The 57,671-nt window shown below is 63.9% G+C and carries 47 protein-coding genes (1 of these 47 running past the window's edge); 36 read left to right on the forward strand and 11 right to left on the reverse strand.

Translation table 11 applies throughout. From position 1 onward, the window contains the following. Positions 1-180 precede the first annotated feature (180 nt). Together ACW4LP_RS10360 and ACW4LP_RS10365 are read right to left on the reverse strand one after the other, a co-directional pair. The gene (locus ACW4LP_RS10360) at positions 181-1,707 is read right to left on the reverse strand and encodes an MFS transporter (RefSeq protein WP_206604138.1); all 1,527 of its coding nucleotides are present in this window, start codon (positions 1,705-1,707) and stop codon (positions 181-183) included. A 327-nt stretch (positions 1,708-2,034) separates the two neighbouring features. Next, on the reverse strand, positions 2,035-3,735 hold the full coding sequence (locus ACW4LP_RS10365; protein WP_114548639.1) for an FAD-dependent oxidoreductase: 1,701 nt from the start codon (positions 3,733-3,735) through the stop codon (positions 2,035-2,037). Positions 3,736-3,922: 187 nt separating this feature from the next. Between ACW4LP_RS10365 and ACW4LP_RS10370 the strand changes: the two genes are divergently transcribed. The 6 genes from ACW4LP_RS10370 to ACW4LP_RS10395 all read left to right on the forward strand — a co-directional run bounded on the left by ACW4LP_RS10370 (position 3,923) and on the right by ACW4LP_RS10395 (position 11,972). After that, complete coding sequence (locus tag ACW4LP_RS10370) at positions 3,923-5,335, forward strand: response regulator transcription factor (protein WP_117283913.1); 1,413 nt, start codon at positions 3,923-3,925, stop codon at positions 5,333-5,335. Positions 5,336-5,437: 102 nt separating this feature from the next. Beyond that, positions 5,438-7,234: an ABC transporter ATP-binding protein gene (locus ACW4LP_RS10375; protein ID WP_114548637.1), complete on the forward strand. Its 1,797-nt coding sequence runs from the start codon at positions 5,438-5,440 to the stop codon at positions 7,232-7,234. 448 nt (positions 7,235-7,682) lie between these two features. After that, the gene (locus tag ACW4LP_RS10380; protein ID WP_114548636.1) at positions 7,683-8,936 is read left to right on the forward strand and encodes a molybdopterin molybdotransferase MoeA; all 1,254 of its coding nucleotides are present in this window, start codon (positions 7,683-7,685) and stop codon (positions 8,934-8,936) included. A gap of 8 nt (positions 8,937-8,944) precedes the next feature. After that, positions 8,945-9,478: a MogA/MoaB family molybdenum cofactor biosynthesis protein gene (locus ACW4LP_RS10385; RefSeq protein WP_114548635.1), complete on the forward strand. Its 534-nt coding sequence runs from the start codon at positions 8,945-8,947 to the stop codon at positions 9,476-9,478. A 225-nt stretch (positions 9,479-9,703) separates the two neighbouring features. After that, positions 9,704-11,182, forward strand: coding sequence for an alanine racemase (gene alr / locus ACW4LP_RS10390; protein ID WP_157011949.1), 1,479 nt, complete (start codon positions 9,704-9,706; stop codon positions 11,180-11,182). Between the two features lie 223 nt (positions 11,183-11,405). Continuing rightward, complete coding sequence (locus ACW4LP_RS10395) at positions 11,406-11,972, forward strand: uracil-DNA glycosylase (protein ID WP_114548633.1); 567 nt, start codon at positions 11,406-11,408, stop codon at positions 11,970-11,972. Between the two features lie 16 nt (positions 11,973-11,988). On the opposite strand, the gene ACW4LP_RS10400 is transcribed toward ACW4LP_RS10395, so the two are convergent. After that, the gene (locus ACW4LP_RS10400) at positions 11,989-12,912 is read right to left on the reverse strand and encodes a magnesium transporter CorA family protein (RefSeq protein ID WP_302148351.1); all 924 of its coding nucleotides are present in this window, start codon (positions 12,910-12,912) and stop codon (positions 11,989-11,991) included. Positions 12,913-13,037: 125 nt separating this feature from the next. Here ACW4LP_RS10400 and ACW4LP_RS10405 point away from each other — a divergent pair, with 125 nt between their 5' ends. After that, complete coding sequence (locus ACW4LP_RS10405) at positions 13,038-14,351, forward strand: bifunctional folylpolyglutamate synthase/dihydrofolate synthase (protein WP_241521338.1); 1,314 nt, start codon at positions 13,038-13,040, stop codon at positions 14,349-14,351. Positions 14,352-14,450: 99 nt separating this feature from the next. On the opposite strand, the gene nhaA is transcribed toward ACW4LP_RS10405, so the two are convergent. Then, on the reverse strand, positions 14,451-16,052 hold the full coding sequence (gene nhaA, locus ACW4LP_RS10410; protein ID WP_022740395.1) for a Na+/H+ antiporter NhaA: 1,602 nt from the start codon (positions 16,050-16,052) through the stop codon (positions 14,451-14,453). Positions 16,053-16,424: 372 nt separating this feature from the next. Here nhaA and hpf point away from each other — a divergent pair, with 372 nt between their 5' ends. The 4 genes from hpf (at position 16,425) to ACW4LP_RS10430 (ending at position 20,648) form a co-directional block, all read left to right on the forward strand. Beyond that, positions 16,425-17,009 (forward strand): ribosome hibernation-promoting factor, HPF/YfiA family, encoded by a 585-nt coding sequence (gene hpf / locus ACW4LP_RS10415; RefSeq protein ID WP_114539663.1) that lies wholly within the window; start codon positions 16,425-16,427, stop codon positions 17,007-17,009. A gap of 3 nt (positions 17,010-17,012) precedes the next feature. Next, entirely contained in the window at positions 17,013-17,231 is a 219-nt protein-coding gene (locus ACW4LP_RS10420) for an acyl carrier protein (protein ID WP_016309287.1), read from the forward strand. A 489-nt stretch (positions 17,232-17,720) separates the two neighbouring features. Beyond that, positions 17,721-18,125 carry a metal-sensing transcriptional repressor gene (locus ACW4LP_RS10425; protein ID WP_225885477.1) on the forward strand — a complete coding sequence of 135 codons (405 nt, stop codon included), beginning with the start codon at positions 17,721-17,723 and terminating at the stop codon, positions 18,123-18,125. Positions 18,126-18,137: 12 nt separating this feature from the next. Further along, positions 18,138-20,648 carry a heavy metal translocating P-type ATPase gene (locus ACW4LP_RS10430; protein ID WP_114548631.1) on the forward strand — a complete coding sequence of 837 codons (2,511 nt, stop codon included), beginning with the start codon at positions 18,138-18,140 and terminating at the stop codon, positions 20,646-20,648. Positions 20,649-20,661: 13 nt separating this feature from the next. Here ACW4LP_RS10430 and ACW4LP_RS10435 read toward each other — a convergent pair whose 3' ends face one another. After that, on the reverse strand, positions 20,662-21,174 hold the full coding sequence (locus tag ACW4LP_RS10435; protein ID WP_330038209.1) for a DUF6125 family protein: 513 nt from the start codon (positions 21,172-21,174) through the stop codon (positions 20,662-20,664). A 113-nt stretch (positions 21,175-21,287) separates the two neighbouring features. Here ACW4LP_RS10435 and glmU point away from each other — a divergent pair, with 113 nt between their 5' ends. The 13 genes from glmU to ACW4LP_RS10500 all read left to right on the forward strand — a co-directional run bounded on the left by glmU (position 21,288) and on the right by ACW4LP_RS10500 (position 37,817). Then, positions 21,288-22,664 (forward strand): bifunctional UDP-N-acetylglucosamine diphosphorylase/glucosamine-1-phosphate N-acetyltransferase GlmU, encoded by a 1,377-nt coding sequence (gene glmU / locus ACW4LP_RS10440; RefSeq protein WP_330038211.1) that lies wholly within the window; start codon positions 21,288-21,290, stop codon positions 22,662-22,664. An 88-nt stretch (positions 22,665-22,752) separates the two neighbouring features. Beyond that, positions 22,753-23,718, forward strand: a complete 966-nt coding sequence (locus tag ACW4LP_RS10445; protein ID WP_022740387.1) for a ribose-phosphate diphosphokinase — start codon at positions 22,753-22,755, stop codon at positions 23,716-23,718. A 182-nt stretch (positions 23,719-23,900) separates the two neighbouring features. Beyond that, positions 23,901-24,461, forward strand: coding sequence for an aminoacyl-tRNA hydrolase (gene pth, locus ACW4LP_RS10450; protein WP_114548645.1), 561 nt, complete (start codon positions 23,901-23,903; stop codon positions 24,459-24,461). Positions 24,462-24,476: 15 nt separating this feature from the next. After that, positions 24,477-25,862 (forward strand): MFS transporter, encoded by a 1,386-nt coding sequence (locus ACW4LP_RS10455; RefSeq protein WP_330038213.1) that lies wholly within the window; start codon positions 24,477-24,479, stop codon positions 25,860-25,862. Positions 25,863-25,906: 44 nt separating this feature from the next. Next, a complete protein-coding gene (locus ACW4LP_RS10460) occupies positions 25,907-27,775 on the forward strand; it encodes an ABC-F family ATP-binding cassette domain-containing protein (protein ID WP_117283903.1) in 1,869 nt (622 codons plus the stop codon). Further along, positions 27,775-28,392: an IMPACT family protein gene (locus tag ACW4LP_RS10465; RefSeq protein WP_330038215.1), complete on the forward strand. Its 618-nt coding sequence runs from the start codon at positions 27,775-27,777 to the stop codon at positions 28,390-28,392. Before ACW4LP_RS10460 ends, ACW4LP_RS10465 begins: the two co-directional genes overlap by 1 nt. Before the next feature lie 44 nt (positions 28,393-28,436). Continuing rightward, the gene (locus tag ACW4LP_RS10470; RefSeq protein WP_022740381.1) at positions 28,437-28,862 is read left to right on the forward strand and encodes a 6-pyruvoyl trahydropterin synthase family protein; all 426 of its coding nucleotides are present in this window, start codon (positions 28,437-28,439) and stop codon (positions 28,860-28,862) included. Between the two features lie 3 nt (positions 28,863-28,865). After that, entirely contained in the window at positions 28,866-29,651 is a 786-nt protein-coding gene (locus ACW4LP_RS10475) for a radical SAM protein (protein WP_412324060.1), read from the forward strand. Positions 29,652-29,671: 20 nt separating this feature from the next. Beyond that, positions 29,672-30,361, forward strand: coding sequence for a 7-cyano-7-deazaguanine synthase QueC (gene queC, locus ACW4LP_RS10480; protein ID WP_330038221.1), 690 nt, complete (start codon positions 29,672-29,674; stop codon positions 30,359-30,361). Between the two features lie 169 nt (positions 30,362-30,530). After that, positions 30,531-31,193, forward strand: coding sequence for a preQ(1) synthase (gene queF / locus ACW4LP_RS10485; protein WP_261797815.1), 663 nt, complete (start codon positions 30,531-30,533; stop codon positions 31,191-31,193). 171 nt (positions 31,194-31,364) lie between these two features. After that, positions 31,365-34,706 carry a single-stranded-DNA-specific exonuclease RecJ gene (gene recJ / locus ACW4LP_RS10490; protein ID WP_455803799.1) on the forward strand — a complete coding sequence of 1,114 codons (3,342 nt, stop codon included), beginning with the start codon at positions 31,365-31,367 and terminating at the stop codon, positions 34,704-34,706. Positions 34,707-34,754: 48 nt separating this feature from the next. Further along, positions 34,755-37,139: a RelA/SpoT family protein gene (locus ACW4LP_RS10495; protein ID WP_022740376.1), complete on the forward strand. Its 2,385-nt coding sequence runs from the start codon at positions 34,755-34,757 to the stop codon at positions 37,137-37,139. 3 nt (positions 37,140-37,142) lie between these two features. Further along, entirely contained in the window at positions 37,143-37,817 is a 675-nt protein-coding gene (locus ACW4LP_RS10500) for an MBL fold metallo-hydrolase (protein WP_418686897.1), read from the forward strand. Between the two features lie 79 nt (positions 37,818-37,896). On the opposite strand, the gene ACW4LP_RS10505 is transcribed toward ACW4LP_RS10500, so the two are convergent. Further along, on the reverse strand, positions 37,897-39,585 hold the full coding sequence (locus ACW4LP_RS10505) for an FAD-dependent oxidoreductase (protein WP_455803800.1): 1,689 nt from the start codon (positions 39,583-39,585) through the stop codon (positions 37,897-37,899). A 263-nt stretch (positions 39,586-39,848) separates the two neighbouring features. Between ACW4LP_RS10505 and ACW4LP_RS10510 the strand changes: the two genes are divergently transcribed. From ACW4LP_RS10510 to ACW4LP_RS10520, 3 genes are all read left to right on the forward strand, one after another. Continuing rightward, entirely contained in the window at positions 39,849-41,282 is a 1,434-nt protein-coding gene (locus ACW4LP_RS10510; protein WP_455803801.1) for a response regulator transcription factor, read from the forward strand. Positions 41,283-41,432: 150 nt separating this feature from the next. Then, positions 41,433-42,488 (forward strand): inorganic phosphate transporter, encoded by a 1,056-nt coding sequence (locus tag ACW4LP_RS10515; protein WP_418686899.1) that lies wholly within the window; start codon positions 41,433-41,435, stop codon positions 42,486-42,488. 18 nt (positions 42,489-42,506) lie between these two features. Beyond that, a complete protein-coding gene (locus ACW4LP_RS10520; protein WP_022740373.1) occupies positions 42,507-43,136 on the forward strand; it encodes a DUF47 domain-containing protein in 630 nt (209 codons plus the stop codon). Between the two features lie 319 nt (positions 43,137-43,455). On the opposite strand, the gene ACW4LP_RS10525 is transcribed toward ACW4LP_RS10520, so the two are convergent. Both ACW4LP_RS10525 and ACW4LP_RS10530 read right to left on the reverse strand, forming a co-directional pair. Beyond that, complete coding sequence (locus tag ACW4LP_RS10525) at positions 43,456-44,613, reverse strand: trimeric intracellular cation channel family protein (protein ID WP_418686900.1); 1,158 nt, start codon at positions 44,611-44,613, stop codon at positions 43,456-43,458. A gap of 8 nt (positions 44,614-44,621) precedes the next feature. Continuing rightward, entirely contained in the window at positions 44,622-45,620 is a 999-nt protein-coding gene (locus ACW4LP_RS10530) for a zinc dependent phospholipase C family protein (RefSeq protein WP_418686901.1), read from the reverse strand. A gap of 404 nt (positions 45,621-46,024) precedes the next feature. Between ACW4LP_RS10530 and ACW4LP_RS10535 the strand changes: the two genes are divergently transcribed. The 3 genes from ACW4LP_RS10535 to ACW4LP_RS10545 all read left to right on the forward strand — a co-directional run bounded on the left by ACW4LP_RS10535 (position 46,025) and on the right by ACW4LP_RS10545 (position 50,079). Next, positions 46,025-47,302: an aspartate kinase gene (locus tag ACW4LP_RS10535; RefSeq protein ID WP_022740370.1), complete on the forward strand. Its 1,278-nt coding sequence runs from the start codon at positions 46,025-46,027 to the stop codon at positions 47,300-47,302. Continuing rightward, positions 47,303-48,352 (forward strand): aspartate-semialdehyde dehydrogenase, encoded by a 1,050-nt coding sequence (locus ACW4LP_RS10540; RefSeq protein ID WP_418686902.1) that lies wholly within the window; start codon positions 47,303-47,305, stop codon positions 48,350-48,352. Positions 48,353-48,987: 635 nt separating this feature from the next. After that, on the forward strand, positions 48,988-50,079 hold the full coding sequence (locus ACW4LP_RS10545; RefSeq protein WP_278980677.1) for a hypothetical protein: 1,092 nt from the start codon (positions 48,988-48,990) through the stop codon (positions 50,077-50,079). Between the two features lie 348 nt (positions 50,080-50,427). On the opposite strand, the gene ACW4LP_RS10550 is transcribed toward ACW4LP_RS10545, so the two are convergent. Together ACW4LP_RS10550 and ACW4LP_RS10555 are read right to left on the reverse strand one after the other, a co-directional pair. Continuing rightward, positions 50,428-51,186, reverse strand: coding sequence for a TlyA family RNA methyltransferase (locus tag ACW4LP_RS10550; RefSeq protein WP_114539995.1), 759 nt, complete (start codon positions 51,184-51,186; stop codon positions 50,428-50,430). A gap of 140 nt (positions 51,187-51,326) precedes the next feature. Beyond that, a complete protein-coding gene (locus ACW4LP_RS10555) occupies positions 51,327-52,238 on the reverse strand; it encodes a TatD family hydrolase (RefSeq protein WP_197745994.1) in 912 nt (303 codons plus the stop codon). A gap of 331 nt (positions 52,239-52,569) precedes the next feature. Here ACW4LP_RS10555 and ACW4LP_RS10560 point away from each other — a divergent pair, with 331 nt between their 5' ends. From ACW4LP_RS10560 to ACW4LP_RS10575, 4 genes are all read left to right on the forward strand, one after another. Beyond that, positions 52,570-52,884 (forward strand): hypothetical protein, encoded by a 315-nt coding sequence (locus tag ACW4LP_RS10560; protein ID WP_114539982.1) that lies wholly within the window; start codon positions 52,570-52,572, stop codon positions 52,882-52,884. A gap of 257 nt (positions 52,885-53,141) precedes the next feature. Next, positions 53,142-53,540 carry a hypothetical protein gene (locus ACW4LP_RS10565; RefSeq protein ID WP_173112303.1) on the forward strand — a complete coding sequence of 133 codons (399 nt, stop codon included), beginning with the start codon at positions 53,142-53,144 and terminating at the stop codon, positions 53,538-53,540. A 110-nt stretch (positions 53,541-53,650) separates the two neighbouring features. After that, complete coding sequence (locus ACW4LP_RS10570; protein ID WP_147270644.1) at positions 53,651-54,349, forward strand: hypothetical protein; 699 nt, start codon at positions 53,651-53,653, stop codon at positions 54,347-54,349. Further along, entirely contained in the window at positions 54,349-54,708 is a 360-nt protein-coding gene (locus ACW4LP_RS10575; RefSeq protein WP_302683537.1) for a YccF domain-containing protein, read from the forward strand. Before ACW4LP_RS10570 ends, ACW4LP_RS10575 begins: the two co-directional genes overlap by 1 nt. Before the next feature lie 46 nt (positions 54,709-54,754). On the opposite strand, the gene ACW4LP_RS10580 is transcribed toward ACW4LP_RS10575, so the two are convergent. Beyond that, positions 54,755-55,135 carry a hypothetical protein gene (locus ACW4LP_RS10580; RefSeq protein WP_114548616.1) on the reverse strand — a complete coding sequence of 127 codons (381 nt, stop codon included), beginning with the start codon at positions 55,133-55,135 and terminating at the stop codon, positions 54,755-54,757. 364 nt (positions 55,136-55,499) lie between these two features. Between ACW4LP_RS10580 and ACW4LP_RS10585 the strand changes: the two genes are divergently transcribed. Continuing rightward, the gene (locus ACW4LP_RS10585) at positions 55,500-56,492 is read left to right on the forward strand and encodes a substrate-binding periplasmic protein (protein ID WP_173112306.1); all 993 of its coding nucleotides are present in this window, start codon (positions 55,500-55,502) and stop codon (positions 56,490-56,492) included. A 214-nt stretch (positions 56,493-56,706) separates the two neighbouring features. After that, positions 56,707-57,671: the beginning of an ATP-dependent helicase gene (locus ACW4LP_RS10590; protein WP_114548614.1), read on the forward strand. Its footprint extends 1,450 nt past the window's final position; only the first 965 of its 2,415 coding nucleotides appear in the window; it begins with the start codon at positions 56,707-56,709; its stop codon lies beyond the right edge, outside the window.

The following is a 57,671-nucleotide window of genomic DNA, read 5'->3' on the forward strand; positions in this document are numbered from 1 at the left end:
TCGAGAACCACAGATCCAGCGCATCCTGCTTGGCCCTCTTGTCGTACATTCGAACTCCCTTCCGGACACCTGGGTGTCCAACTTGGAGTCCGCACCCCCGAGTATTCCCCTGACGCTCATAAGGGGCGATCTCGTGCAAAAACCGGGTAGTTCGTCGACCGAAGCGATTTCAGCGAGGGTTCAGATTCCAAAGCGGAGATCTGGGCTGGTACTACTGTGGCCGCAGGGGCGGGGGTGGGCATCGTGTTGTCTAAGGTAGCCGTCTCTCCTGCAGTGCCACCACCGCCCGCTGCTTCCGCCGTCGGCGCGCCAGTCGTTTGCTCCTCGGCGAGACGTTGGCGCTTGTGGGCATAAGGCAAGCGCGGTCAACGTGCCCGCGGCCGCGATGGCGCACGCTGCAGCAACGGCCACCGAGAAACCCTCCGCCTGGGCGAGGGCGGCAGCGGTGCCCGCGGCCTCGACCGAGCCGGCCACGGAGGACAGCACGCCGATGAACAGCGATGGCCCCACGGCGGCGGCAATCTGGATAAACGTATTCAGAATGGTCACCCCGTGCGGATTCTGCTCGGGAGAAAGCGTCTGCAACCCGGCCGTTTGGGAGGGGGAGAGTGCGAGGCCCACGCCTGCGTACACGATAACCGAAGCAACCAGCACGCCGGCAAGCGAGAGAGCGGGGGCGCAGAGGCACACTGCCAACTGCCCCACGGTGATGACGGCGAACCCTGCGGGCAGCAAGGGCCAGCTGCCCCGCTTGTCCATAATGCGGCCGCCGACCAGGGACGTAACGGCATTCACCAGGATGGGCGCGAGCAGAAGCGCGCCGGCTGCCAGTGCTGTGGTGCCGAGCGCGCCCTCGAAGTACAGCGGCAGAAGCATGCTCATGGAAAACGTCGTCATCATGGCGACGACCACCAGCGCGCACATCGGCGCGAACAGCCGGTTGCACATCGGCTCCAGGTTCAGCAGCGGGTTGGGAATGCGCCCCTGTCGCATGACGAAGACGCCCATGACCACCAGTCCCAGCGCAATGGCGGCTGCGGCCACCGCTGGTGATGCCATCACCAGCGAGAGGCCGAAGGCGAAGGAGGTGAGTCCCACCGCCGACAGCACGACCGATATGCCGTCCAGCTTGATCTTCTCCGGCTCGGCGATGTTGCGGATGAGCGCGACGCCCAGAAACGCCAGCACCACGATGAGGGCCGCCGGCGGCAAAAAGATGCTGCGCCAGCCGAGGGTGGTGACCATAAGCCCGCTCACCACCGGCGCGAAGGCCGGCCCGAAGGTGATCATGCAGCCGCCGATGGAGAGGTAGGTGCCCATGCGGGTGCGCGGGGCCACAGCGAGCACCGTGCTCATCATCACGGGGATGAAGATGCCGGTGCCCACGGCCTGCACCAGGCGCGCGGCCAGAAAGAGCGGCCAGGTGGGGGCGAGCATGGCGGCGACAAGCCCGAGGGTCAGAAAGCCGGCGGCGGTCAGGAACAGCGTGCGAAGGCGCAGCCGCTTGGTGAGAAAGGCCGATACCGTTACCACGATGGCCGTGACGATCATGTAGCCCGTTACGAGCCACTGGGCCGTGTTGGCATCCACGGCAAACTCGCCCATGATGCTGATGAGCGCCACATTGATGGTGTTCTCGTTGAAGGCGGCCACAAAAGCGCTGCCGTAGAGCACGGCCAGCATGGCCAGGTTGTTCCGATTGTCCACGAATACCTCTTTCGCGTTGCGCCGTCGCGCGGCCGCTCGCGAAAGACGGAGAAAAGGAGCAGTCGCGCAACCGGACTTACGTTGCTTCACTGCTCGTTGCATCGAAGATTCTAACGGGCTAGGGCTTTGGTTGGGCAAACGAAAGCTAGCCAGCGGGGGGAATCGAGGGGAGGAGCGGTAAGTCGCTTGAAGGAGGCAAAAAGGAGATGAAGGTGTTTGAAACCGGAAGAGCCCGACGACCCTTGGGAGGGAACGGTCGTCGGGCCTCTCGATACGCTTGCGCCGAGCGCCGCGTCTACGAAAAGAGTTAAATCTGTCTTTTGCCGGTTATGCCAGCTCGAGAGCGGCGAGATAGGCCCAAGTCAAGCTACGACCGGACGCAACTCCCACATAGAGCTCCGGGTAGTTGTTGCAGAAAAAGCCGCCAGAGGTGTCGCCTATCGCATAAAGCCCTTCGATGGGTTCGTAGTCCGCCTGATTGAGTACTTGCAGGTTCGAATTGATTCTCAGTCCGTCCATGGTGGTAAGGAGCGATCCTCCGAGGGGAACGCCATAGAAAGGCGGCGTTTTCAGAGCGATAAGGTCGCGTGCGGGTTTACCGAAGTCCTCGTCGACTCCCTTTTCGGCGAGTTCGTTGTAGCGATCGACGGTGGCGACAAGCGTGTCGGAGGGAATGCCGAGTTTCTCGGCCAGTTCTTCTAGCGTGTCGGCTTTCTGAATAGTGTCGGCATACATCTCGAGAGTTGCGTCCATGGCTGCCTTGCCGCCGCCTTCGCCCGTTGCGGGCGAGGCATTGCTCGGCACGATGCGAGAGCAGCCGAGAGTGTGGAAGGCCTCGGCGTTTTCGTAGTAGTTGGCATCCCAGAGCACGCAGCAAATGTGCTCGGGGGAGGCTACCCAGGCAGAATGGAGGGTGAAGTCGTAGGGAGCTGCCTCGTTGCAGAAGCGCTTGCCGTTATAGGTAACACGAAGGAAGGGCTGACTGCCGAAGTTCATGAAGAACCCTGAGCCTTCGTAAGGATAGCCGCCCTTAATGCCCGGGTTTCCGATGGCCCGATCGAACACCATGGCCGAAGCGACAGCGTCCTTGAAGCCGCCCGCCCAGATGCCCGCTTTGATGGCGTCTCCAGTGTCACCCGCTTGACTTGTGTCGAGTACCACCGTTTCCTGACCCACGGGATTGAGCTTTTGCAGGAGCTCGGGATCGTTGGCGTAGCCGCCGCAGGCGAGCACGACCCCTTTCTTTGCATTTACTTGTATGTAGCCATTGTCCTCGCTGCCCACAATGGCGCCAACGACCTTATCATTGTCTTTGAGGAGCTTGACGAGTGGTGTGTCGAACCGGAATGTGACGCCATAGTCTTCAGCCTTTTGTTGCAAATAGGGGAGATAGTTTTCGTCGTCGGGAACGATGAACTTGGTATGCACATTGGGGCAGTCGTAATAACCGTGACGCCCTTCCCCCAGATCGGTTTCTGCGACGTGGGTGATGCCGAATTCCGCTAGCTCGTCGGCGAAAAAGTCAATGGCCTCACCGGAGCGATCGGCCCAGAGCTTGAGCAGTTGCTCGTCGCAGCGATTTGAAGCATAGCGCGCTAGCTCGTTGACCGCAGTCATTTTGTCGCATTTTGCATCGGCGGCCTTCTGGGCCGTCGTGTCGATGGCGCCGATGTACGTGCGCCCAGTGCCGATGGTGGGATTTTTCTCAACAACAAGGGTGTTCGACACCCCTTTGGCTCCGAGGACGGCGGCGCATGCCACCCCAGAGTGCCCGGCGCCGCATACGAGTACATCTACGTCGAGCGTTTCGGACACGTCGGGCGTTTCTGGTTCGGTGCCATACCAAGATTCTTCGTTCGCTGTTCCCGAGGGGGATGATGTCTTTTCCTGCTTCTCCGTGCTGGCGCCTTCGGTGCTGCCGAGCGAGGTTTGAGGCGTGCAGCCCCATAGAGCGTTTCCGGCCAAGGCTCCTCCCAGAAGAGCGCCAGCGCCGAGAAATGTTCGACGATCCATAGCATTTGTCTCCATGATTCCTCCTTCGATGACGTCGGACTTGGCAATTGCGGTTGCAAGCCATTTGCCCGAAGAAGATCGTAGAGGTGCGAGAGCGGTGGGAAAATCGCTGCCGATAGGTGATTCGCCTATAATCACCACTCAGTGGTGATAGCGAAAAAGTCCCGTAAGGAAGATTATTGTCTTGAAGGAGGGCTGATTGATGGCAGTGCGCGTGTATAAGGGAGGCGAGTATCGCCGCTGGGATCTTTTGGGCCTCTCTTGCTTTTGTGGGTGGGTGTACGCATCCTTTTTCACTAAGGCCATTTCTCTGAAAGGGCCTGCTGGAACCATGGTGCTCGACGGCTTTTGGCTGGCATCTCTCTTCTCCGTGACGGTAGGGTTGGGGCTTGGCGTTGCGATGCCGCGGATCACCATTCGCTTGGCGGAAAATCAAGCTGGTCGAACCGGGGCGGCCGTCTTCATGGTCATAGGCACGCTCATGATGTCTCTCTCCACTTTGATTGATATGTCCCCGTTTAAGGCGCTGGGGCTTGTAGGCGCTGTCCTATCGGGGCTTGGAGCGGCGGTGCTCTATTTTGCCTGGGGTCGTGCTTACGCTTTGGCCGGAGGCGAAGCAACGGAATGGGCCATCCCTTTCTCTCTGTGCTTGGCAATGGCCATCGCGCTTGTCGTGAGCGGGATGAACGCATGGGTCTCTTCGGCGGTGGTGGTGTTGCTGCCTGCAATTTCGACGGGGCTACTCGCGCTTTCGTTTCGGCGCGCCCTGAAAGCGCCTCGAGTTCCCCAGAAGGGGCGTCCCGCGAGGCAGGAGAGCGGTAGCTCGGTAGCGCTCGTGCTGAGAAGCTGTCTCGTGCTCTCCGTAGCATGGTTTGTCTTCACGCTGTTCCGCGGGATGGTGGGGGAGTCGGCCTCTTTGGAAATGGGGCCTTACCTGATGGCCCTCCTCTTCGGCACTCTCGGCGCTCTCGTTATTTCACGACTGTTCATCGATCACGCGCGTTCGATGTCTATGTGGGCTGCTTGGAAGCTCGTTGTGCCCTTGACATGCTTTAGCCTGCTGCTGTACCTGGTCCTCCCCGATTTCTTAGCGCCTTTTTCTTACTCTCTCGCTTTTGCGGGCCTTATATATTTCGATATTTGCGTGTGGGTCTCGTCGGTGGAAGAGGCGGTAGGCGACGAAGGGTCATGGGTGCGCAAAATAGGCTTTCCCCGTTTCGCGACGCAGCTTGGTGGGACCATTGGCGCCTTGGTGGCTCCTCTTGCTGCTCCAGCAGAATCATCGATACTGATTCCCGCTCTCATGGCCCTTCTGTCTTTGACGATACCCCTTTGCAATGCGGGGCGAGTCGGATCTTTCGGAGATGCTTGCGAGGAGGAAGTTGAGCGCCAGCTCACCCACGAAGAGCGCTGCTTGTTGGTGAGCGAACGCTATGGCTTGTCCGAGCGCGAGACCGAGGTGCTGGAACTTGTCGGCAAAGGTAGAGATCTTCCCTACATTCGCGACCACTTGTTCATCTCTCGCAATACGGTCAACACCCATATCAAACATATTTACGCGAAGACAGGTGTTCACTCAAAGCAGGAGTTGCTCACGCTTCTCGAGCGGCAGTAGTGGCGGCCTGCGGTTCCGGAGCATCGCGGCAGTTCGCCGAAGGATTGTGAAAGCGTGATGACTTCGGCATCGAAATTATTCCCAGAGGGCTAGAATGGGCCTATGGCTACTGCTATCGACACATCCAAGGAAACACACGCCGACGTCGCCGCCGCCGAGGTGCTGCGGCGGTTCGTTGGCTACTACAAGCCCTACAAGGCGCTCTTCTTCGCCGATCTCGTGGCCGCCTGCATTTTGGCTGGGGTTGACCTGGCCTTTCCGCAGCTGCTGAACTTCTTCACCCGCGAGTTCTTCACCGAGTCGCCCTCGGTCATCTTGGGTAGCCTCGGGCTCATCGCGCTGCTCTTCATCGCGCTGTACGCCGCGCGCACGGGCTGCCAGTGGTTCATCACCTACTGGGGCCACGTCATGGGCGCGCGCATGGAGGCCGACATGCGCCGCGATTTGTTCGAGCAGTACCAGCGCCTCTCCTTTGGCTACTACGACCGCCACAACACCGCCGTCATGATGTCGAAGATCACCACCGATCTGTTCGACATATCGGAGCTCGCGCACCACGGGCCGGAGAACCTGTTCATCTGCACGCTCAAGATCGTCGGCTCCTTCGTGCTGCTGTTCATGATCAACGGGCCGCTCACCGCCATTATGCTCGTCGTCACCATCGTCATGGCAGCGCTGTCCTTCGCGCTGAACTATTGGCGCCGCCGCATATTCCGCGAGAACCGCGAGCGCATGGCCGGCATCAACGCCGCGGTGCAGGATTCCCTCGGCGGTATCCGCGTCGTGAAATCCTTCGGCGGCGAGGACGCCGAGCGCGAGAAGTTCCGCGCGGCCAACGAGGCGTTCCTCGACACGAAGAACCGCTCCTACAAGTTCATGGGCGCCTTCCACGGGCTGAACTCGCTGTTCACGGGGCTTCTGTACACCATCGTCGTGGTGGGCGGCGGTTACTTCGTGGCCGCCGGAACGCTCGCCGTGACCGATTTGGCCATCTACGCCCTGTACGTGGGCATCTTCATGGCACCGGTAGAGCAGCTCATCAACTTCACCGAGACTCTGCAGAAGGGCTACGCGGGCTTCCGCCGCTTCATCGAGGTGTTGGCCGAGCGGCCCGACGTGGCCACCAAGTCCGGTGCGCCCACCTTGGCCGAGGCCTGCGGCGGCGAGGTGTGCGGCGCTGTGGATTACCGCGACGTGACGTTCTCTTACGATGGCACCCACCCGGTGCTCGACGGGCTCACGCTTTCCATCCCCGCCGGCACCTCGGTGGCGCTCGTGGGGCCCTCGGGCGGCGGCAAGACCACCACCTGCTCGCTTCTGCCCCGATTCTATGATGTGGCCGCGGGCGCGGTGACCATCGACGGCGTGGACGTGCGCGACGTACAGTTGGTAAGCCTGCGCGAGGCCATCGGCATCGTGCAACAGGACGTGTACTTGTTCGGTGGCACGGTGGGGGAGAACATCGCCTACGGCCGCCCCGGCGCCACCCAGGCCGAAATCGAGGAAGCGGCGCGCAAGGCCAACATCCACGAGTTCATCTGCTCGCTGCCCGACGGCTACGACACGCTCGTGGGCGAGCGCGGCGCGCGGCTGTCCGGCGGTCAGAAGCAGCGCATCTCCATCGCGCGCGTGTTCCTGCGCGACCCGCGCATCCTCATTTTGGACGAGGCCACGAGCGCGCTTGACAACGAGAGCGAGCACGCCATCCAGGCGTCGCTGGCGGAGCTCTCCCGCGGGCGCACCACCATCACCATCGCGCACCGCCTGTCCACCATTCGCAACGCGAGCCTCATCGCCGTGGTGGAGGACGGCCGCGTGCTTGAGCAGGGAACCCACGACGAGCTGCTGGCCCGCGACGGCGTCTACGCCCGCTACTACCGTATGCAGTTCGGCGATTAGAACGGGAGCCGAGATTCGCTCGAGGACGCGTTCGCCTTTCTAGAAAACAAAATCATCGGTTTCGTGCAGGAAAAAGTGCGATCGTGCGAGTTCTGAGGGATCAAATACTCGCACGATCGCACTTTACTCTGCATGAAGAAGATCTTCGGGGGTTTTCAACTCGCACAATCGCACTTTTTTCTGCACGAAGGGGGTATGAGACGGTTTTGCGGGATGCTAGCTTCTTGAGGGCGGAAGATGCCGAAGCTCGGTTGGCTTGTCGCAGACACGGAAGGGGCGACCGTCGCGTGCTCGGCTTGGATCGAAGGTGAAAACGTCGCTCTTTTTAGTCGCGGTTATCCTGCAATAGTTATAATGATTCCCAGTGAAATGACGACGGTTGGATTCCGCGGCCGCGGCATTGCTGCAGCGCGGTGGTGTGGTGGCGTGGAAGGGAAGGACCGATCCTGTGAGAGAAATGATTCCGTTAGAAGAGGCCCGTGCGCTCGTGTGCGGGGCTGTGGAGAAGTTGCCCGTGGAAACGGTGGAGCTGCTGGACGCTGTCGGGCGTGTGGTGGCGGCCGACCAGACAAGCGACATCGACGTGTCGCCCTTCGCGCACTCGGCCATGGACGGCTTCGCCCTGCGCGCCGCCGAGATCGCCGATGCCGCCGAGGAGAGCCCCGCGATGCTGCGGGTCATCGCCGAAATCGGCGCCGGCGACGTGTTCGAGGAAACCATCGGGGAAGGCGAGTGCGTGCGCATCATGACCGGCGCCTGCCTGCCTGCCGACGCCGATGCCGTGGTGAAGTACGAGATCGTGGGCGTGGTGGAAGGCGACGGCAAACCCGGCTCGGTGGTGTCGTTCTCGGCCCCGACGAAAGTGGGCTCCAACATTCGCGCCGCCGGCGAGGAAGCCCATGCGGGGGACGTGGTCGTGGAGGCGGGCGATGTGCTCACTGCCGCCGGCGTCGGCTTTCTGGCCGGTTGCGGCGTGCTGGAGGTGCCCGTCTGCCGCCGACCGCGCGTGGCCGTCATTGCCACGGGCAGCGAGCTCGTGCCGCCCTCCGAGGTGCCCGGCCCCGGTAAGATCCGCAACTCCAACAGCTACGCCATGGCCGCCTGCGCCCGGGAGGCCGGCGCCGAGGCCCATATGCTCCCCATCGTCCAGGACACCTTCGAGGCCCTGCGCGACGCCGTGGCGCAAGCGGCCCGCGAGTACGACTTCGTCGTCACCACGGGCGGCGCCGCCAACGGCGACTTCGACTTCATCAAGCCGGTGGTGGCCGAGCTCGGCGAGCTTCTGATGACCACGGTGAACATGCGTCCCGGCAAGGCCCAGACCTTCGGCATCGTGGAGGGCACGCCCGTCTTCGGCCTGCCCGGCAACCCGGCGGCCGCCTACGTGGGCTTCCAAATGCTCATCCGCCCGGCGCTGCGCACCATGCAGGGCTACCGCCTCATGGATCATCCCGTCGTGAAGGCGCGCCTCACTGCCGACGAGAAGAACCGCGACCCGCGCCGCATCTACCTGCGGGCGAACCTGACGCGCACCGCCGAGGGCTATGAGGTGACGCCGGCCAAGAACCAGAGCTCGGGATTGTTCGGCCCCATCCAGAAGACCAACTGCCTGGCCGTCATGCCCGAGGGCACCGAGCCTCAACCTGCGGGCTCCATCGTCGATTGCCTGCTGCTCGATATTCCGGAAGAAGTCGTTCTCTAGGAGAAGCCATGACCATCAAATTCGCCATCATCACGTGCTCCGATACCCGCACTTTGGAAACTGACGAGGCGGGGCAGAAGCTGGAGCAGCTCATTGCCGAGCGGGGCTGGGAGTGCGTCCGCCGCGTTGTGGAAATGGACGAGCGCCCGTTCATCGCCGGCGCGCTCATCGACGCCTGCGACAACACCGACGCCGACATCGTGCTCACCTGCGGCGGCTCGGGTCTCTCGCTGCGCGACGTGACCCCCGAGGCCACCCGCGACGTGGCCGACCGCGAGGTGCCGGGCATCGCCGAGGCCATGCGCGCCCACAGTGTCGCCATCACGCCCTTCGCCATGCTCTCGCGCGCCATCTGCGCCCAGCGCGGGCACACGCTCATCATCAACCTGCCCGGCTCCACTAAGGCGGCCACCGAGAACTGGGAAGGTATCGTGGAGGCGCTTCCCCATGCCGTGAAGATGATGGCCGGCGAGGGCCATAGCACGCAGAAGGATCTCTCGGAGAAACTCGCCGCCGCCGCGGCCCGGGGCGAGCTCGGGTAAGGCAGCGGGCGCGCAAGGGCCTTTGGCTTCGAAGTCGCGATGGAGGGTTGGCTGCGGATGTGCTTGCCGTATGGCTTTCCGGGACTGGGTTCTCGCGGTCGGAAGTCTTTGTCCCGTGCCAAAAGAGCGCGTTCCCGTGCGTCGGGTCTGCGCTATACTTCATGAGGAACGTGTTCTAGATGCGGCCGCGCTCGATAGGGCGCGGCTGTTTGAGGTGGTAGCACTATGACTGATCTTCCCAACGGGTTCACGGGGTTTTCGCACCGAGATCCGAACTTCGTGTCCGCGGGCGACGCCCTGCGCGGCTCGCGGTACGACGACACGCCGTTCGCGGCGCGCAAGCAGGCCCAGGCCCGCAATCTGGCCGAGGCTTGGTCGCCGGCCCGCGCCGAGCGCGTCGGCGCGGGCGTTGCTGCAGAGGGCGGCTCCGATGCAGTCGCTCGCGGGGCCGGAGTGCGCCCCCTGTCCCAGCTGTCCTCGGCGGCCAGCGATGTGCTGCGCTTCGCTGAGCAGGGCACGGCGGCTGCCGGCGCTCCGCGCTTCGATCCGGACAAGCTCGCCCGCATTCCCGAGGTGGATCGGCGCTGGGCCTGGGTGGAGATCGACCTGAACGCCATCCGTCACAACGCCTCGGCCGTGAAGCAGCGCCTGAATCCGGGTACCCGGCTCATGGCCGTGGTGAAGGCCGACGGCTACGGCCACGGCGCCGTGCAGTGCGCCAAAACGGCGCTGAACTCCGGGGCCGAGTACTTGGGCGTGGCCACGGTGGACGAGGCCATCGCCCTGCGCGAGGCCTACGTGAACGCCCCTATCCTCATTCTGGGCGAGCCCCCGGCTATGGCCATCCCGCTGCTTCTGGCCTACAAGATCATGCCGGCGGTCTACACCGCCGAGTTCGCCATCCGCTACGCCGAGGCCGCCGACGCCTTCGGGGTGTCCGCGCCCTTCCATATGAAGGTGAACACGGGCATGAACCGCATCGGCGTGCGTTGGGACGAGGTCGTGGAATTCGCGCGGCAGATATCGTTCCATCGGGCGCTCGATCTGGTGGGCACCTTCACCCACTTTGCCACGGCCGACTGCCCCGGCACCATCGATTTCGAGCGGCAGGTCAAGCGCTTCTCGGAAGCCGTGAACGCCCTGCGCGCGGCCGGCATCAACCCGGGCATCGTGCACGCGGCGAACTCCGCGGCCGCCATCCGCTACCCAGAGGTGCAGCTGGACATGGTGCGCCTCGGCATTTCGCTGTACGGATTCTACCCGTGCCCCGAGGCCTACCCGATGATCGATCTGAAGCCGGCCATGAGCGTGAAGGCCCGCATCACCGATGTGAAGACGCTGCCGGTGGGCGAGGGCGTCAGCTACGGCCTGAACTACCGCAGCCCCGGCGCCGTGAAGATCTGCACCATGCCCATCGGCTACGCCGACGGCTTCCGCCGGGGCCTTTCCGGTCGCACCGACGTGCTGCTGGCCGGCCGCCGCTTCCACCAGGTGGGCAACATCTGCATGGACCAGTCCATGTTCGAAGTGAACCTGCGCCAGCGCAACGACCTCGCCCCGCAGATCGGCGATACGGTAACCATTGTGGGAGAGCAGGGCGAAGCGTCTGTCACCATCGACCAGATGGCTGAGACCTTGGGCACCATCCAGCACGAGGTGGCCATCGGCTTCGGCTGCTCAAGACTGCCCAGACTGTACGTGTAGAAAGCGGCGGTCAGCGAGTATCAAGGCCGTGCAGCAGGTTGAAACGAAAGCAATGCGCAGCGAGCGCCGGGAGGGGGTGCCGCGCGCAGTTCATTCTATGGCATACGAAAATGCCGCGACTCTCGGCGGGAAATGCCATAGAATGCTGTTTGAGCACGGCACCCCCTCCCGGCGCTCGCCCGAGGCGAGTCCCAAAAAGGAACTCAAGAAAGAAGGACGCCCGATGGAGCACCCCCACATTCCGCTAGAAGACCTGCAAGTCCAAGTGGCCGCCTGCCGCCGCTGCCCCTTGTGCGATGGCCGCACGCAGACGGTGTTCGGCGTGGGCAATCCCGAGGCCCGGGTGCTCATCGTCGGCGAGGCTCCGGGCAAGAACGAGGATTTGCAGGGCGAGCCTTTCGTGGGCGCCGCCGGCAAGTACCTCAACGAGCTTCTGGCCATCGCCGGGCTGTCTCGCGAGGACGTCTACATCGCCAATGTGCTGAAGTGCCGTCCCCCTTCCAACCGCGATCCGCGTCCCGAGGAAATTCAGGCCTGCACGCCGTTTCTGCGCGAGCAGACGCGCACCATCAACCCGGAGTACATCGTCACCCTGGGCAACTTCTCCACGAAGTTCATCCTGAAAACCGATGTGGGCATCACGCGCCTGCACGGCACGCTGCAGCGGGCGGGGCGCTTCAAGGTGTTCCCCATCTTCCACCCGGCGGCCGCGCTCTACGACAGCAAGAAGCGCGAGGCCTTGGAAAACGACTTCGCCACCTTAGGCGAGCTGCTGCGCGGCGAGGTCTAAGGCGACCCAAAATCGCCTAGAGCCATCTCTTCCGCTTGAAGAACAGCACCATCACCACGATCATGACCAGGGCTAGGGTGAAGATCGTGGCCGCCATATAGGGCCAATCGAGTCCCGGTAGCACGGTGAGGTTCATGCCGAACCAGCCGGTGACGAGCGTGAGCGGCGCGAACATCACCGTGACGATGGTGAGAATCTGCATGGTGGAGTTCTGCTTCAAGTCGATCTGCGTCTGATGCAGCTCGTAAAGCTGCAGGCTGTACTCGCGCAGCATGTCGGCGCGGTCGGACAGGTGATTCGCGTGGGTGGTGATGTGCCCGAAGGTGCGAGCCTCCTCGCGGCTCATGACCTTGTTCTCGTTGTCGGCGATGAGGTCGGCCATGACGCCGATCTGCTGGTAGTAGGAGCCCATGCGCATGGCGGCGCGCCGGTAGCTCATGATGGTCTGCGACGAGATGTCGGCATGGTGGCCGATCATGGCGTCCTCGAGGCTTTCCATGGCGTCTTCCATGGAGGAGAACCAGCTGAAATCGTCGGCGATGAGCGTCTTCATGAAGGCATACAGGGTATGCGAGGTGGTGGGCTTCGTGAGGATGCCCGTGGCGGCCACTTTGTCCAGGGTCTTCTGCGCGATGTCGCCGTCGTCGATGAGGATGAGGTGGTCGGCTTCCAGGTAGAACGACATGGTGTCCGGATCGCCCGTGGGGTCGGATTTGTCCGGCACCGAGAACGAGCCGATGATGTAGGAGGGGTACAGCTCGACGAAGTTGGCCGCCGCCAGCTCGAGCGCCGCCAGCTCTGCCCGCGCCTCCGGAGCGATATGCGTGAGCTGGCTGAACTCGTGGGAGGTGAGGATCTTGACCAGGGGCGGCTTGCAGCTTTCCTCGTCGCAGGGCGCTGCCAGCGGGTTCGGCCGGTTCAGGTCGTAAATGGCTGCCATGGCTCCTCCTCTCGTCGCGCGGCCTCTCGTGCCCGGAACCTAGTATAGAATGGAGCCGTGATATGCCCCATCGGTTACCGGGTTTGTAAGAAAACGGTAGCCGCGTCCTTGAAGGAGAACGTGCCGTGGAAGATGCGCGCCACTTCGATCCCGTAGCCTGGATAAACACCCCGCGCTGGCAGGCCTCGCGCCTGGGGCTCTCGCGCATGGTGGATCTGCTGGAGCGCTTGGGGCGCCCCCAGGACGAGTTGCGCTTCGTGCACGTGGCGGGTACCAACGGGAAGGGGTCGGTGTGCGCGTATGTGGCCTCGGTGCTGCAGGCGGCCGGCTACAAGGTGGGCCTGTTCACGAGCCCGTTCATCCTCTGCTTCGAGGAGCGCATCCGCGTGAACGGCGAGAACATCACGGGCGAGGAGCTCGCCCGGGCCGTGGCGGCGGTGCGCCCGGCGGCCGCGGCCGTGGAGGCGGCGTGCGGGGATCATCCTACGGAGTTCGAGCTCATGGCCGCCGTGGCCTTCGAGCATTTCCGCGCCGTGGGCTGCGATATCGTGGTGCTGGAAGTGGGGCTCGGGGGGCGGTTGGACGCCACCAACGTCATCGAGGCTCCCGAGGCGAGCGTGATCTGCCGCATCGGGCTCGACCATACCGATTTGCTCGGGGATACCCTGGGCGCCATCGCCGGCGAGAAGGCCGGCATCGTGAAGGCGGGAGCGCCCGTGGTGAGCTGGCCCCAGGAGAGCGAGGCCATGGCGGTCATCGAGGCCGTGGCCGCCGAGCGCGGTTGCGAACTTTTCGTGCCCGACTTCGGCGACTTGTCCGTGGAGCCGCTCGCGGGAGCGGCCCTGCGCCGGTTCTCGTGGAAGGGGAGGGGATTCGAGACGCGTCTGCTCGGCAGCTACCAGCCTTTCAACGCGGCGCTGGCCCTGACGGCGGTCGACGTGCTGCGCGGGCGCGGGTGGGCCATCTCCGACGAGGCCGCTTTCGCGGGCATCGCCTCCGCCCGTTGGCCCGGCCGCTTCGAAGTGGTGGATACCGCGCCGCTTACCATTGTGGACGGTGGTCACAACCCCCAGGGGGCCGAGGCCCTGGCCGCCTCGCTCGCCGATCTTCTGGGGGAGGAGGGACGCGCTTCGGTCGACTTTGCTTTGGGCGTGCTGGCCGACAAGGACTACCCGGCCATGGTGCGCGTCGTGGCGCCGTGGGCCCGCAGCTTCTCGGTGTACGCCCCGAAAAGCCCTCGCGCCCTGGCGGCCGACGAGCTGGAGGCCTGCGTGCGCGAGATTATGGTGGAAGAGGGCCGGGCCGATGACGTGCCCGTGCGCGCGTGCGGCGCTCCCGCCGACGCCCTGCGCGCAGCCCGCGCCGCCGCCGGCCCGGAAGGCTGCGTCGTCGCCTTCGGCACCCTTTACGCCATCGCCGATCTCATGGCCGCGCTGTAGCGAGCTTGCTGTTTGCGAAAACGACTTGATGCATGAAAAAGGGCGCCCCCGAAAGAGCGCCCTCCGAAAGTACGAAAAGCCCGCGGACCGACGCGTCCCCTAGGGCCGCGTACCGGTGACGTCCTCGGCTTCCTCGGCCTCGGCCTCGTCGCGGATCTCGTGCACGACGAACTCCGCCACGCCGCCCTCGGCTTCCAGCACCTCGCGCACATCGTCGACCAGATCCTCGTCGCCGCAGCCGAGAACCACGTCGTCGGCCATGTCGGCGGCCTCTTCCCCGGCCGTTTGGCGCACCACCTCATCCAGCGAGGCGGACACGTACGAGATGCCCTGGCGCTCGGCCGCCTTCGCCTGCATGAACAGGAAGAGGAAGCCGATCACGCCGGCCAGAAGCGAGGCCGACAGAATGCCGATCTTCGCATCGGCGATGAGCACCGCCTCGGGGAAGGCGAGGTTCGCCACGAAGATGGCCATGGTGAAGCCCACGCCGCCCAGGATGCCGGCACCCAGCATATGGATCCAGTTAACATGATCGGGCAGGTTGGCGATCTTCAGCTTCACCGTCAAGAAGCTGAAGAGCAGGATGCCGATGGGCTTGCCCAGAAGTAATCCGAAGAACACGCCGAAGAACACCGGGCTCGAGACCATGGCGAGAACATCGCCGCCAAGGAAGCTCACATCAGCGTTGGTCAGCGCGAACAGGGGCAGCACGGCAAAGTACACCCACGGGTACAGCATATGCTCCAAGCGCGTGGCCGGGGGTACCACCTGACGAGCAACACTGGAGAGCCGGGTGACGGTGAACATGTAATCCTTCTGGAGCGTCACCGGCTCGGTCTCCACATAGGCGGCGCGCGCCTCGCGAACCCGGTCGCCCGACCAGGTCATGAACTTCTGCAGATCGACGCGCGACCCCGTGGGGATCGTGAAGGCGAGCAGCACGCCGGCGATGGTGGAATGAACACCGGACATGAACACCGCGAACCACAACAGGCAACCCACCAGCATGTAAGGCGTCAGGGCGTACACGTGCGCCCGGTTCATCAGTACGAGCACCACGAGAATGGCCGCAGCGATGGCAAGCCACATGAGCGAGGGACTCTGGCCGTAGAAGATGGCAATGACGAGAATGGCGATGATGTCGTCGGCCACGGCCAAGGTGGAGAGGAACACGCGCACGCCGTTGGGCACGCGGTTGCCGAGCAGCGCCATGATGCCCAAGGCGAAGGCGATATCGGTCGCCGTCGGCACGCCCCAGCCGTGGGAGGTCTCAGGGTTGGTGGCGTTGAAGATGGAGTAGATGACGATAGGGGCCAGAACGCCGCCGCAGGCCGCGATGATGGGCAGCGCCGCCTGGCGGATGTTCGTGAGCTCGCCGACGGTCATCTCGTATTTGATCTCTAGCCCCACGAGCAGGAAGAACACCGCCATGAAGATGTCGTTGATGATATGGGCCAGCGACATCTCGCCGATAAAGCCGCCGACGCCCACCACTACATGGGTGTGCCAGAACTCCTCAAAGGGCTCGAAGAACGGCGAGTTCGCGATAACGAGGGCCACAATAGCCGCCGCCAGCATGATGGCCGCCGCCTTCGTGGACGAACTCGTAAATTGGATGACTTTCAACCAGCGACGCTGATGCCCCTGGACTTCATCAATGAAGATATGATGCGGATCGGGATTCTTCGCAGTGGGTTCCATGCCTTACATCCTCAATTTCTCTTACCGACTCAGCCGCCTGCGAGCAAGACGGCTTCACAGATATCCGTTAATTGTAACCGCTTTCCCTTTCGCTTCAGCGAAAATCCCTATCTGTAAAGTCCCCGTAGCAGCCTTTTTCACACGAAAACGAGAACCGTTCGACTTCAAAGGCGCTGCATTCCGAAAACAGTCCTCAGACGGCAATCGTTTTCTTGCAACCTCAAATTGCTCGGTCAATCTCGCGAAAAGTGCGCTATGCTGTTTTTTCCAGTTTGGAAGGGTGCGTTTTACGCATGGTGCGCTCAGGTGCCCCAGCGGGCTCGCGCCTTCCACGCTGATTGTGCAAGCAACGAGCTAAAAGAGGTGGAAATCATGACGATCACCGTGTCCGGACGCAAAATGCCCGTCACCGACGCCCTTCGTCAGTACGCTGAGGAGAAGGTCGGTAACGCGATCAAGGCTGTGGACGCCGACACCGTCTCCACGGAAATTGTTCTTTACACCGAGAAGAACCCGGCCAACCCGCTGCCGGCTATTTGCGAGGTTACCGTCCGCGTCAAGGGCCACATCGTGCGCGTGGAGGAAAGCGAAGAGGACATGTACGCCGCCATCGACGTGGCTGCCGCCAAGGTTGCCCGTCAGCTGCGCAAGTACAAGACCCGCGTGCTGGACAAGAAGGTTCGCGCCACCGAGCGCATCGTCGACTACGCCCACGAGGACGCCCACCCGGAGAGCGAGCTGGATCTCGACCGTCTGATGGACGAGCTGTCCGAGGACGAGATCGTCCGCCGCAAGGAGACGGAGTTCACGCCCATGACCGAAGAAGAGGCGCTCGTCCAGATCGATCTTCTGGGCCACGACTTTTTCGCGTACACTGATCGCGACACCAATCTGGTGCACATCCTGTACCGCCGTGAGGACGGCGGCTACGGTCTGCTCACCCAAAAGGAGGATTAGTTCATGGCCACTATCGACACCATCGCCGGCGTTCTCGAGAGCAACCTCGACATCGACCCCGCCACCGTCACCCCCGAGGCGACCTTCGAGTCCCTCGGTATCGACTCGCTGGACATGGTCGAGCTCATCTGCGACTTGGAGGAGGCCTGCGAGGTCGACTTCGGCGAGCCCGAGGGGCTCGTCACCGTGGGCGACCTCGTCGCTTACATCGACTCGCTGTAAGCCGCCCGCCGCGTTTCAGCAGAACTGGGGCCCCGCAGCCGTGAGGTTGCGGGGCCTTTTTCGTTGTCTGGTTCCCTGTGTCTGCGCCGAAAGAGGCCCGTCTGGGCTCGTGCCGCTTTGCCGGAGGAAACGTGTCTGAGCCCCGTTCGATAAGAGCGGTCGCGCTCCACTTCCATAAGAATCGATTCCGGTCGGCCTTTCCGGTAATGGCCGCTTCGCGCTTCATCTCGTCTCGCTCAGTCGGTGAAGGCTCCTGTCGCTGCATGAGATTGACGGTTATGAGCGTCTGAAGGGCAGCTATAGTGATTAGAATTAACGATAATTGACAATTTCGAGTGAACTTAGATTCTCTAGACGCTCATAACCGTCAATCTCATGCAAAATCGGGGGTCTTCGTTGATTGCGGTTTTTCCTGCTTGACGAAAATACCCCCTAGGGGTATAAGTTTTTTTCGAGAATGAAAGCCGGAGCTATGAGCGAAGGAATACTATGAAGAACGAGAAAGCATGCAGCGGGGAAGGGACGGCGCAGACAATGCCGAAGGCCGGGGCGGCCCAGGCAGCGGCCAAGACTGGTGCAGGTAGAACGGGCCACGTGCCCGATTGCCCCTGCCGGCACAAGAACACACCGCGCAGCACCGAGCTGCAGGCGGATATGCAGAAGCGGCTGAACCGGGCCATCGGGCAGCTGAACGGCGTGAAGGCCATGATCGAGGACAACCGCTACTGCGGGGACGTGCTCACCCAGCTGGCCGCCGCCGAGTCGGCGGTGCGGCGCGTCTCCGAGATGGTGCTGGCCGAGCATATGCGCACCTGCGTGGTGGAAGAGGTGCGCGCCGGCAACGACGAGGTGATCGACGAAGTGATGGCGCTCATGCGCCGCTTCTCGAAGTGAGGAAGGCAAGCTATGGCCCAACGAGAGACAATTCAGCAGGAGACGATACAGCAGGAGACGACTCGGCAAGAGCTGCCGCAGCCCAACGGCGAAGCGCCTCGCGCCAACCTGCGCCTGGCTATCGACGGCATGCACTGCGCGAACTGCGCGGCCAACATCGAGAAGCACTACCGCGCCACGCCCGGCGTCGTGGATGTGGCGGTGAACCTGGCCAACAACACGGGGCGCGTGGTGTTCGACCCGGCCCAGGCCAGCGTAGACGACATGCTCGCCGTTTTCGACGACCTGTCCTTCACGGCCGAGATCATCCCCGAGGACGCACCGCTGGTGGATGAGAAGCGCCGCGCCCGCGAGGCCGCCCGGGCCAAGCGCGATCGCAAGGTGTTCGGCGCGGCCGCCGTGCTCACGGTGATCATCGTGGCCATCGGCATGATTCCCGGCTGGCACATGGGGGTGGGCAGCGCCCTGGCCGGCCTGTTCGTGGCCGATCCCACCCATGTGCAGGCCATGTTCGCGGCGAATCTCCTGTTGTTGGCGCTCACGGCTCCGGTGCAGTTCGGCTGCGGCGCGCGGTTCTACAAGGGCGCCTGGGGGTCGCTGAAGGGCGGCTCGGCGAACATGGACGTGCTGGTGGCGCTCGGTACTTCCATCGCGTTTCTGTTCTCGCTGTGGATCACGTTTCTGCCGGTGGTCACGGGGGACTGGGAAAGCCATGCGGCGCTCGCCATCAACGATGGCATGCCCTATTTCGAGACCTGCGCCATGCTCATCACCTTCGTGCTGTTCGGCAAGATGCTGGAAAGCCGCGCCAAGGGCGCCACGAACCAGGCCATCGAGTCGCTCATGAACCTGACGCCGCCCACGGCTCGGGTGGTGCGCGGCGGCGAGGAGCGCGAGGTACCGTTGGCCCAGGTGGTGGCCGGCGACACGGTGCTCGTGCGGCCGGGTGAGAAGATGCCGGTCGATGGCGTGGTGGTGGAAGGCGCCACGGAAGTGGACGAGTCCATGCTGACCGGCGAGACGCTGCCTGTGGTAAAAGCCGCGGGCGACGCGGTGACCGGGGGCACCCAGAACACTACCGGCGCGGTGACCGTGCGCGCCCTGCGCGTGGGCGCCGACTCCACGCTGGCCCGCATCGTGCGCGCCGTGGAGGACGCCCAGGGCACGAAAGCCCCCATCCAGCGCATCGCCGACCGCATTGCGGCGGTGTTCGTGCCCGCCATCCTGCTGATCGCGCTCGTCGTGTTCTGCGCATGGTTCTTCCTCGTACCGGCCGGCTCCGACGGCCGCCTGGTGCAGGCGCTCATGCCGGCCATCGCCGTCATCTGCGTGGCCTGCCCCTGCGCGCTGGGCCTGGCGACCCCCACGGCGCTCACCGTGGGTATGGGGAAGGGCGCCCAGCTCGGCGTGCTCATTAAGGACGGCACGGTGCTGGAGACCATGGGCAACTTGTCGGCGGCCGTTTTCGACAAGACGGGCACCCTCACCCAGGGCGAGCCGGTCGTTGTGGCCTGCGACGTTCCCGATGACGCCCTGCGCCTGGCCGCCGCCCTGGAGGAAAGGAGCGAGCACCCCCTGGCCCGCGCCGTTGTGACCTACGCGACCGGACGCGACCTGGCGCCGCTGCCCGCGGCCGAGTCCTTCGAGGCCGTCGTCGGCGAGGGCGTGCGCGGCGTCGTGGAAGGCCACGAGGTGTTCGTGGGCGTCGGGAAGGCCGAAGGCGACGGGGCCGGCGCTTCGGGCTCACTCGTGTCCATCGACGGGGTGGCCGCAGGTCGCATCCAGTTCCGCGACGAGCCCAAACCGGACGCGGCGGCCACGGTGCGCGAGCTGTCTCGCGACTTCGCTGTGACCTCCTACATGGTCACCGGCGATGCCGCGCCCACGGCCCGGGCCATCGCCGAGGAGGTGGGCATCGCGCCCGACCACGTGTTCGCCGGTGTGAAACCGCTCGAGAAGGCCGATTGCGTGCGCGCCGTGCGGGGCGCCGCCGATATCGCCATGCTCGGCAATGCCGCCGCCGAGGCCCGCGATACCGAGAAGGATGACGAGCGCATTTTGGAAATGGAAGCGACTGACCCCGCCCTCATGGCCGCCTCCGACCCCGACATGGGCATTCCCGCCGAGCCGGTGCCCCTCGAGTCGCCCGCGAGCGCCGCCGAGAATGCGGCCGCCGGCGCGAAGACCGTCGTGGCCTTCGTGGGCGACGGAATCAACGACGCCCCGGCGCTGGCCGCCGCCGACATCGGCGTGGCGCTGGCCTCGGGCGCCGATGTGGCCCTGGATGCCGGCAGCGTGGTGCTCATGCGCAACCGCTTGTCCGACCTCATCGTGGCTCTGCGCCTGTCGAAGGCCACGATGCGCAAAATCAAACAGAACCTGTTCTGGGCGCTCATCTACAACTGCATCATGATCCCGCTGGCCGCCGGGGGCATCCTCGCCCCGGCCCTCGCCGGTGCCGCCATGGCGCTGTCCAGCGTCAGCGTCGTCAGCAACTCCCTTCTGCTGAAACGGTTCAAGTAGAAGGGGGCGCGGCCTACCCCTCCACCCAGAAGCGCCAGGCGCAGTTGCAGGTGTTGTCGGTGACGTCGGGAAAGCAGCTGACACATTCGCAGTGGATGCGGTCATCCAAGGCGGCGGCGAAGCCGGCGTATTCCAATTCGCCCACGCTCTTGCAGGGGTGGAACTCCATTCCCTTGCGCGCGCGGGCGTTCTGCACGCGGCAATCCGTGATGCGGAACACGAGCGCGTCGTCCTCCCAGAGAATCTCCCATTCGTTTGCCAGTGAGGTGCAGCGCAAAGGCAGCGCTTCGGCGAGTCCCTCAAGTCCGCATCTATCCGAAAGGTCGAGCAGCTTCTTCAAGCGTCGGGCCTCGCTGGGCACGAAGCGTCGCCAGGCAGCACGGTCGTGCTCCATGGCCGTGTCCATGCCCTGCTCGCGTTCCAGCGATTGGAACCATGTTCCGTCCAGCGCGATGAGATCCTTCGCGGTGATTTCCAAAAGCTCGACCAGCTCTTCACGGGTCAGCGCGTCCAATCCTTGGGCCATGGTCGCCTCCTTTCCCTAGTGTCGACCTGCTCGATTATAGGCTCCTTGCGCTATACTAGGCCAATTGGAAATGGGCGCGAACGAGCGCACGTATAACTATAGAAAGGCGTTTCATGGAAACTGCTGCGATTATTTTGGCCGCGGGGGCCGGTACCCGTATGAAGTCGAAGAAGCCGAAGGTGGTTCACGAGGTGCTGGGCCGCCCGCTCGTGCGGTGGGTCGTGGAAGCGGCCAAGGAGGCGGGCACCGATAGGGTCGTCACCGTGGTGGGGCATATGCGCGACCAGGTGATCCCTTTGGTGGAAGGCGATACCGAGGTCGTCGTGCAGGAGGCCCAGCGCGGCACGGCGGATGCGGTGCTGGCCGCCGCCGATGCCCTGGCCGGCTTCGACGGCGCCGTCGTGGTGCTCTCCGGCGACTCTCCGCTCATTCAGCCCGAGACCATTCGCCAGATGGCGGCTCTGCGCGAGGAGCACAACGCGGCGGTCATCGTGCTTACCATGGAGCTTGAAAACCCCTTCGGCTACGGTCGCATCGTGCGCGACGGCGCCGGGGAGGTGGCCCGCATCGTCGAGCAGAAGGACGCGAGCCCCGAGGAAGCGGCCATCACCGAGTGCAACTCCGGCGTCTACTGCTTCGACGCCCGCGCCCTTTTCGACGCGCTTTCCCAGGTGAACTCCGACAACGCCCAGGGCGAGTTCTATCTTACCGACGTACTGGTCATCAGCCGCGCCGCCGGGCGGCCCGTGCTCGCCTACAAGACGAGCGATGCGGAGCAGTGCCTGGGCGTGAACTCCCGCGGTCAGCTGGCTGAGGCGGCCCGGGTCATGCAGCGGCGCATCAACGACGCGCACATGGCCGCCGGCGTCACGATGTGGGATCCGGGCACGGCCTACATCGGCCCCGAGGTGGAGATCGCCCCCGACGTGGAGCTTCTGCCCAACGTCATGCTGCTGGGGAAGACGACGATCGGCGAGGACAGCGTCGTGGGCCCCGACAGCCGCCTGACCGACACGCGCGTCGGTTGCGGCTGCCGCATCGACGAGACCGTGGCGGTAGAGGCGCTCATCGACGATGGCGCCACCTGCGGTCCGCGCGCCTACCTGCGTCCGGCGGCGCACTTGTGCGAGGGCGCCAAGGCCGGCACCCATGTGGAGATCAAGAAATCCACCATCGGCAAGGGCTCGAAGGTGCCGCATCTGTCCTACATCGGCGACACCACCATGGGGGAGGGCGTGAACATCGGCGCCGGTTCCATCACCTGCAACTACGACGGCGCGAACAAGCACGCCACCGTCATCGAGGACGGCGCCTTCGTAGGATCCGATACCATGATGGTAGCGCCCGTGACCATCGGCGCCGGGGCGCTCGTGGGTGCTGGCTCCACCATCACCAAGGACGTGACGCCGGGAGCGCTGGCCCTCGGGCGCGCCAGACAGCAGGAGATAGAAGGCTGGGTGGCGGCGCACCCCATCGAGAAGAAGAAATAGTCGGTCGCGCCGCTTCAGCCCGCATGAAGCGGCGCGCCGTACTACAATAACCGAAGCTGAAAGACCCGTCGCAGAAGGGACGCACCCTATGACCGAGATGACCAAGCGCATGATCCTGTTCTCCGGCTCGGTGAATCCGGAGCTGGCCGAGGAGATCGCCAAGTACCTGAACGTGAACCTCGGCAACATCAAGCACGAGAAGTTCGCCAACGGCGAGATCTACGCCCGCTACCAGGAGTCCATCCGCGGCGCCGACGTGTTCCTCATCCAGTCGGTGTGCGCGAGCGAGACCTTCGACGTGAACGACGCCCTCATGGAGCTGCTCATCATGGCCGATGCCGCCAAGCGCGCAAGCGCCCGCTCCATCTCGGCGGTCATCGCGCACTACGGTTACGCCCGTCAGGACCGCAAGGCCGCCCCGCGCGAGCCCATCACGGCCAAGCTCGTGGCCGATCTGCTCGAGGTCTCCGGCATCGACAACATCATCACGGTGGATCTGCACCAGGATGCCATCCAGGGCTTCTTCGACATCCCCGTGAACCACATGACGGCCATGCCCATCTTCGTGGATTACTTCCGCAACAAGGGTTTCGATCCCGAGCGTCTGTGCGTGGTCTCGCCGGACGTGGGCCGCGCGAAGGCGGCGAAGAAGTTCTCTACGGCGCTCGATTGCGACATCGCCATCATGCACAAGGATCGCCCGAAGCACAACCAGGCCGAGATCACCGCGCTTATCGGCGACGTGACCGACAAGATCTGCATCCTGAACGACGACATGATCGACACGGGCGGCTCGCTTGTGGCCGCGGCCGCCACGCTGAAGGCCAAGGGCGCCGCCGAGGTGTACGCCTGCGCCACCCACGGCCTGTTCTCCGGCCCGGCCTACGAGCGTCTGGAGAACTCATGCATCGAGGAAGTGGTGGTCACCAACGCCGTGCCCGTGCCGCTCGCGCGCCAGACCGGCAAGATCAAGGTGCTCTCCATCGCGCCGCTGTTCGCGCAGACCATCGATGTGGTGTACAACAACGGCTCTATTGGGAAATTGTTCGAATAGCTGCTTGGCTGTCCGGCCCGAGTCCCCGGGGAGGAAGCCCGTGCTCAAACAGCATTGAAGTGCGGGTCTCTCCGAGGGTCTCGGGCCTTCTTTCTTTGCACTTCAATGAACTGCGCGCGGGCCCCCTCTCCGGGGACTCGGGCCTACTCTTCCAAAGATGAATGACGGAAATAGGTGACAAGTTGTATATGATCGCGGGCCTGGGGAATCCGGGCGAGGAGTACGAGCACACGCGGCACAACGCCGGGTTCGATACGGTGGATGCGCTGGCCGATGAGCTGGGCGTGCGCTACTGGAAGAACGAGGGCGGGGCGCTCGTAGGGAAGGCGAGCTACCACGGCCACGAGCTTCTGCTCGTAAAGCCCCAGAGCTTCATGAACACCTCCGGCGGCCCGGTGAGCAAGCTCATGCGGACGCACAAGGCGGCCCCCGACCATCTCATCGTCATCCACGACGAGCTGGACATCGACCCCGGCACTATTCGGGTGAAGTTCGGCGGGGGACATGCCGGTCATAACGGGCTGCGCTCCATCTGCGATAAGCTGGGCACCCGCGACTGGTACCGGGTGCGCATCGGCATCGGGCGGCCGCCGGGACGGAAGCCCGTGGTCGACTGGGTGCTCTCGCGCCCCCGCAGCAAGGACGACACCGAGGCCTTCGATCACGCCGTGGCCGAGGGCTCGAACGCGGTGCTGTGCCTCATCGACAACGGCCTGGAAAAGACCCAGCAGCGGTTCAACTGAGGGCTGGAAATTCCTATGCGTCTTTCCGAGAAGGGGCACACCTACGCCCTGTTCGCCATCGTCGTCATCACCTGTGCGTTAGGATCGCTTTCCCAAACCGCTACGAACTCCATGCTCACGGGCATTTGCGCGGAGTTTTTCATCGATGCCGGCGAGGGGCAGTGGCTGACCACGGTCTACATGCTCGTTATGGGTATTACGGTGCCGGTGGTGACGTTCCTCGCCCGGCGTATGTCGGTCAAGCGCCTGGTGTGTCTGGCCCTCGGGCTCTTTCTGGCGGGCTCGGCCGTTGATCTGATTGCCCGAACGTTCTTCACGCTCGTGCTGGGACGTGTGCTGCAGGCGGTGGCTACGGGCATCACGCTGCCGCTCGTGCAGTCGCTGGCCATGACGCGCTTTCCGAGAGAGCGCACGGGCACGACCATGGGCATCGCGGGCATTGCCATGGGGTTCGCCCCCAATATCGGCCCCATTATCGGCGGCGCGCTCGTAGACTCCTGGGGATGGCGCAGCTTCTACGGGCTCCTTATCGGTGCCTTGGTGCTGCTTGCGCTGGCCTGCGCTCTGTTGGTGCGCGAGGAGGGGGATGGCAGCGCCGGCGCTGTGTTGGACGTGCCGTCGCTGGCACTTTCCACGCTCGGTTTCGGCGGGCTGCTCTTGGCGGCATCGAATGCGGCGAACATGCCGCTGTCCAGCGAGGGCGTGTGGGTTCCGGCGCTGAGCGGTGCCTGCTGCGTGGCTGCGTTCCTCGTGCGGCAGAACCGTATTTCTCATCCGCTTATGTATCTGGGCGTGTTTCGCGCCCGCCAGTACCGGGCGGCGTTCGTGGCCCAGAACTGCCTGTTCGCCTCATTCATGGGCATCACGCTCATCGTTCCCTTGTTCGTGCAGGGCATCTGCGGGCTCTCGGCGCTCGATGCCGGCATCGTGTTCGTGCCGGCTACGGTGATAGCCCTGTTCCTGAATCCGCTAGCTGGCCTGCTCACCGATCGGGTGGGCGCACGCGCGGTTACGGTGACGGGCGCCGTGCTGCTCGTCGTTGGTGCGGCCTCCATGATGTTCGTGGATGCAGCGACTCCGCTATGGCTGCTGACGGCCATGCAAGCGGTACGCGCTCTGGGCGTGAGCACGCTCGTGGGGCCGTTGAACTCCTGGGGTCTTTCGGGCTTGCTTCCCGCGAACACGATGGACGGCAGCGTCTTTTTCGCCACGGCCCGCCAGGTGTGTGCCTCGCTCGGCACGGCGCTCATGATGCTGCTCGTGGTAAGCGTGCCCGCATCGCTGGCTCTGACAGGCATGGGCGACGCGGAGGCGGCCGTGTGGGGCTATCGGGCGGCCTTCGCTCTGTCGGCGGCGCTTTCGCTGGCGGTGCTCATTGTTGCCGTTTGGAAAATCCGTTAGCGTATAATCTGCTCCGAAACGAATGGAAGTGAAAGGCGGCCTTGGTGGCGTTTCTTCTCGGTTGTGAAAAAGTGAGCGTGGAATTCCCCACGAAGACGGTGTTCGAGGGGCTGTCCCTCGGGGTGGACGAGGGGGCTCGCATCGGCATCGTGGGCCAGAACGGCGATGGGAAATCCACGCTTTTGCGGGTGCTTTCGGGCGATGTGGAAGTGGACGACGGCCGTGTCATCCGCACCCGCGGCGTTTCGGTGGGCGTACTCGGCCAGAGCGACGATTTGCGCGACGCGGACACCGTGGAGCGGGCCGTGGTGGGGGATATCCCCGAATACGAGTGGGCCGGCGACCCTCGGGTTCGCGCCATTATCGCGGGGCTGCTCGAGGATGTGGATTGGAACGCGACGGTGGGAACCCTTTCGGGCGGCCAGCGTCGACGGGTCGATCTGGCCCGGCTGCTCATCGGCGACTGGGACGTGCTCATGCTGGACGAGCCCACCAACCACCTGGACGTGCGCGCCATCACCTGGCTCGCCGAGCACTTGAAGACCCGCTGGCGCCGCGGAGCGGGGGCGCTGCTCGTGGTGACCCACGACCGCTGGTTCCTCGACGAGGTCTGCGAGGCCATGTGGGAGGTGCACGGTCGGCGCGTCTGGCCCTTCGAGGGAGGCTTCTCCGCTTACATCATGCAGCGGGTGGAACGGGATCGCTTGGAGGCTTTGGCCGAGCAGAAGCGCCAGAACGCCCTGCGCCGCGAGCTGGCGTGGCTCTCCCGCGGCGCCCGTGCGCGGGCCACGAAGCCCAAGTTCCACGTGGCCGCCGCCCAGGCGCTCATCGCCGACGTGCCGCCCTTGCGCAACGAGCTGGAGCTCAAGCGCATGGCCATGGCGCGTCTCGGCAAGCAAGTGGTCGACCTTAAGGGCGCATCGCTGCGCTTCGGGGATCGCGTCATCTTGGACGACGTCGACTGGATCATCGGCCCGGGCGATCGCTACGGCATTGTGGGCGCCAACGGCATCGGCAAGACAACGCTTCTGCGCATCATCCAAGGGCTGCAGCCGCTCGATTCCGGGCGCGTGAAAATCGGCCAGACCGTGCGTTTCGCCGTGCTGTCGCAGCATTTGGACGAGCTGCGCAAGCTCGGCGACGACCGGGTGCGCCAGGTGATCTCGCGCTACTCGCGGCGCACGATGCTCGACGGCAAGGAGATGACGCCGGGACAGCTCTTGGAACGGCTCGGGTTCACGAAGGACGACCAGAACGAGCCGGTGTGCGACCTGTCCGGCGGCCAGAAGCGCCGGCTGGCGCTCATGCTCATTTTGCTGGATGAGCCGAACGTGCTCATCTTGGACGAGCCGGGAAACGACCTGGACACCGATATGCTTGCAGCGGTGGAGAGCCTGCTCGACGGCTGGCCGGGCACACTCTTGCTCGTCACCCACGATCGCTACCTCATGGAACGCGTGACCGACCACCAGTTCGCCCTCATCGACGGCAAGGTGCGCCATTTGCCCGGTGGCGTGGACGAGTACCTGAAACTCGCCGAAGAGGCCGACCGCGAAGCCGCGAAGAGCGCCGGCGGCGGCCGCGGAAATGACTCTGGGGTCGGCTCCGTAGGGGGCGACCTTGGTCGCCCCTCGCTCGCGACCTCCAGCAATCCCGGGAATGCGGCCGCCTCTTGCGCCCCCGTCCTCTCCGGCGGCGAGCAGCGCGCCCTGCGCAAGCTCATGACCTCCAACGAGAAGAAGATCGAGACCCTGAAGGGCAAGATCGAGAAGAAGCAGCTGGAAATGGCCGCCGCCGACCAATCCGACTATCTAGTGCTCACCGCCATGCAAGAGGAAATCGCCGACTTCGAAACCCAAATAGAAGCCCTCGAGCTGGAATGGTTCGAAGCGGCCGAGAAGCTGGGGGAGTAGTGGCCGCATACAAAACCATAGTCGCTTGTGCCGAGGCCGAGATCGTCGAGAAGAAGAGCCGCTTCATCGGGCAAATCGCGCCGGTCGCCACTGAGGAAGAGGCACTCGCTTTCATCGCCGAGGTGAAGGCGGCCCACCGCATGGCGCGCCACAACGTGTACGCTTACGTGCTGCGCGGCGGTCGCGTGCGCTACACCGACGACGGCGAGCCGGCCAAAACGGCGGGCATGCCGACGCTCGAGGCCATCCAACATGCGGGTTTGGAAGACGTGGCCGTGGTCGTCACCCGTTACTTCGGCGGCATCCTGCTCGGCACCGGCGGCCTGGTGCGCGCCTACACCGACGCCACGAAGGCGGCTATCGAAGCGGCGGATGTCGTCACGGTGTCGGTCTGCGTCGACATCATCCTGGAGGTGCCCTACAGCCTGTACGAGCAGCTCTGTCGCATCGCTGAGGCGGCCGGCGCGAAGCTTGCCGAGAGCGACTTCGCCGAGAACGTCCTGCTCACCTTCCGCATGCTCGACGGCACTCAGGCCCCCTTCCTGGAAAAGCTCACCGAGCTCACCCGCGGCCAAAGTGAAATCATCGTGACCGCTCCCTTCGACGCCGCGTTCTAGCAAAGGGGCGCTCTATAATGGCCCCAAGCGTTGAAAGGATTTGCATGTACGGATTGAAGACGGAGAGCTCGTTCGATGCCTCTCATTTTTTGACCGATTATCATGGGAAGTGCGAGAACCTGCATGGGCACCGCTGGCGCGTGGTGGCTTATCTGGAGGTGGAGCACCTGCAGACGGAGGGCACCTGCAAGGACATGGTGGTGGATTTCGGCGAGTTTAAAACCGAGCTGCGCGCGCTGACCGAGCGACTCGACCACCATTTCATCGTGGAGGAGGGCTCCCTTGCCCCCGACACCTTGGCGTGCCTCGAGCGCGAGGGTTTCGCCCTGTTCATTGTGCCCTTCCGCACCACGGCAGAGAACCTCGCGAAGTGGTTCTTCGACGCGCTGGCCGCCCGCGGGCTGCCCGTGGCCCAGGTGGAGGTCTACGAGACCCCCAACAACTGCGCCTACTATCGGGAGCAGCGATAGCCCATGGTGCCCGAGGAGGAGAACGACGGCCTGCTGGATGCCGAGCGGCACCAGGCGCGCCATACCATCGCCCCCCGTGCCCAGCTGTTCCCCGTGGCGGAGAAGTTCGTGTCCGTGAACGGGGAGGGCCTGGCGGCGGGGCGGCCGGCCGCTTTCATCCGGTTCGCCGGCTGCAATATGTGGTGCACCTACTGCGACACCCGCTGGGCGAACCATCCGTTGGTGGAAGTGGAAGGGTGGAGCGTGCCCGACCTGGTGGCCTGGGTGGCCGAGACCGGCGTGTCGTGCGTGACGCTCACCGGCGGCGAGCCGCTTCTGCAGCCTTATCTGCCCGATTTGGTGCAGACTCTGCTCGCGGTGGACGACCCGCGCCCTTTGCGCGTGGAAATCGAGACGAACGGTTCGCGCGACCTGAGTCCCATGGCGCACTTGCGCGAGGCGTGCGCCGAGGCGGGGCTTCCCGGCAGCCTGCACTTCACGGTGGATTGGAAGACACCCACGGCCGGCGAGGCCGTGTCCGCCGCCATGCGCCGCGAGAACTACGATCTGCTGGATACGCGCGATGCCGTGAAGTTCGTCGTGGGCACCGAGGACGATCTGGCCTTCATGGAACGCTGCGTCGACGAGGCGGGGCTGTGGGATCGCTGTTCGGTGCTGGTGAGTCCGGTATGGGGCGCTATCGAGCCGGCCGAGATCGCCGCCTATCTGATCGAGCACGGTTTGGACCGCGCCCGTTTGCAGTTGCAGCTGCACAAGATCATCTGGCCCGATGAGACGCGCGGGGTCTAAAGATCCGGAAGGAACGAACCATGACCAAAACCAAAGCCCTGGTGCTGTGCTCCGGCGGCGTGGATTCCACGACGCTTTTGGCGCGGGCCGTGAGCAAGTACGGAGCGGAAAACGTGTATGCGCTTTCCATCAGCTACGGGCAGAAGCACGTTCGCGAGATTGAGGCGGCCCGCGCCGTGGCGGCCCATTACGGTGTAGAGCAGCGCTTCCTCGATTTGGGCGCCATCTTCGCCGACAGCGACTGCTCGCTTCTGGCCCATTCCGATGCGGCCATCCCCGAGTCCAGCTACGCCGATCAGCAGGCCGAAGGCGACGGCGGTCCGGTGAGCACCTACGTGCCCTTCCGCAACGGACTCTTCCTCTCCTCGGCGGCCTCCATGGCCCTCTCGCTCGGCTGCTCGACGGTCTATTACGGCGCCCATCATGACGACTGGGCCGGCAACGCCTACCCCGATTGCTCGCTGGAGTTCGTGGAGGCCATGAATCGCGCCATCGTGGAGGGCACCGGCGGCGAGCTGTGCTTGGAAGCTCCGTTCGTCACCTGGTCGAAGGCCGACATCGTGCGCGAGGGGCTGGCCCTTGGCGTGCCCTACGAGCTCACCTGGTCGTGCTACGAAGGGGGAGAGGCGCCCTGCGGCCGTTGCGCCACCTGCCTCGACCGTGCCGCCGCCTTCGCCGCCAACGGCGTCGAAGATCCGGCTATGAGATAATCAAGCAGAGTTGAGTGTAGCGGGATGTGGGGTATTGCTCACCAAGCGAGTTCCGAGAGCGTTCGAAACAGGACTAAACGTCCTGTTTCACCGAGCGAGGACTGTCTGAGCGACTGAGCGGTACCCCGCAGCCCGCCCCCAAGGAGTTGCTAAAGAAGAGGAGCTGGGAATGAAACCAATGGACATGGCTGAAGCGCTGTTTGGCAGCGACGATGATGCAATCGGGAAGCCCGAGGGGTCGGTGGATACTTCGGCTATGGCCGCCATCGCGGCCCATCTGGCTCGCGAGGATGCCGGCCCCGCGCCAGCGACTGCTCCCGCCGCTGCCTCGGCTGGCCGCGATGAGAATGAGACTCGCGCCGGCGGCGTCACCCTGCTCGGCAACCAGCATACCCAGTACCCGACCGACTACGACCCGTCGGTGCTGGAGACCTTCGAGAACAAGCACCCGGGCAACGACTACTTCGTGAAGTTCAACTGCCCCGAGTTCACGAGCCTGTGCCCCATCACCGGCCAGCCCGACTTCGCCACCATCTATATCTCCTACGTGCCCGATGTGCGCATGGTGGAGAGCAAGTCGCTCAAGCTGTACCTGTTCAGCTTCCGCAACCACGGCGACTTCCACGAGGACTGCATGAACATCATCATGAAGGATCTCATCGCGCTCATGGATCCGAAGTACATCGAGGTCTGGGGCAAGTTCACCCCGCGCGGCGGCATCTCCATCGACCCGTACTGCAATTACGGACGCCCCGGCACCCGCTGGGAGGAAGTAGCCTGGACGCGCCTGTCCCAACACGACCTGTACCCCGAGAAAGTGGACAACCGCTAGGTGCTGTGCGACTCTCTGCCGAGCGTCGATTGACGGCTTGCGAGGAGCTGCCCGGGCGGTGCCGTGGGGAATTGCCGCGCCGCCGTCGTGCTGCGGTGACAGAATGCGAGCTTTGTGCGAAAATACCTTCCGAACTACGAAGAAGAACGCACGTAAGGTAGCTAGCACATTATGACCGCCCAATTCAGCATCCGGGAGGCCGATCCGCAGATCGTCGCGCGTCTGGCGCACGACCTCGGCCTGCCCCGCTTCATCGCGACGACCCTCGTGGCCCGCGGCATCACCACGGTGCGGGCCGCCAAGCGCTTCTTGAACCCCTCGCTCGACCGCGACTGGCGCAACCCCCTGGAGATCCCGGGGCTGGCAGAAGTGGCCGACGGGCTCATCGACGCCATCCGCGAGAAGAAGCGCATCGTCGTGTTCGGCGACTTCGATTTGGACGGCATCTCCGCCACCACCGTGCTCACCCGGGGCCTACGGGCCCTCGGCGCCTGCGCGTTCCCCTTCATCCCGCGTCGTTTCGAGGAGGGCTACGGCATCACCGCGGCCGCCTTCGAGCGCGCCCGAGCTCTGGAGCCCGATGTCATCGTCACCGTGGACTGCGGCATCGCCTGCAAAAACGAGGTGGCCGACATTCTGAAGGCGGGGGTGGAGGTCTACATCACCGATCACCACGAGGCGGCCGATCTCGTGCCCGAGGGCGTGCCCGTGGCCGATCCGAAGATGGCCGATGATTGCCCGAGCGCCATCCTCGCCGGCGTGGGCGTGGCCTTGAAGCTCGTGCAGGTGCTCGGCAGTCGCCTGGGCTTCCCGCACCTGTGGCGCAGCTATACCGACTTCGCCACCTTGGGCACCGTGGCCGACCTCATGCCCATGCGCGATGAGAACCGGGCGCTCGTGGCCGACGGCCTCGCCCGGATGAACACGAACCCCCGCCCCTGCATCGCCGCGCTTCTCGCCACCACGGGCCAGGCCGGAAAACCGCTTTCGGCCACGAACCTGTCGTTCTCCCTCATTCCGCGCCTGAACGCCGCCGGGCGCATGGGCAATGCCGATTTGGCGCTCGATCTGCTCATGTGCGACAACTACGGCGAGTGCTGCGCCATGGCCGAGGCCCTGGAGGACGTGAACAACCAGCGCCGCGCCATTGAGGCGGAGCTGTCGGACATCGCGAAGGAGCAGGCCAGCAGAATCTACCACGGCCAGCGGGCGCTCGTGGTGGCCGGCGAGGGCTGGCACGAGGGCGTGAAGGGCATCGTGGCCTCCCGCCTCGTGAACACCTACGGGGTGCCGGCGCTTCTGTTCACCATCGACGGCGACGAGGCCCGCGGCTCCGGACGCTCCGTGGGCAACGTGAACCTCTTCGAGGCGGTGGAATCGATCTCGTATCTCACGAAGCGCTTCGGAGGCCACGGGGCGGCCGTGGGCGTCACCATCCCCACCAAAAATTTGAAGGCCTTCGCCCAACGTCTCGACGCCTATATGCAGAAGCTGCCGGAGGCGGCCTTCCATCCGCTGACCGAGGTGGACGCGCTCGTGAGCCTGGACGAGCTGACGCTCGAGTCCGTGGCGCTGGTCGAGCGGCTCGCCCCCTTCGGCCAGGAGAACCCCCAGCCCACGCTCCTGGCCCGTAACGTGACGCTCGTGAACACCCGGGCGGTGGGCCAGACCAAGGACCACTTCGCCTGCACACTCACCAATGGGCGCGCATCGGTGGCCGGCATCATGTTCCACTGCGCCGCCATCGACGCGCTGCTCGTGAACGACGCGGTGGTGGACGCCGCCTTCACGGTGCAGATCGACGAATGGCGCGGTCGCCGCTCGGTGAAGGCCATGCTGGAAACCGTGGCGCCGGCGCGCAGCTGCTGCGCTTTGGAGGCCTGCCTCGACCCGGATGCCGTGTCGTTCACCGCCGATCTGTTCGCCGAGGCGGAAGGGGAGCCCGATCTTGCGGCCGCCGACGAGGCGCCCGAGCCGGCGCTGCCCGATCTGGCGCCCCGCCGCGCCCAGTGGGAGGAGACGGCCCGGCGCGACCCGGACGGCCTGGAGGCGGCCATTGTGAAGGCCATCATCGGCGACCGCCCGCTGCATCCGGCCCAGCGAGAGATTCTCGATCGGCTGCGGGCGGGGAAGTCCACCTTCGCCGTCATGGCCACGGGGCGCGGCAAGTCGCTGTGCTTCCAAACCTACGCCGCCTTCCGCGCGCTGACCGACCATGCCGCGAGCCTGTTCATCTACCCCTTGCGGGCGCTCATCGCCGACCAGGTGTTCCATCTGCGGACGAGCCTCGAGCGCTTCGGTATCGCGAGCGCCGTCATTACCGGCGAATCGACGCCCGAGGAGCGCGCGGCGGTGTACGCGGGGCTGGCCGACGGGAGCCTCGATATCGTGCTCACCACGCCGGAGTACCTCATGTTCCACACCGACGAGCTGGCGGCCTCGGGGCGCGTCGGGTTCGTCGTCGTGGACGAGGCGCACCACATCGGACAGGCCAAGGCCGGCCAGCGCGTGGCCTACACCCAGCTCGACCGGGCGCTGACCCGGCTCGGAGACCCCGTGGTGCTCGCGGTGACCGCCACGGCCAACGACGCCGTGGCCGACGACATCGATGCGGTGCTGCCCATTCAGGACTCGGTCATCGACGAGACGGCCCGCGACAACCTGTACCTGGACGACCAGCGCAACATCCCGCACCGCGACGACTATTTGGCCTCCCTGGTGGCCACGGGCGAGAAGACCGTCATCTACGTGAACTCCCGCGAGCATTCCGTGGCGCTCGCGCGCATGCTGCGCCGGCGGGTGCCGCAGCTCGCCTGCATGATCGGCTTCTACAACGCGGGGCTCTCCCGCGACGAGCGCAAGCGCATCGAGGAGCTGTTCCGTCGCGACGACCTGAAGGTGCTCGTGGCCACCTCGGCCTTCGGGGAAGGGGTCGATATCCCCAACATCCGGCACGTGGTGCTGTACCATCTGCCCTTCAGCGACGTGGAGTTCAACCAGATGAGCGGCCGGGCCGGGCGCGATGGGAAGCCGGCGTGGGTGCATCTGCTCTACGGGCGCGGGGACGCCTCCATCAACGAGCGCATCTTGGCCGACGCCACGCCGGATCATGACGTCATGGCCCAGGTGTACCGCAAGCTGCGCTCGCTGCAGCGCAACACTCCCGACGACTACTTCTGCGTGGCCGACGCCGATCTGGCCGAGGCCGCCTCCGACGCCTTCCGCGCCGTGAGCCCCACCTCGGCGGCGTGCGGCTTGGCCGTGTTCCGCGAGCTCGGGCTCATCGAGACGCGCACCGTTTACGAGGCCGGCCGCCCGCATCTGTGGGTGCGGGTGCGCGAGGGGGCGTCGAAGGTGGAACTGACCGATTCGGTGCGCTACCGCGAGGGCATCGACGAGCGCACGCTGTTCGGCGGCTTCTGCCGATGGGCGCTGGGCACCGACGAGCCCGCGCTCACGGTGCGTCTGTGCCATCCCATCGTGCCGAGGAACTGGCCGGGCCAGGGGCACTAACCGATAACGATCCGCGGACCATCCGCGTTCAGGAGAAGGGAGGCGCCCATGAGCGCCGAGAGAGACGATTCCGTCCGGGCGGCGGCCGATGCCGTCAGCGCCGGGAAGGCCACGAAAGAGACCGTGGACGCGCTTCTGGGCCGCCCGCACCCCACGGCCGATTCGGCCATCGAACGCGGGCCCGCCACGCCCGAGGACCGCTTCGCCGAGCTGGCGCGCCTGACGAGTGCCTACATGGACGCGCCGGAGGAGGCCATGCTGCGCCGCGCCTTCGAGTTCGCCCGCGACGCCCACGCGGGCCAGTGCCGCAAGTCCGGCGAGCCTTTCATCATCCATCCCATCGAGGTGGGCATCATCCTGGCCGATCTGCGCATGGACGCCGAGACCATCACGGCGGCGCTGCTCCACGACACCGTGGAGGACACGAAGGTGACGGCCGAGGAAGTGGAGCGCACCTTCAACCCGCAGGTGCGGGCGCTGGTGGAGGGCGTCACCAAGATCACCCGCATCGAGGTGGAGTCGCTCACCGACGAGCAGGCGGCCACCATTCGCAAGATGTTCGTGGCCATGTCCAAGGACATCCGCGTCATCGTCATCAAGCTGGCCGACCGCCTGCACAACATGCGCACGCTGGCGGCCCTGCGCGAGGATCGGCGCATCTTCAAGTCCCGCGAGACGCTGGAGATCTACGCCCCCATCGCCCACCGCCTTGGCATCAACTCCATCAAGTGGGAGCTGGAGGACCTCTCTTTCTTCTACCTGGAGCCCAACAAGTACAAGCAGGTCTCCCGCATGGTGACCGAGTCCCGCGCCGAGCGCGAGAAGTACCTGGCCGACGTCATCGCCGTGCTGCACGAGGAGATGGGGAAGGTGGGAATTTCGGCCCAGATCATGGGGCGCCCGAAGCATCTGTACTCCATCTACCAGAAGATGACGAAGAAGGGCAAGGGCTTCTCGGAGATTTACGACCTCATCGCCGTGCGCATCATCACCAGCTCGGTGAAGGACTGCTACTCGGCCCTGGGCGCGGTGCACACGCTGTGGCACCCCATGCCCGGCCGCTTCAAAGACTACATCGCCATGCCGAAGTTCAACATGTACCAGTCGCTGCACACGACGGTCATGGGGCCGGCCGGGCGTCCCTTGGAGGTGCAGATCCGCACCGAGGAGATGCACCGCAACTCCGAGTACGGCGTGGCGGCCCACTGGCGCTACAAGGAGACCGGCGCCTCGCGCCCCGGCGCCGCCGACAACCTGGATGCCCAGCTGGCGTGGCTGCGCCAGATGGTGGACTGGCAGGACGAGACCGAGGACTCCCGCGAGTTCCTAAAGTCGCTGAAGATGGACCTCGACGACACGGAGGTCTTCGTGTTCACGCCGAAGGGCGAGGTCATGAGCTTGCGCGCCGGTTCCACGCCGGTGGACTTCGCCTACGCCATCCACACCGAGGTGGGCAACCACTGCGTGGGCGCCAAGGTGAACGGCTCCATCGTGCCTCTGTCCTACCAGCTGCAGGTGGGCGACCGCGTGGAGGTGCTCACCCAGAAGAGCGCGAGCCCCTCCCGCGACTGGCTGAACATCGTGAAGACGCCCTCGGCCCGCAGCAAGATCCGCTCCTACTTCTCGAAGATCACCCGCTCCGACGACATGCAGATGGGCCGCGACATGCTCGTGCGCGAGATGCGCAAGCACGGGCTGGGGCTTTCCAGCGCCCAGTCGATGCGGGCGCTGAAGCTGGTGGCCGAGGCGCTCGGCTTCAAAGACCCCGACGAGATGTACGTGCACATCGGCACGGGCAAGGAGAAGGCCCAGCACGTCACGAACCGCCTGCTGAAGATCCTGGTGGACAAGGGCAACGAGGAGGCGGAGAAGCCCACGGTGGGCACATCGGCCTCCTCCACGGGCATCATGGCCCCCATGCTCACGTCCGTGAAGCGCCCGAAGAAGCACGAGACCCACTCGTCCCAGGGCATCGTGGTGAAGGGCGTCGACGACGTGCTCGTGCGCCTGTCGCGCTGCTGCAACCCCGTGCCCGGCGACGACATCTTGGGGTTTGTGACCCGCGGCCGCGGCGTGTCGGTGCACCGAGCCGACTGCCCCAACGCGCTCGATTTGAAGCGGCATCCCGAGCGCATCATCGAGGTGGAATGGGAGGGGACGCCCACGGCGGCCACCTACCAGGTGGAGATCTACATCGAGGCGCTCGACCGCATGAACCTGCTTCTGGACGTGACGCGCGTCATTTCCGAGATGGGCGCCAATGTGCTGTCCTGCAACACCACCACCCACCGCGATGGCATGGTGGAGATGCGCTTCCTCTTCCAGCTGTCCGACTTGGCGGTTATCGAGCGCATGACAAAGCGCCTGTCCGCCATCGACGGCGTCTTCGATGCCCGTAGAATGATGCCCCAAGGATCAAGCAAGAAAGGTTGAGAAATGGCGACGGATTTGTATGAGATCAGCGGATTGTGCGTCGATGTCGAGTATATGATCATGGGCGTGCTCGCCAACAACGTGTATATCGTCTCCGACGGCGAAGGCACCATGGTGGTGGATCCCAGCTGCTCGGCTGACAAGATTTTGGCGGCTCTGGGCGAGCGCAAACTGGATGTCATCGTGCTCACCCATTCCCATTTCGACCACACCGGCGCCGCCGCCGAGCTGCGTGAGGCCACGGGTGCTCCCGTTGTTGCCTCGGCGGTGGATGCTCCGCTTATCGAGGAGCCCTGCGACGAGGATCTCTCCACCCGCGGGGTGCCCTGCCCGGTGGATCGCACGGTCTCTCACGGCGAAGTCGTGGAAGTGGGGAACATGAAGTGGAAGGTCATCGCAACGCCCGGCCACACCCCCGGCTCCATCTGCCTGTTCAACATTCCCCAGTTCGGCAACCATCCCAAGGGGCTGCCGGTGCTCATCTCGGGCGACACGCTGTTCGCCGGCACCATCGGCCGTACCGATTTCGAGGGCGGTTCCATGGCCGACATGCGCGCCTCCCTGAAGAAGCTCGCGGCGCTGCCCGACGACACGGCGGTTCTTCCCGGCCACAACAACCTCACCACCATCGGCGCCGAGCGCCGCCGCGTCTTCGCCCTCTACGGCGACCCCGAGTAGGCCCTGCAAAAGACGCCCCGCGGGAGGGGTGCGGGGCGTCGGGGGGAGGGCTATATAGGGGTGAGGAGAGCGGAACGCGCTAGGCGGAGATCGCCGCCACATCGGCCTCGGTGATGGGCGTGCTCGCCTCGAGCTTGCCGCCAGTGGCCGCCTGGATGCCGCAGATGCGACCGGTCATGATGCAGTGGCCGGCGGACATGCCGGCCTGGTACATTGACCAGTCGGGGGCGCCGCACAGCTGGCCGGCCGAGAAGCCGGTGACCCACAGGTTGGGGATGACCTCGCCGCCCACGCCACGGGTGGCCTGGTAATTCTCGTTCACGGTAGCGCCGGCGCACAGAGCCGAGACGCGCACGTGCTTGTGGATGCCCCAGTAAGGAGCTTTCTCGATCTTCTTCAGGTACTTGGCCTGCTTGCCGAAGTCGGCGTCGAAGCCAGCATCGCACAGCTCGTTGTAGCGCTCCACCGACTTCTTCAGGGCATCGGCAGGGATTCCCAGCTTGCCAGCCAGCTCGTCAAGGGTGTCGCAGCAGTAGGTGTCGATGAGCCCCTCGATGACATTGGCGCCGCTCTCGGGGGAGCGATCCATCTCAACGTCGGGCATGTAGTTTTGCATCTTCTCTTTCTCGGTAGGCTTGCCGCCCCACTCGGTCACCTGGGCAATGTAGTCGTCGTCGAAGATCTGGGAGTACCAGCCGGGTTTGGGCTGGTTGCGCAGCACGCAATTGATCTCCTCGAAGATGCAGTCCTCATTCATGAAGCGCTCGCCGTTCTCGTTTACCGTGAGGAACGGCTCGTCGAACATGGGGCCGGAATCGAAGTCGTGCATCATGTGGGAGTGACCCACGGGCACGAACCCACCGCCGATGGCCATAGCCATGAGGATGCCGTCGCCGGTCTTGTTGGTTTGCTTTCGGTCGAAGTCCTTCACGTCGGGGCAGTAGCGCTCCACGAGGCTCTGGTTGTTCTGGTAGTCGCCCGTGGACAGGATGACGCCCTTGGTGGCATTGAACTTGATGTAGTCGTTTCCGCTCTTGCCGATGACGCCGGTGACGGCGCCGGACTCATCGGTGACCAGCTGCACGCCAGGAGTGGAATAGAAGAACTCCACGCCGCGCTCGGCAGCCATATCGGCCAAGTGCTCGATCATGGTGCCGTTGTTGTAGGGTTTGGGGCCGAACATGATGGAGCGGCGCGAGCACTTCGATCCGTCCTCGTACTCGGTCACAGCCGTGGGGCGTACCATGTAGGGCGGGAATCCGGCTTCTGCGGTGCGCACCTGCATCCAGCGGATGGCCTCACCGGAGTACTTGGCGTAAGTTTCGGCCAAGCCGCGGTCGGCGCGCCAGCCGCAATCCTCCAGAAAGCCCTGGATGTAGTTCATGACGCCCTGCTCGTCGCTCTCGTCCAGAAGGACGCCGGAGCAGGTGCCGCCCTGGGAAATGGGCTTCGATTCTTTTTGGAGCACGGCAACGGTGGCGCCCTCCTCAAGGGCCGACAGGGCCGCCGGCACCCCGCCGGTTCCGGCACCGACCACTACGACATCGTAGGTTTTCTCTTCGCTGAACTCCGTGATGGGTTCAATCTCGACGGGTGAGTCTTCGAAGTCGCTCGCCTGCAGCCCCGCCGGGTACTCGATGCCACCAGTTTCAGCGGTCTTCGGGTTCTCTCCGCCACTGGGAGCGCAGCCGGCAAGTCCTGCTCCTGCCGCTCCTGCGGCGCCCATAGCGAGCGCGCCTTTCAGAAAGTCTCGGCGATTCAATTCCACGATTCCCTCTCCTTTCGTATTCGGTCGTGCGGAACGACGGCGCGGTACTGCTGCACCCGACTTTGCGAGTGATGACGTCGCCCCGACGCTTTCGCGCTCTTCAAAACTATCAGAAATGGCGCTCTTTTCGCCTACTACAAACGGTATGAACTTGCTGATACCGCATCGGTTCATACTGTTTTTCTGATATAACAGGGAAGGGAGGATGATAGATGGATTTCGTTCGACGTTTTGCCGCGTGCACGCCTCAGAGCGCCTCGGTTGTGGCGGGTCTCGCCTGTGCGCTTATTATGATGGAAGTGCAGCGGATGCCCGTGGCTCACAGCGTGAGCTTTTCTATGTTTGCGCCTGTGCCTTATTTGGCTGAGGCGTTCGCACTGATGGTATTGGCATTTCTGGTTTGGCGTTATCCTGCTCGTCGGTTGAGCAACAGTGCGATATTGCGCGGAGCTGTCGGCTTTTTGGCGACGCTCTCCACGTGGCTTGTTCTGTGGGGGACGGGGCTCGACGAGACGCTCATGTTTGTGGTTCGCGCGGTTTACCGGGCTTCTACGGGGCTGCTTGTAGTGCTGTGGGCCGAGCGGCTCATGGGACTTGGTTCGTGGCGCGAGGGGTGTCTTATTGCTGCTGCGATCATAGTTTCCGGGGCGCTTACTTGCCTGCTTTCGGTTGTTCCGGCCAATGTGCTGGAGGGCATTCTCGTGCTGCTTCCTCTTGTGGCTGCAGGGGCCTTTCTGACATATCGGGGCCGACCGGGAGACGGAGGTTCCTCGGCGCTTCCCTCAATCTCGCCGGCAGAGCATCATCCGCTTCCCGCTTTTTCTCTTGAAACGACGCGGGATATTGTTGCTGCTGCGGGGCTTCTCGCCTTCCCGCTTTTGTGCCGTAGCCCCATGATCTCGACGCAGTCGGCTTGGATGCCGTTGCAGGATGGCTTTACCATGGATCAGGCCATGCAGCTCTCCATTGGTGCCGGCACTATCCTGGGCGGGGTGGCAGTAGCGCTTATCATTCGCTTCGCCTGGAATCGTAGCTTCGTGCTTGTGCTTGATCTGCTTGTCTTGCCGTTATCGCTCGTCTCGCTCTATACTGCTCAGCTGATCGGTATGCTGTTCGTGCTTCATTTCCTTATTGTGGACTCCACCTACAAGGTTGTCCTGTTCTATATCATGATGGTGCCGTTTTTGTTTCCAGAGATGCGAAAGGGCCCGCGCTCGGTGGTGCCCCTCTATGCTTCCTTTGCCTTTATGATTGCCATGCGCGCTCTTTTCTCGGGTCTTCATTCCCTGCTGCCCGAATCGCTCTACGCTACGTTGGTGGCAGTAGTGGTGCTGCTGTCCTTTGCTGGAGCAGCCTTGCTCGCTTTGCTGTTGGTGCATCGCCAGATGACTCGGCGGGAACCATCGCCAGAGGCGACGCCTTCGCAAGTGAGCGGTGCGTCCGAAACGTCCCCTCTCGGGCAGCGTCCCGACATCGTAGCGGCTTGCAGCGCTTTGGGCGACCGCTTCGAGCTGACGCCGCGCGAGCGGGAAATATTCCTGCTCTTGGCTCAGAATTACCGGGCGCCCTATATCGCTGAGAAGTTGGTGGTGAGCCAATCGACGGTGAAGACGCATATGCGGAACCTATACGCGAAGCTCGGTGTCCATTCGCAAGCGGAGTTGCTTTTGCTCGTGGACGAGGAGGCTGCGAAGTAGCACCTCGAATAGATGGTGCGATTTCTCCCGCCTCTCGCACCCCTGATTTTTCAAAAAAATTGGCAGTCTGTCTTGCTGACGGCGTGTCATAGGGTAGACTTGGGCTACTGCGCATTTTCTGGGTGCAGTTTATCTGTTGGAAGGAACTCCGTGACGATCGAGTGGACCTTTTTCCTCTCCGAGCTTATGCAGAACCCCATCCTTCTGGTGGTGACTCTGCTTAATATCGGCGTTATCATTGTGAACGGCGCGACGGATGCGCCCAATGCCATCGCCACGGCGGTCTCTACTCGGGCCATGAAGCCGCGCCACGCCATCATCATGGCGGCAGTGTTCAACTTCCTGGGGTTGCTCCTCGTCTCGCTGGTTTCCACGGCGGTGGCCCACACCATCTTCTCCATGGTGGATTTCGGCGGCAACTCCCATCAGGCCCTGACGGCGCTCATGGCGGCGATGGTCGCCATCATCGTCTGGGGCGCGGCGGCCTGGTGGTTCGGTATTCCCACCTCGCAATCCCACTCGCTCATTGCCGGCCTCACCGGCGCGGCCATCGCCGTTCAGGGTGGCCTGGACGCCATCAACGGCGCCGAGTGGATGAAGGTCGTCTACGGCATCCTGCTCTCGACGCTGCTCGGCTTCGGCCTGGGCTGGCTCAACTACAAGCTCATCGGGCGGATGTGCCGACATGTGAACCGTCAGAAGGCGAACTCGTTCTTCAAGTGGGCGCAGATTTGCTCCGGTGCCGGCGTGGCCTTCATGCATGGTGCCCAAGACGGCCAGAAGTTCATGTCCATCTTCATGCTGGCCATTATGATGACCGCCGGCATGGGCATGGATCTGTCGGGCGTGGCTATGCCCATGTGGCTTATGATCTTCTGCGCCTTCAACATGGGCTTCGGCACGGCCGTGGGCGGCGAGCGCATCATCAAGTCCGTGGGCATGGACATGGTGAAGCTCGAGGCGTTCCAGGGATTCGCCGCCAGCCTCTCCACGTTCGTGAGTCTTATGCTCGCCACCTTCGGGGGCTTGCCGGTTTCCACGACGCACACCAACACGACGGCCATCATGGGCGTGGGGGCCGCGAAGAGCCCCAAGTCCGTGAAATGGTCTATCGCCATCGATATGGTGAAGACGTGGGTGCTCACCTTCCCCGGGTGCGGCATCCTGGGCTTCGCCTGTGCCAAGTTGTTCCTTATGATCCTGTAACGCGAGAAGGGAAGTCCAGTGGCCAAGAAACACAAGTACGATTACTTCGACGCCTACGAAGAGCTGTCCGATCTGGCCGTGCAAGAGGCGAGCGTCCTTGTGCGCGCCATGGAGAACTTCACCGATGCCGCTGCCCTGCGCGCGGTGCTCGATGAGGCCCATGCGCTCGAGCACGCCGGCGACATGATCAACCACGACATCTACAAGCACGTCGGCAACGACTTCATGCCGCCGTTCGATCGCGAGGACATCGTGGCTTTGGCCGGCGCGCTGGACGAGATTCTGGATGAGATCGAGGACGTGCTGCAGTACTTCTACATGTTCGACATCCATCAGATTCCCGAGGACGCCCTGCGCTTCGCCACCCTCATCCGCAAGTCGTGCAAAGCCGTGGACGCCGCCATGGAGGATTTCCGCAACTTCAAGAAGTCGAAGAACTTCAAGCAGCTGGTCATTCAGGTCTCCGACAACGAGGAGGAGGCCGACGCGCTGTACGTGGAGGTCATCCGCAACCTGCACGTGAACCACGCCGACGAGCCCATGCACGTGCTGAAGTGGTCGCGCCTGTACGCCTTCATGGAGAGCTGCTGCGACGCCTGCGAGCATACCGCCGATCTCATGAGCACGATTCTGTTGAAGAATATGTAGGCTCAGGATCGGGGAATCGGTACACCTACGTAGGGGCGGCGCTTGCGTCGCCCTTTCTGCATTGGCGGACGTTCTGGCTCGGGAGTGCCGATCGAGGCCGGCCCCTACGGGGATGTCTGCAGGCCAAGCGGCGGGCTTGTTCAGTGCGCGGCGACGGTCGTCGTATTTCCGTGCAAGATTTTTCGTTAGAGAGAGTGTGTCTGGGCGATTCGTGCAGGATTTTGCGATAGGGAGACTCTAAATCGGTTGTAGGATCGCCTCGGCCTCTCCCTATCGCAAATTCCTGCACGAATTTGGTGTACCCGGTGACGGGAGAGCGTCATGAGCGCTTCTTCTGGTCGCGGGGGTTGTGCTGGGGCTTCTTCGGGTCGGGGGTTTGCGGTTCGAAGGGGTCGAAGGCCGGTTCGTCGTCGGCTTTTCGTGCCGCGTGCGCGTCGGCGCCTTCCACGCCTTCCGCGCTCTTCGAATCCTTGGCTTCCGCGGCGGAATCCTTCACCGCCGCCTGCGGGCCGGTGCGGCGGGGCTCGTGGTCGAGGCCGATGATGCGGTAGAGCTCGTCGCGGTCGACGAACAGGCGATCGGAGGGATCGGGGGCCGGTTCGGAGGCATGCTCGTCCTCGTCGGCCAGGGGCACCACGAGCTTGTCCATGAGCACGGTGGGCTGGAAGTGCTCGCCGTCGTCGTCCATCCAGCGGCCGCTCAGGCGATCGTAAAGCTTCTTGCCCTTCCTCTTGAAGCGATCGAACTTGGTTGTGCCCTGGCGCTCGCGGGCCGTCTTGCCTATGGGCACGTGCACCTTGCGCGCGATGAAGCGCATCGGTCGCGCCACGCTTTCCACCACCGTGTCCGAGTAGTCGCGGGGCGGCTTGGTGCGCCAGCCCATGATGAGGGACAGGTAGCGCAGAACCATGATGAGGCCGGCGCACAGGATGCCCGCCGTGTCGGGCAGGATGCCGTTGGCCTTCAGCGGGCAGTAGACCATGCAGCCGATAAGGGCCGCGCTGCCGTAGATGGGGCCGGTTTGGAAGGCGACGGGCGGCCGGTTCATGAGCACGTCGCGGGAGATGCCCCCGCCGATGGAGGTGATGGTGCCGAGCACTACCGAGGGGATGACGGTAAGGCCCGCCGAGAGGCTCTTCGACGCGCCGATGATGGCCCACAGGGCTACCGAGATGTTGTCCAGGAGGTCGACGATGGGGTCCAGGTAGGTGGCCAGCTTGCCGAAGTAGAACACCGCCACGCCGGCCAGGGCGCAGGAAAGGAGAAACCAAGGGCTCTGGAAGGCGTACAGGCCGTAGTTCTGCAGCAGGATGTCGCGGATGATGCCGCCGCCCATGCCGGTGATGCAGGCGATGGCCACGGTGCCGAAGATGTCGTAGCGGGCGCGCACGGCGGACATGCCGCCGGACAGGCCGCCGGTGACGGTGGCGGCGAACTCGAACCAGAAGGGGAGGTCGAAGGCGGTCTCGAGGGTCATGGGCGTTCCTACCGATTCCGCACGTCGGGGACGTCGTCGCCGGCCGCGGCGTCTTCCACGGCCACGACGAGGGCCACCACGGGCTCGCCGTAGAAGTTCACGTCGGCGGTGAGGCGGTGGGAGGCGGCCAGGTCGAAGTCGTCGGCATCCATGGCCTTAATGGCGTCCAGGGCGCCTGCGCGCGCCTGGTCGTACAGATCCCAGAAGCTGGCGCGGCTGACGGCCTCGGTGGCCGGATGGCGCCAGGGAGCGCGCTCGCCGTTGGCGAAGGCGGAAGTGGCGCGCTCGGCGGCCCGGTGGCTCATGGCCCCGGTCATGGCATGGGGGCGCACGAGGCGCTCGGCAGCGGAGAGCACGGAGCGCTTGGCGCCGGTGGGGGAGTAGAGGGCCCGCTGGGCCGCGCGCTCGGCCCGCACGGCGCTTTTGAACATGCCCTTGGGCATCGTGAGGCCGAAGGCGTCGTCGATGGCGGTGGCGTACAGGCGCCCCACGGTATCCAGCATGCTGTCGCGTCCGCGCAGCACCGAGGTGGCGGGGCGGTAGGTGGCCACGGTCTCGCCGCGCTTGGCCGTCAGCACAAGCTCGTCCAGCTCGGTCTCGATAACGGCGTGTACCTCATGGGCGCCCTCGGCCGCGAGGCCTTCCACACCGGCGGCGCACAAGGCGTTCACCTGGCTTATGACGAGTGGATGCACCGTGCTGTCCAGCAGGTAGTGGCACACGTAGCCCAGCGCGTAGGCGCGTCCGACGGAGCGCTCCTGCGCCGGCAGCTCGCGCACAGCGCTCTTCAGGGCCACGAGGAATTCCGCCGGGCGCGCCCGATGCAGGGTCGAGGCCAGCTTTCCCACGCGGCGGTAGCGCGGATCGGGCGCGACGAAGAACAAAGGATCGGGGCCCTGGTTGCCCAAAAGGAAGGCCTCGGCCGCATCGCGGGAGCCCCCGATGGTATCGAAGGTCTCGCCGTACACGTCTTTCCCGAACAGGTCGTGCGTGATGATGGCCGGCATGGCTTCTCCTCTCCGATGGCGTTGCCCGATGTTGAATGCAAAGCGATCATGATAGGTACACAGGCCATCATAAACAATGGTGCGGCCGCCAGCGGACGGTGGGTGTCGTCCGTCGGAAAACCGACATACTAGGTAGATGGAGCAGACGGCGTTCCTGTGGCGGGACGGACGGCGTCATCTGGCGGGACGGACGGCGTCATCTGGCGGGGTGGCCGGGGGTGCCTCGGCGGGGTGGTCGGCATCCCTGGGGCCGGACGGCCGCTCGCCGCCCGTGGCCGCTGATGGCATTCCAACCGAAGATGCGCCCGTACGGGCTGCGCTCGCCCTCATTGACCTTGCAACTTTGCTATAGTGGTGCCCACTTGCATTTTCGACTAGTTCCGTATCGAAGGAGAGCAAGCGCAATGGCTCTGATTGTCGCGAAATTCGGGGGCACGTCGGTTGCCTCCCCCGAGCGCATCAAAAACGTCGCCAAGCGCCTGGTGGGCATGCGCCAGCGCGGGGACGAGGTGGTGGCCGTGGTGTCTGCCATGGGCAAGACCACCGACGAGCTCATGGGGCTCGCCTCCGCCATCACGACGGCGCCGCCGGCCCGCGAGCTGGATCGGCTGCTGTCCACCGGCGAGCAGGTTTCCATGACGCTTCTGGCCATGGCCATCGAGGCTTTGGGCTACAAGTCCATCAGCTTCACTGGACGCCAGGCGGGCATCGAGACCAACGGCACGCACAACAAGGCGCGCATCGTGAAGGTGCACAACGAGCGCATCTTAGACGCGCTGGACGACGGCGCCATTCCCGTGGTCGCCGGGTTCCAGGGCATCGACGCCAACGGGGACATCACCACGCTCGGCCGCGGCGGGTCGGACACGACGGCGGTGGCCATCGCCTGGGGCATTAATGCCGACGTCTGCGAGATCTACTCCGATGTGGACGGTGTCTACACCACCGACCCGCGCATCGCGCCCCGGGCCCGCAAGCTCGATTCCATCTGCTACGACGACATGCTGGAGCTCTCCAGCGCCGGCTCAGGCGTGCTGCAGAGCCGCGCGGTGGAGTTCGCCCGCAAATGGAAAGTGGTCATCCATTCCCGCTCCGCATTCTCGGAGGCCGAGGGAACCTATGTCAAGGAGGAGTACGAAATGGAAGAAGCCGTCATCACCGGCATCGCCAGCGACACGTCGGAAGTGAAGGTGACCATACGCCAGGTGCCCGACGCGCCGAACGTGGCCGCCCGCGTGTTCGGGGCGCTGGCCGCTGCCAACGTGAACCTGGACATGATCATCCAGAATGTGTCCGAGGCCGGCTTCACTGACATCTCCTTCACGACTCCTGGGGCCGATCTGCCCCGCGCCAAGGAGACCATGGAGCGCATCGTGCCCGAGATCGGCGCTCGCGAGTTCATCGTCGACGAGGACATCGCGAAGGTGTCGCTGGTGGGCACGGGCATGAAGTCCTCTCCGGGTGTGGCCTCGCGCACGTTCCAGACCTTGGGCGACAACAACATCAACATTGTGGCCATCTCCACGTCGCCCATCCGCCTGTCCATGATCGTGGACGCGGCCCAGGCAGTACAGGCCGTCCAGTGCCTGCACACCGCCTTCGGGCTCGATTCCGACGACGTGTTCGTGGAAACCCAGCTTTCAGCGGAAGAGATTGCCGCCAAAATGAAGAAAGGACGCTAAATGACCTGGACGAAGGAAATGCCGGCAAACCCCGTGGTGGCTGTGGCCGGAGCGACGGGTGCGGTGGGGCAGGAGTTTCTGCGCGTGCTGCATGACGTGGACTTCCCGGCGAGCGAGGTTCACGCTCTTGCGAGCGCGCGCTCGGCTGGCAAGAAGGTGCCCTTCGAGGGGTGCGGACTCGTGCCGGCCGGCGAGCTTACCGTGCAGGAGATGACGCCGGAGTCCTTCGAGGGCGTCGACATCGCGCTGTTCTCGGCCGGCGCCTCCGTGTCTAAGGAGATGCGCGAGGCGGTCACCGCCGCCGGTGCCGTGATGATCGACAACTCCAGCGCCTTCCGCATGGATGAGGACGTGCCCCTGGTGGTGCCCGAGGTGAACCCGCAGGATGTGGCGTGGCATAACGGCGTTATTGCGAACCCGAACTGCTCCACCATCCAGATGGTCGTCGCGCTGAAGCCGCTCTACGACCTCTCTCCCATCAAGCGCGTCGTGGTGTCCACCTACCAGGCCGCTTCCGGCGCCGGCGCGCCGGCCATGGCCGAGCTGTACGATCAGACCCGCGCTTTCCTGGACGGCACTCCCGAGGACGAGTTGGAAATCTCCGCCTTCGCCCACCGCATCGCCTTCAACACCATTCCGCATATCGACGTCTTTTTGGATGATGGCTCCACCAAAGAGGAGTGGAAGATGGTCGTCGAGACCAAGAAGATCATGGGCGACCCCGCCATCGAGGTGGCGGCCACGTGCGTGCGCGTGCCGGTGCTGCGCTGCCACGGCGAGGCCATCAACGTGGAGTTCGCCGGCGAGGTGACCGTGGAGGCGGCCCGCGCGGCGCTCGAGGCGGCCCCCGGCGTGGAAGTGATGGACGACACCGCGAACAAGGTGTACCCGATGCCCGGTCTGCTTGCCGGCACCGACGGCACCTTCGTCGGACGTTTGCGCAAGGATCCGACCGTGCCCCACGGCATCGCCTTCTGGGACGTGGCCGACCAAATCCGCAAGGGAGCGGCCCTGAACGCCGTGCAAATCGCCCAGCTGCTTCTGCCGTAGAACAGGCGTCATCCTGAGCGAGCGAAGCGAGTCGAAGGATCTCCAATGGAGTCCCGCTATGGGGCTCCATTTTTCTGCGCGGGCCCGTGCGGCGGCATTGTGCCTACTGGGTCTCGGACAGTCATCGGTCTTTTGCGCGTATCTCGCCCGCGCCGCCTATCGCGATGATCCGAACGACTGATGGCCCGCTCGGTCAACGAACCCCTCGGTTTCTGCATGAGATCTCGAGTTATAAGCGTCTCGGGAGTTGCTGAGGGGCCGGCGCGAAAGCACCGCAGTTCTGCGCGCTTCTCTGAACTGGTGTTTTCCAAAAGTCCTTTCTAGCTGTGATCTTTCTTGGAAAGAGATGACGCTTATAACTCGAGATCTCATGCAGAAAAGGGCATCTTCGTTGACTGAACCCGTCGGCAATCACTCTGCGTGAACCGCCAATGTTCTCAGGACGGTCGTTGCGCTTCGTTTTCCCGTGAGCGAGGACGGTTCGTGCGAGCTACTTCTGCCAAGCAGTTCAGGCCTTCTTTCAACGTGCAAAGGCGCGGTTGCGATAAAAGTAACTGTTCTGCTCATGAATGTCGGTTCGGCAGATTTACCGCATGTACGCCTCGCGACAGCTAAAGCCTGTTATCTTGCAGCACATGGAAGTGATCTTCAGTCATACAACAGCTTTGGATTTTCTCAGGATGTGGTCGTGCAATCATCCTCTGGCTTTGCGTGCCTTCCACGATCTGCGTTCGCGTGATGTGGGGCACCTTCCTTCCTCCCATTTGAAGGGCTTCAGCTCGCTTGCCCGTGCCGCAGATACCGAGGCTGCTGTTCGTGCGGCCATCGAGAGTGCGAAAAGGCCCAGCCTGAAGCGAATGCTCGAAGAGCTATGGGGCAACGCCACGGTCGAGCGCCCTCTTCACGTTCTCGCGCGGCCCAAAATCGGGCGTCATTCCACGAAGCGTGTTTGCTTCCATCAGCTTGCTGCGCCGCTGCCGCGTGGGGCCTTTCTCGAAATCGCTCCCGGCGTGGCCGTATGCTCTCCTGAACTTGTGTTTGTCCAACTGGCCGAAACCCTCCCTATGGGCGAGCTCATTGCTTTGGGATATGAGTTTTGCGGATGCTATCCCCTTGAGGCGAATCGTTCGGGCGCGCTCGTGCGGGCGCAGCTTACAACGCCGGCCCGACTCTCCGCGTTCGTTAACCGCGTCGAGCGCATGAAAGGCCTGCGGAAAGCGCGCATCGCTGTTCAGTTCGTCTACGCGAAATCTGCTTCTGCCAAGGAGACGGAAATGGATGCGTTGCTTATGACGCCCATGCGGTGGGGCGGTTTGAGCCTGCCTCCGGCACTCGCCAACGAGCCGGTTGCGCTTTCGGAGGAGGCGGCGCGCATCGCACGGGGCGATCGGGTGGTATGCGACCTTCTGTGGCCGCAGGCCCGCGTTGCGGCGGAGTACGACGGCCTTGCCTTTCATGGCGGGCGACATCAGCAGGCGCGTGATTCCCGGCGCCGCGACGCCCTCATCGCCGATGGCTTCGATGTTGTAACGGTTACGTCTTCGCAGATCGATAGCGTCTCAGAGTTCATCGAGATAGCCGACGCCCTCTCGCGCAAAACAAGAGGCAGAACTCCTGTGCGCCCTGTCTCGTTTCTCGACCGCCATCTGCAGCTTCGCCACGAGCTGCGCGCATTTCACCACCAGCACTTTCCGCCAGTCTCCCCCTCAGAAGAGGGCGACGCGTAGCTCACGTTCGCAACCCGTGCGGCCTGCTGAGATGGGTCAAGCAAGAAGGCGCTTCGTGCGGCCGAGTTCGGGATGGGTGCCGGAGCATCACTTGCAGATGATCATCGGCCTTCGGTCGACGAGCTGCCCTGAAATTGCAGCAGATCGCGAGTTGTAAGCGTCCGATGTCGAGATGCCGAACGGAATCTTTTTGATCTGAAGAGCGTGACCTGGGGGTTTGCTGAAAAGATCCTTCGAAGTGCCTCAATGGGCTGCTCGCAGACGCTTATAACTCGAGATCTCGTGCAGAAATCGGAGGGTTCGTTGACTGAACCCAATGCGAGTCGCGGAATCGCCGCAGGCTCCTTCTCAGATTGCCTCGGACTTGTTGCGAAAGACGGCGCGGACGAGGTATTCCACGTTGCCTTCGGGGCCGGTGATGGGGGATTCGACCACCCCGGTTGCGGTGAACCCTGCGGCGGCGAGGGCGGCCTTTACTTCCTCCACAGTGCGCAGTCGCACTGCCTCATCGCGGACGACGCCCCGGTCGGTCTCGTCGTGGGCCGATTCGAACTGAGGTTTCACCAGGCCGATGAAGATCGTGCCCGGGCGGCTGAAGCGGGGAAAGAGGGGGGCGAGTGCTGCCAGGCCGATGAAGGATACGTCGATGACAATGAGGTCGAAGGGTGCGCCGACCTCGGCGGGATCGGCGTCCTTGATGTTCGTGCGCTCGAAGACGGCCACTCGCGGGTCTTGGCGGATCTTCCAGGCGAGCTGCCCGTAGTTCACGTCGAGGGCCGCCACGCGCGAGGCGCCCGCCTGCAGCAGGCAGTCGGTGAAGCCGCCGGTGGACGAGCCGATATCCAGGCAGTTCATGCCGGCGACGTCCTGCTTGAACGCGTCCAGCGCCCCCTGGAGTTTCTTGCCGCCGCGGGAGACGAATTGCTTGCGGCCGCGAATGAAGATGTCGGCTGTGGGCGCGACCTTTATCGCGGCGCTCGTGGCGTACACGTCGTCTACCCGCACCTCGCGCGCCATCACGGCCCGCAGCGCGGTCGCGCGGTCGGGAAAGTCTCCCCGTTCTACCAGCAGGTCGTCCAGGCGTATTTTCTTGGGCTTAGCGTTCATGGCGACCATTATACGCGAGTCGGCTGCCTCGTTTGCACGCCGCGTAAGTGCTGTCGCGAAACGGCTGCGGAAATGTCCTCCTCAGAAGAAGAAACCTTGTGGCCAAGATGGGCTGTCCGGCACGCGAGGAGCGCTCACTGCTAGCGTATCAGCAGCTCGCGGCTTGTGGAGGCGATGTGCTCCGCAAGCTCTGCGCGGTCGATGCCCTTCAGCTGCGCGATGCCGGAAAGGGCGTTGTTCAGCTCGGCGCGCCAAACTTCGGCGGGTAGGTTGTCGTCCTTGCGGGCGGGCATGTCGGTTTCCAGGAGTAGCTGACCTAGGGGAATCTGCCGGGCGTATTCGCGTCCGCGCCGCGACGCCAGCATGCGCGGCCCCACCGAAAAGAGGCAGCCAAGCTTGACGGCTCGATGCAAATCATCGGAAGTGCCTGAGAACCAGTGAAAGATCACGCGATGCAGCGCAAAGGTGCTGGCTTGTTCGAGCGCATCGAGTGCTGCTGCGGCGGCATTGATGGCGTGGATGGAGATGAGCTTCGGCGCAGTGTCGGTGGCGCTGCGGGTGAGGGTGCCTTCGCTGGGTGGGTTCGCCTCGGGGCTCGTGGTTGCGATACAGGTTCGGTTTTGCCCGCTGGTTGCTGTCGCGCCTTCGGGATTGGTGGGTGCCAAGGGCGCTGCGGACTCGTTGCATGTGGCCAGAATACAGGCGAAAGCGCTCGTCTGCAGGGCACGGCTCTCTTCCGTATCGCGCGGGCCGGCGAAGTCGAGCCCGATCTCCCCGATGAATCGGGTCGTGCGCGCAAGCTCGCAGAACCGGGCCAGCTCGGTTTCGCCCACGCGCCCGTCGGCGATCCACCAGGGGTGTGCGCCCAGGGCCACAGCGACGTTCGGCGCATCGGCCAGGGCTGCGCGCAGCTGCTCGTATTCCGTCGGCTCCACCGTGCACGAGAGCGCGCCGATGCCCGCTTGCGCCCCCTCAGCCGCTACGGTGGCAGGTGCGGGTGCAAATCCCACATGGCAGTGCATATCGTAGAGTTTTTCCATGAACAGCAGCATACCACGGCCGAAGGGGTCGCCGCGAAATCGATGAAAACATGGAAGGTAGCGCAGCGTTAAGCGCGAGGCGGATGGCGGCAGTCAGATTTGGGCTGGCATGCAGAGGCGCAGTCGGGCCGAGGCGTCCTGGGAGAACTCCGCGGCGAGTCCGCGCGCGTCAGGCGGCTGTCTCGTACGGGTCGCGCGCAGCTCGCCGATTCTGTGGGCACGCCGTGGCAAGTGGGTAACGGATGCCGTCATGCCGTTAAAGAGGTTGACGTGCGGCCTGGGTGTTCTAGAATCGACAACCGTACGGAACATACGACGATTTGTAAAGGAAGCGATCGATTTTATGGCGGAGCTACTCGAGGCCATCATGCTCATCTGCTTCGGTCTGTCATGGCCGTTGAACGCGTACAAGAACTATCGAGCCGGCACAGCGGTTGGTACCAGCTGGCAGTTCATCGCGCTGATCACTGCCGGTTACTTCGCCGGTATCGCGGCCAAGTTCGTTTCCGGCAACCTCAACTGGGTGCTGATCGTCTACTTCATCAACGTGGTGTGCATTGCCGCCAACTGGCTCGTCTACTTCCGCAATCGCCGCCTGGACGCGCAGCGCTCAACCGAGGTGGTCATGGAGGAAGAGTCTTTCGTCGTGGTGGCCTAGGCTGTCACTGTCCTCTACTCCTCGTCGAAAGGCATCTCTTGTATCCTTGAAGCGCCGTAGTCTCTCCTGCCTCTCTAGATGCAGAAGGTTCAGTGCGCGCTGACGCAATTATGCGCGAGGGACGGAAGCAGCATTTAGCTGGCAGCTAATGCGGAGGACTCCGCGACTCTTTAGAATAGGATGGATTTGAGTCGCGTTTGCGTTTCTGCGACACTCCCATTCTTTTCTGATGGTTCGGATATACCGATCGAGCTTGATTGGAGTATGCCATGCTTATTAAATGTCCCGAGTGCGGCGCCGATGTGAGCAACAGGGCTTGCGCTTGTGTAAAATGCGGATGCCCGCTTGGGGGCGATGCCGATGAGGGTAGTGGGACAGTGATTGTCTACGGGCTCTCGCAAATGAACCTCATAGGCGGCTCCCTCAAGATATACGCTAATGGCGTTCATGCGGGCACGGTTAAAAAACATGGCGTACTTGAGTTCTCAATCAGAGAGAATTCCATCATCACTACAAAATGCGGCATTAATCCTAGCAAAGGGGTCATTGAGGTCAAAGTTGGAAGAACCACCAAAATCAAGTACGATTACAATCGTATAACTGGTTGCTTGGTCCCCCAGATTGTCGATGAGGTTGTCAACCGGCCGGCGTTTTGAGTCTGGGGCGTATTCTGGGAAAGATATGAAGTTTGTGGGAGTTGCGGGCAAGCAGAGAAAAACGTATATCGTCATTTGGCAAGAAACCCGTGGAGAGAATGGGGGTCGGTATGGACGGGAAGGATGTTGCAGAGGCAGTAGCAGCTGTGGCGGCAATGATGGGTAAGATTCAGAATCCGAAGGTCAAAGCTGCTGCAAAGGTGGTGCATAAGGCCGCTCCTGCGGTTGCGGTGGCTGCGCAGGTTGCTCCTGCAGCCGCCAAGGCGGCGGCACCAGTCGTAAAGAAGGCCGGTCGTGCTGCAGCTGGAGCAGCTGGCGCCGCGAAGGACAAAGTTGTTGAAGTTGTCGGAGACGGCAGGGATAAGATGAGGGAAAAAAGCCGAGCAGCCTCTGAGAGAAAGCAACAGCAGATGGCACAAGTTGAGGCTCGGAAGGAATTGCTCGCGTGTGCTCCGGTGGTTATCGACGCTAAGACGCTGAAGCACGACTCTGGGGATTGCGGAGATGTAAGCGCAGGTCGGTTTGTCAGCTTCCCCGGCTGCTACGTCGCGATAACCTATGGGGAAAAGTTTAGCGGGAAGCATATTGCCGAATATCGCGAGGCTCGTGTGTTCTATTCCGATAATATGGGACGCTCGATCATCGATGATATAGAAGGGCGAGGAGATGCCGACATCTACGCAGATGTAAAGTATGGCCAGGGTGTCAGATTCTACCTATTCCCTTGTGATGAGGAGAATTCTGCCAAGCTTTTAGAGTCTTTGTCGCAAGTGCTGGTCGAAGACGACAGCGTAGAAGCGCGCGCCTGATGTCTACTATCGCGAACATAATCTGGATCATCTTCGGCGGGCTGGTCACGGCGATTGGGTGGTGTCTTGCGGGGATTGTGTTCTCCATCACCATCATTGGCATTCCGCTCGGACGGCAGTGCTTTAAGATGGCATCGCTCACGCTGGCGCCCTTCGGGAAGACGATCGTCTACGGCGGCGGTGCGCCGTCGCTTATCGCCAACATATTCTGGCTCATCTTGGCCGGCCTGCCCATGGCGGTTTCCTACGCGGTGCTCGGTGTTCTCTACTGCATCACCGTCATCGGTATCCCCATTGGCCTCCAGTGTCTTAAGATGGCGAAGCTGTCGCTTTTGCCCTTTGGCGCGCAGGTGATGTAGCCGTCGCACGATATGGCGGACGGCGGTGGGGGCGTGCTCGCCCGATTTAGGCTGCCTCGGGGTTCTCGTTCGGCCCTAAATCCTCGGGGACGGTTTGCTCCTCGAACTCGGTCTGCTGCACCTTCTCGGCCTGGGTGGGGTTCATCCAGTCGCCGGCGGCGGCGAAAGCGATGCAGAGCGCGATGACCGCCACGATGGCGATGATCGCCCATATGAGCCCGGGATGCTTGCGCGTGTTCGCTTTGGGGCCGCCCTCGTCTACCTCGAACTCCTGCATGGCGGGGAACTCCGGATCGTCGGCCGACGATTCCAGCACGGTCGGCTCCTCTGCGGCCAGCGGGTCGCGCTCGGCAAAGGTCTCCTTACGTCCCTTGGGGTGCTTGGGGGCCGTATCGTGCTCTAGTTCCCGGGCTTTATGGTCGCTCATAACGGGTCCTCTCTCAACGATGGCATGGGGCGGAAGCGTTGGTGCGCGACGTCGGCTCCGGGCGCCTTCCCGCTTGTCCACGCCGGTTCCTTTCGCTTTCATGGTAGAGCGCGGGGCCGCGAAGGGCGCTGGCGCGGGCGAGCAGTGGGGAATTGTTGGGGAAACTGCTTCACTTTCGTTGAAATTCGCCCTCGGGGGATGATGCCGCCGGCCGCTCAGGGATGATGCGCCCGTCCTCGGGGCAGCTATGGTAGGAAGCGACAAGCCACGCGCTCGCGCGAGAGAGCGGCCGAGCATTGCGTCCCGGCCGCTTCCCGTCGCGCGCCGCTTCGCAGAAAGCCCTGTCCCGAAAGCGAGGAGCCCCATGACCGATCTGTCCCTCTCCGCCCGCACCCGCCGCGTGCCGCTCGGCGCGGCCCTTCGCGCTGCGGGTGCCGCTGTGCTCGCGCTGGCCTTCACCGTCGCGCTGGCCGTCTGCCTGTCCGCTCTCACCGGCTGCTCGTCCGACGAGGCCTCCTCGGCGCAAACCGGCGGCGAGAAGGCGACCGAGGGCGCGCCCACGGCCGAGGCTGGCGTGCTTATGGTGGCCTCGGCGCTCAACAGCGAGCCCTACGAGCAGGCAACCAGCACAAGCCAGATCGGCTTTACCGTGGAGCTGCTCCGGCTGGTGGGCGAGCGCGCCGGGCTGGACGTGCAGTTCGCCAAGGCCGTGAACCACAAGGACGCCGACCAGAACATCACCCCCGGCCGCCCCGAGGACGTCGCCGCGAAGGTGGCCGCGGGCGAGGCCGACCTGGGCGCGTCGTCCATTCCCGCCGATGCCGCGCTCGAGGGCGTGGCGCTTTCCGAGCCCTACCTGCATGCCGACTACGCCGTGGTCACGAAGATGGACACCGGCCACGACGACCTGGCCAGCATCCAGGATGCGGGCACCGTGGTGGCCGTGCAGAACGATGCGGCCATCGCCGCCTGGGTGGCCGAAAACCTGCCCGAGGCCGAGGTGGTTGCCTTCGAGGACGGCATCGACGCCCTTATGGAGCTGAACTCCGAGCGTGCCCAGGCCGCCATCGTGGACGAGCCGCGCTTCCGTCGTTACGTGCAGGTGAAGGAGCCGCACCTGCAGGCGGTGGAGCTTGTCGCCTCCGACAAGGACTACGCCTTCGCAGTGGCCGCCGGCAACGAGGCGCTGCTTACGGCGGTGAATGAGGCCCTGACCGCCCTGCGCGCCGACGGTTCCTACGACGCCCTGTACGATTCCTGGTTCGGCGACGCCGGCATTGCCAACGAGGCCGCCGCATCTCGCGAAAAGGGCACGGGGAACGCCCCCGAGGCCGTGCAGGACTCCACCGGCGCCTAGGGCCTTCGCCGCCGCGCTTGCCTTGCCGGACGCTCGTTTATCGAACAGGTGGTGAAGCCTTCGTGGCCTTTGGGGCCAGAAGGCCGCGCACAGGATAGAATAGGGGAGCCGCTCTCGGGCGGCTCTTTTCATGCTCGCCGCCGGGGTTCTCGCCTCGGCATCGCGCGGGCAGCGAACTCCGCGAACGTTCCACCCAACGGCGAAGGATGCAACCGTGCCCATCGACATCGACACCTTGAACGGCCCCCAGCGCGAGGCGGTCGTCACCACCGAAGGTCCGCTTCTGGTGCTGGCTGGCGCCGGCTCCGGCAAGACCCGCGTGCTCACCTACCGCATCGCGAATATCCTCGATCAGGACCTGGCCGCGCCCTGGGAGATCTTGGCCATCACCTTCACCAACAAGGCGGCCGCCGAGATGCGCGAGCGTTTGGCGCAGCTCGTGGGCACGCGCTCGCGGGGCATGTGGGTGTCCACCTTCCACTCCATGTGCGTGCGCATTCTGCGGGCCGATGCCGAGCGGCTCGGCTTCACGAAGAACTTCACCATCTACGATACCGACGACCTGAAGCGCCTGTACAAGGACATCATGGTCGAGCTGGACATCGATCCGAAGCGCTTTCCCGTGAACCAGCTGATGAACCGCATCTCCCAGGCGAAGAACGACCTCGTTACCCCCGGCAACTTCGACGCCCACGACCCGGTGGGCAAGGTGGCCGAGCGCGTGTACGAGCGGCTGCAGGAGCGCCTTCGGGCGGCCAACGCCTTCGATTTCGACGACCTTCTTCTGTACGGCTACCTGCTGTTGAAGAACCACGAGGACGTGCGCGAGGCCTATCAGGACCGCTTCCGCTATCTTATGGTGGACGAGTACCAGGACACCAACCGCGCCCAGTACGCCATCACCCAGCTGCTCGCCGCCAAGAACCGCAACATCATGGTGGTGGGCGACGACGACCAGTCCATCTACTCCTGGCGCGGCGCCGATCTGCGTAACATCTTGGAATTCGAAAGCGACTACCCCGAGGCCAAGGTGGTGAAGCTGGAGCAGAACTACCGCAGCGTGGGCAATATCCTCGCCGCCGCCAACGCTGTCATCGCCAACAACCAGCATCGCAAGGAGAAGCGCCTGTTCACGGACTCGGGCGACGGGGAGAAGATCTCGGTGTATCTGGCCACCGA

Source organism: Adlercreutzia sp. CNCM I-6215 (assembly GCF_977072315.1).

Coding starts and splice junctions, on each gene's coding strand:
- ACW4LP_RS10365 (WP_114548639.1), bottom strand. CDS start 3,735: ATGGAGACAAATGCTATGGATCGTCGAACATTTCTCGGCGCTGGCGCT.
- ACW4LP_RS10370 (WP_117283913.1), top strand. CDS start 3,923: ATGGCAGTGCGCGTGTATAAGGGAGGCGAGTATCGCCGCTGGGATCTT.
- ACW4LP_RS10375 (WP_114548637.1), top strand. CDS start 5,438: ATGGCTACTGCTATCGACACATCCAAGGAAACACACGCCGACGTCGCC.
- ACW4LP_RS10385 (WP_114548635.1), top strand. CDS start 8,945: ATGACCATCAAATTCGCCATCATCACGTGCTCCGATACCCGCACTTTG.
- alr (WP_157011949.1), top strand. CDS start 9,704: ATGACTGATCTTCCCAACGGGTTCACGGGGTTTTCGCACCGAGATCCG.
- ACW4LP_RS10395 (WP_114548633.1), top strand. CDS start 11,406: ATGGAGCACCCCCACATTCCGCTAGAAGACCTGCAAGTCCAAGTGGCC.
- ACW4LP_RS10400 (WP_302148351.1), bottom strand. CDS start 12,912: ATGGCAGCCATTTACGACCTGAACCGGCCGAACCCGCTGGCAGCGCCC.
- nhaA (WP_022740395.1), bottom strand. CDS start 16,052: ATGGAACCCACTGCGAAGAATCCCGATCCGCATCATATCTTCATTGAT.
- hpf (WP_114539663.1), top strand. CDS start 16,425: ATGACGATCACCGTGTCCGGACGCAAAATGCCCGTCACCGACGCCCTT.
- ACW4LP_RS10420 (WP_016309287.1), top strand. CDS start 17,013: ATGGCCACTATCGACACCATCGCCGGCGTTCTCGAGAGCAACCTCGAC.
- ACW4LP_RS10425 (WP_225885477.1), top strand. CDS start 17,721: ATGAAGAACGAGAAAGCATGCAGCGGGGAAGGGACGGCGCAGACAATG.
- ACW4LP_RS10430 (WP_114548631.1), top strand. CDS start 18,138: ATGGCCCAACGAGAGACAATTCAGCAGGAGACGATACAGCAGGAGACG.
- ACW4LP_RS10435 (WP_330038209.1), bottom strand. CDS start 21,174: ATGGCCCAAGGATTGGACGCGCTGACCCGTGAAGAGCTGGTCGAGCTT.
- glmU (WP_330038211.1), top strand. CDS start 21,288: ATGGAAACTGCTGCGATTATTTTGGCCGCGGGGGCCGGTACCCGTATG.
- ACW4LP_RS10445 (WP_022740387.1), top strand. CDS start 22,753: ATGACCGAGATGACCAAGCGCATGATCCTGTTCTCCGGCTCGGTGAAT.
- ACW4LP_RS10455 (WP_330038213.1), top strand. CDS start 24,477: ATGCGTCTTTCCGAGAAGGGGCACACCTACGCCCTGTTCGCCATCGTC.
- ACW4LP_RS10470 (WP_022740381.1), top strand. CDS start 28,437: ATGTACGGATTGAAGACGGAGAGCTCGTTCGATGCCTCTCATTTTTTG.
- ACW4LP_RS10475 (WP_412324060.1), top strand. CDS start 28,866: ATGGTGCCCGAGGAGGAGAACGACGGCCTGCTGGATGCCGAGCGGCAC.
- queC (WP_330038221.1), top strand. CDS start 29,672: ATGACCAAAACCAAAGCCCTGGTGCTGTGCTCCGGCGGCGTGGATTCC.
- queF (WP_261797815.1), top strand. CDS start 30,531: ATGAAACCAATGGACATGGCTGAAGCGCTGTTTGGCAGCGACGATGAT.
- recJ (WP_455803799.1), top strand. CDS start 31,365: ATGACCGCCCAATTCAGCATCCGGGAGGCCGATCCGCAGATCGTCGCG.
- ACW4LP_RS10495 (WP_022740376.1), top strand. CDS start 34,755: ATGAGCGCCGAGAGAGACGATTCCGTCCGGGCGGCGGCCGATGCCGTC.
- ACW4LP_RS10500 (WP_418686897.1), top strand. CDS start 37,143: ATGGCGACGGATTTGTATGAGATCAGCGGATTGTGCGTCGATGTCGAG.
- ACW4LP_RS10525 (WP_418686900.1), bottom strand. CDS start 44,613: ATGACCCTCGAGACCGCCTTCGACCTCCCCTTCTGGTTCGAGTTCGCC.
- ACW4LP_RS10530 (WP_418686901.1), bottom strand. CDS start 45,620: ATGCCGGCCATCATCACGCACGACCTGTTCGGGAAAGACGTGTACGGC.
- ACW4LP_RS10535 (WP_022740370.1), top strand. CDS start 46,025: ATGGCTCTGATTGTCGCGAAATTCGGGGGCACGTCGGTTGCCTCCCCC.
- ACW4LP_RS10540 (WP_418686902.1), top strand. CDS start 47,303: ATGACCTGGACGAAGGAAATGCCGGCAAACCCCGTGGTGGCTGTGGCC.
- ACW4LP_RS10545 (WP_278980677.1), top strand. CDS start 48,988: ATGGAAGTGATCTTCAGTCATACAACAGCTTTGGATTTTCTCAGGATG.
- ACW4LP_RS10550 (WP_114539995.1), bottom strand. CDS start 51,186: ATGAACGCTAAGCCCAAGAAAATACGCCTGGACGACCTGCTGGTAGAA.
- ACW4LP_RS10555 (WP_197745994.1), bottom strand. CDS start 52,238: ATGCTGCTGTTCATGGAAAAACTCTACGATATGCACTGCCATGTGGGA.
- ACW4LP_RS10560 (WP_114539982.1), top strand. CDS start 52,570: ATGGCGGAGCTACTCGAGGCCATCATGCTCATCTGCTTCGGTCTGTCA.
- ACW4LP_RS10570 (WP_147270644.1), top strand. CDS start 53,651: ATGGACGGGAAGGATGTTGCAGAGGCAGTAGCAGCTGTGGCGGCAATG.
- ACW4LP_RS10575 (WP_302683537.1), top strand. CDS start 54,349: ATGTCTACTATCGCGAACATAATCTGGATCATCTTCGGCGGGCTGGTC.
- ACW4LP_RS10580 (WP_114548616.1), bottom strand. CDS start 55,135: ATGAGCGACCATAAAGCCCGGGAACTAGAGCACGATACGGCCCCCAAG.
- ACW4LP_RS10585 (WP_173112306.1), top strand. CDS start 55,500: ATGACCGATCTGTCCCTCTCCGCCCGCACCCGCCGCGTGCCGCTCGGC.